This window comes from Caballeronia mineralivorans PML1(12) (assembly GCF_001028175.1).
In the GTDB taxonomy this organism is placed as follows: Bacteria; Pseudomonadota; Gammaproteobacteria; order Burkholderiales; family Burkholderiaceae; genus Caballeronia; species Caballeronia mineralivorans.
In genome coordinates, this window is record NZ_AEJF01000116.1 from 1 (window position 1) to 57,671 (window position 57,671).

General features: G+C 60.6%; 52 protein-coding genes and 3 pseudogenes (1 of these 55 running past the window's edge). 29 read left to right on the forward strand and 26 right to left on the reverse strand.

The window, feature by feature from the left end:
- Both EOS_RS17980 and EOS_RS17985 read right to left on the reverse strand, forming a co-directional pair.
- Positions 1-249, reverse strand: a 249-nt coding sequence (locus EOS_RS17980) for a hypothetical protein (protein WP_152693139.1), incomplete at its 3' end; no start/stop codon positions are given.
- Positions 250-558: 309 nt separating this feature from the next.
- Complete coding sequence (locus tag EOS_RS17985) at positions 559-1,140, reverse strand: hypothetical protein (protein WP_152693140.1); 582 nt, start codon at positions 1,138-1,140, stop codon at positions 559-561.
- 457 nt (positions 1,141-1,597) lie between these two features.
- Between EOS_RS17985 and EOS_RS49285 the strand changes: the two are divergent.
- Positions 1,598-1,900: pseudogene (locus EOS_RS49285) on the forward strand (integrase arm-type DNA-binding domain-containing protein); the annotation flags it as partial.
- A gap of 659 nt (positions 1,901-2,559) precedes the next feature.
- Complete coding sequence (locus EOS_RS17990) at positions 2,560-3,351, forward strand: IclR family transcriptional regulator (RefSeq protein WP_047848030.1); 792 nt, start codon at positions 2,560-2,562, stop codon at positions 3,349-3,351.
- Between the two features lie 18 nt (positions 3,352-3,369).
- Here the strand turns inward: EOS_RS17990 and EOS_RS17995 are convergent, their stop codons facing one another.
- A complete protein-coding gene (locus EOS_RS17995) occupies positions 3,370-4,704 on the reverse strand; it encodes an MFS transporter (protein WP_087881965.1) in 1,335 nt (444 codons plus the stop codon).
- Positions 4,705-4,952: 248 nt separating this feature from the next.
- Between EOS_RS17995 and EOS_RS18000 the strand changes: the two genes are divergently transcribed.
- The 3 genes from EOS_RS18000 to EOS_RS47550 are packed head-to-tail and all read left to right on the forward strand — an operon-like array spanning position 4,953 to position 7,994.
- Complete coding sequence (locus EOS_RS18000) at positions 4,953-5,735, forward strand: enoyl-CoA hydratase/isomerase family protein (RefSeq protein WP_047848032.1); 783 nt, start codon at positions 4,953-4,955, stop codon at positions 5,733-5,735.
- A gap of 17 nt (positions 5,736-5,752) precedes the next feature.
- Positions 5,753-7,864 carry an acetate--CoA ligase family protein gene (locus tag EOS_RS18005; RefSeq protein ID WP_047848033.1) on the forward strand — a complete coding sequence of 704 codons (2,112 nt, stop codon included), beginning with the start codon at positions 5,753-5,755 and terminating at the stop codon, positions 7,862-7,864.
- Positions 7,857-7,994 carry a hypothetical protein gene (locus tag EOS_RS47550; protein ID WP_167348962.1) on the forward strand — a complete coding sequence of 46 codons (138 nt, stop codon included), beginning with the start codon at positions 7,857-7,859 and terminating at the stop codon, positions 7,992-7,994. The genes EOS_RS18005 and EOS_RS47550 overlap by 8 nt, the downstream gene beginning before the upstream one ends.
- On the opposite strand, the gene EOS_RS48975 is transcribed toward EOS_RS47550, so the two are convergent.
- The 7 genes and pseudogenes from EOS_RS48975 to EOS_RS18040 all read right to left on the reverse strand — a co-directional run bounded on the left by EOS_RS48975 (position 7,934) and on the right by EOS_RS18040 (position 13,404).
- On the reverse strand, positions 7,934-8,194 hold the full coding sequence (locus tag EOS_RS48975; RefSeq protein ID WP_326972936.1) for a DUF3331 domain-containing protein: 261 nt from the start codon (positions 8,192-8,194) through the stop codon (positions 7,934-7,936). The two genes, EOS_RS47550 and EOS_RS48975, sit on opposite strands and share 61 nt — an antisense overlap.
- A 287-nt stretch (positions 8,195-8,481) precedes the next feature.
- Positions 8,482-8,868 carry a BON domain-containing protein gene (locus EOS_RS18015; RefSeq protein ID WP_047848034.1) on the reverse strand — a complete coding sequence of 129 codons (387 nt, stop codon included), beginning with the start codon at positions 8,866-8,868 and terminating at the stop codon, positions 8,482-8,484.
- A 423-nt stretch (positions 8,869-9,291) separates the two neighbouring features.
- A pseudogene (locus tag EOS_RS18020) lies at positions 9,292-10,781 on the reverse strand (aldehyde dehydrogenase family protein).
- Between the two features lie 138 nt (positions 10,782-10,919).
- Positions 10,920-11,716: pseudogene (locus EOS_RS18025) on the reverse strand (alpha/beta hydrolase).
- Positions 11,717-11,792: 76 nt separating this feature from the next.
- Positions 11,793-12,083 carry a muconolactone Delta-isomerase family protein gene (locus EOS_RS18030; protein ID WP_047848035.1) on the reverse strand — a complete coding sequence of 97 codons (291 nt, stop codon included), beginning with the start codon at positions 12,081-12,083 and terminating at the stop codon, positions 11,793-11,795.
- Between the two features lie 56 nt (positions 12,084-12,139).
- Positions 12,140-12,475: a tautomerase family protein gene (locus EOS_RS18035; RefSeq protein WP_047848036.1), complete on the reverse strand. Its 336-nt coding sequence runs from the start codon at positions 12,473-12,475 to the stop codon at positions 12,140-12,142.
- Positions 12,476-12,585: 110 nt separating this feature from the next.
- Positions 12,586-13,404 (reverse strand): oxidoreductase, encoded by an 819-nt coding sequence (locus EOS_RS18040; RefSeq protein WP_047848037.1) that lies wholly within the window; start codon positions 13,402-13,404, stop codon positions 12,586-12,588.
- Positions 13,405-13,507: 103 nt separating this feature from the next.
- Here EOS_RS18040 and EOS_RS18045 point away from each other — a divergent pair, with 103 nt between their 5' ends.
- Together EOS_RS18045 and EOS_RS18050 are read left to right on the forward strand one after the other, a co-directional pair.
- A complete protein-coding gene (locus EOS_RS18045) occupies positions 13,508-14,410 on the forward strand; it encodes a LysR family transcriptional regulator (protein ID WP_047848038.1) in 903 nt (300 codons plus the stop codon).
- A 394-nt stretch (positions 14,411-14,804) separates the two neighbouring features.
- Positions 14,805-15,419: a tyrosine-type recombinase/integrase gene (locus tag EOS_RS18050; RefSeq protein ID WP_047848039.1), complete on the forward strand. Its 615-nt coding sequence runs from the start codon at positions 14,805-14,807 to the stop codon at positions 15,417-15,419.
- A gap of 202 nt (positions 15,420-15,621) precedes the next feature.
- Here EOS_RS18050 and EOS_RS18055 read toward each other — a convergent pair whose 3' ends face one another.
- Entirely contained in the window at positions 15,622-16,524 is a 903-nt protein-coding gene (locus EOS_RS18055; protein WP_047848040.1) for a LysR family transcriptional regulator, read from the reverse strand.
- Between the two features lie 177 nt (positions 16,525-16,701).
- On the opposite strand from EOS_RS18055, the gene EOS_RS18060 reads away from it, so the two are divergent.
- The 6 genes from EOS_RS18060 (at position 16,702) to EOS_RS18085 (ending at position 23,552) form a co-directional block, all read left to right on the forward strand.
- Positions 16,702-17,685: an aldo/keto reductase gene (locus tag EOS_RS18060; protein WP_047848041.1), complete on the forward strand. Its 984-nt coding sequence runs from the start codon at positions 16,702-16,704 to the stop codon at positions 17,683-17,685.
- A 212-nt stretch (positions 17,686-17,897) separates the two neighbouring features.
- Positions 17,898-18,578, forward strand: coding sequence for a (2Fe-2S)-binding protein (locus EOS_RS18065; protein WP_047848042.1), 681 nt, complete (start codon positions 17,898-17,900; stop codon positions 18,576-18,578).
- Positions 18,571-19,554 (forward strand): FAD binding domain-containing protein, encoded by a 984-nt coding sequence (locus EOS_RS18070; protein ID WP_047848043.1) that lies wholly within the window; start codon positions 18,571-18,573, stop codon positions 19,552-19,554. Before EOS_RS18065 ends, EOS_RS18070 begins: the two co-directional genes overlap by 8 nt.
- An 8-nt stretch (positions 19,555-19,562) precedes the next feature.
- Entirely contained in the window at positions 19,563-21,791 is a 2,229-nt protein-coding gene (locus tag EOS_RS18075; protein ID WP_047848044.1) for a xanthine dehydrogenase family protein molybdopterin-binding subunit, read from the forward strand.
- Between the two features lie 311 nt (positions 21,792-22,102).
- Entirely contained in the window at positions 22,103-22,945 is an 843-nt protein-coding gene (locus EOS_RS18080) for an SDR family oxidoreductase (protein ID WP_047848045.1), read from the forward strand.
- A 229-nt stretch (positions 22,946-23,174) separates the two neighbouring features.
- Positions 23,175-23,552: a DUF1330 domain-containing protein gene (locus EOS_RS18085; protein ID WP_047848046.1), complete on the forward strand. Its 378-nt coding sequence runs from the start codon at positions 23,175-23,177 to the stop codon at positions 23,550-23,552.
- 1,506 nt (positions 23,553-25,058) lie between these two features.
- Here the strand turns inward: EOS_RS18085 and EOS_RS18095 are convergent.
- Together EOS_RS18095 and EOS_RS18100 are read right to left on the reverse strand one after the other, a co-directional pair.
- Positions 25,059-26,732: an APC family permease gene (locus EOS_RS18095; RefSeq protein WP_047848135.1), complete on the reverse strand. Its 1,674-nt coding sequence runs from the start codon at positions 26,730-26,732 to the stop codon at positions 25,059-25,061.
- 60 nt (positions 26,733-26,792) lie between these two features.
- Positions 26,793-27,926: an aminomethyltransferase family protein gene (locus EOS_RS18100; protein ID WP_047848048.1), complete on the reverse strand. Its 1,134-nt coding sequence runs from the start codon at positions 27,924-27,926 to the stop codon at positions 26,793-26,795.
- A gap of 211 nt (positions 27,927-28,137) precedes the next feature.
- Between EOS_RS18100 and purU the strand changes: the two genes are divergently transcribed.
- Positions 28,138-28,998: a formyltetrahydrofolate deformylase gene (gene purU, locus EOS_RS18105; RefSeq protein ID WP_047848049.1), complete on the forward strand. Its 861-nt coding sequence runs from the start codon at positions 28,138-28,140 to the stop codon at positions 28,996-28,998.
- Positions 28,995-29,858, forward strand: a complete 864-nt coding sequence (gene folD / locus EOS_RS18110) for a bifunctional methylenetetrahydrofolate dehydrogenase/methenyltetrahydrofolate cyclohydrolase FolD (RefSeq protein WP_047848050.1) — start codon at positions 28,995-28,997, stop codon at positions 29,856-29,858. The genes purU and folD overlap by 4 nt, the downstream gene beginning before the upstream one ends.
- A gap of 8 nt (positions 29,859-29,866) precedes the next feature.
- Here folD and EOS_RS18115 read toward each other — a convergent pair whose 3' ends face one another.
- On the reverse strand, positions 29,867-30,562 hold the full coding sequence (locus EOS_RS18115) for a response regulator (protein ID WP_200908664.1): 696 nt from the start codon (positions 30,560-30,562) through the stop codon (positions 29,867-29,869).
- A gap of 8 nt (positions 30,563-30,570) precedes the next feature.
- The gene (locus EOS_RS18120) at positions 30,571-32,142 is read right to left on the reverse strand and encodes an ATP-binding protein (protein ID WP_053063946.1); all 1,572 of its coding nucleotides are present in this window, start codon (positions 32,140-32,142) and stop codon (positions 30,571-30,573) included.
- A gap of 136 nt (positions 32,143-32,278) precedes the next feature.
- Here EOS_RS18120 and EOS_RS18125 point away from each other — a divergent pair, with 136 nt between their 5' ends.
- On the forward strand, positions 32,279-34,135 hold the full coding sequence (locus tag EOS_RS18125) for a PAS domain-containing protein (protein WP_047848051.1): 1,857 nt from the start codon (positions 32,279-32,281) through the stop codon (positions 34,133-34,135).
- Positions 34,136-34,150: 15 nt separating this feature from the next.
- Here EOS_RS18125 and EOS_RS18130 read toward each other — a convergent pair whose 3' ends face one another.
- The 6 genes from EOS_RS18130 to EOS_RS43585 all read right to left on the reverse strand — a co-directional run bounded on the left by EOS_RS18130 (position 34,151) and on the right by EOS_RS43585 (position 40,704).
- Positions 34,151-36,103: a DUF1989 domain-containing protein gene (locus tag EOS_RS18130; RefSeq protein WP_053063947.1), complete on the reverse strand. Its 1,953-nt coding sequence runs from the start codon at positions 36,101-36,103 to the stop codon at positions 34,151-34,153.
- Positions 36,097-36,582: a flavin reductase family protein gene (locus EOS_RS47760; RefSeq protein WP_047848052.1), complete on the reverse strand. Its 486-nt coding sequence runs from the start codon at positions 36,580-36,582 to the stop codon at positions 36,097-36,099. The genes EOS_RS18130 and EOS_RS47760 overlap by 7 nt, the downstream gene beginning before the upstream one ends.
- Positions 36,579-37,988 carry an acyl-CoA dehydrogenase family protein gene (locus EOS_RS18140; RefSeq protein ID WP_200908665.1) on the reverse strand — a complete coding sequence of 470 codons (1,410 nt, stop codon included), beginning with the start codon at positions 37,986-37,988 and terminating at the stop codon, positions 36,579-36,581. The genes EOS_RS47760 and EOS_RS18140 overlap by 4 nt, the downstream gene beginning before the upstream one ends.
- A 56-nt stretch (positions 37,989-38,044) precedes the next feature.
- A complete protein-coding gene (locus EOS_RS18145; RefSeq protein ID WP_047848053.1) occupies positions 38,045-39,100 on the reverse strand; it encodes a heme-dependent oxidative N-demethylase family protein in 1,056 nt (351 codons plus the stop codon).
- Between the two features lie 57 nt (positions 39,101-39,157).
- Entirely contained in the window at positions 39,158-39,778 is a 621-nt protein-coding gene (locus tag EOS_RS49290; RefSeq protein WP_407639153.1) for a flavin reductase family protein, read from the reverse strand.
- Positions 39,779-40,113: 335 nt separating this feature from the next.
- The gene (locus tag EOS_RS43585; RefSeq protein WP_152693142.1) at positions 40,114-40,704 is read right to left on the reverse strand and encodes a dimethylamine monooxygenase subunit DmmA family protein; all 591 of its coding nucleotides are present in this window, start codon (positions 40,702-40,704) and stop codon (positions 40,114-40,116) included.
- Positions 40,705-40,918: 214 nt separating this feature from the next.
- Between EOS_RS43585 and EOS_RS18160 the strand changes: the two genes are divergently transcribed.
- Complete coding sequence (locus tag EOS_RS18160; RefSeq protein ID WP_456151143.1) at positions 40,919-41,491, forward strand: IS6 family transposase; 573 nt, start codon at positions 40,919-40,921, stop codon at positions 41,489-41,491.
- 113 nt (positions 41,492-41,604) lie between these two features.
- On the opposite strand, the gene EOS_RS18165 is transcribed toward EOS_RS18160, so the two are convergent.
- From EOS_RS18165 to EOS_RS18180, 3 genes are all read right to left on the reverse strand, one after another.
- On the reverse strand, positions 41,605-41,847 hold the full coding sequence (locus tag EOS_RS18165; RefSeq protein WP_047848054.1) for an IclR family transcriptional regulator: 243 nt from the start codon (positions 41,845-41,847) through the stop codon (positions 41,605-41,607).
- A 450-nt stretch (positions 41,848-42,297) separates the two neighbouring features.
- Positions 42,298-43,110 (reverse strand): FadR/GntR family transcriptional regulator, encoded by an 813-nt coding sequence (locus tag EOS_RS18175; protein WP_047848056.1) that lies wholly within the window; start codon positions 43,108-43,110, stop codon positions 42,298-42,300.
- A 56-nt stretch (positions 43,111-43,166) separates the two neighbouring features.
- Positions 43,167-44,060, reverse strand: a complete 894-nt coding sequence (locus EOS_RS18180) for a LysR family transcriptional regulator (protein WP_053063950.1) — start codon at positions 44,058-44,060, stop codon at positions 43,167-43,169.
- A gap of 269 nt (positions 44,061-44,329) precedes the next feature.
- Between EOS_RS18180 and EOS_RS18185 the strand changes: the two genes are divergently transcribed.
- From EOS_RS18185 to EOS_RS47110, 7 genes are all read left to right on the forward strand, one after another.
- Positions 44,330-45,694, forward strand: a complete 1,365-nt coding sequence (locus EOS_RS18185; RefSeq protein ID WP_053063951.1) for an MFS transporter — start codon at positions 44,330-44,332, stop codon at positions 45,692-45,694.
- A 55-nt stretch (positions 45,695-45,749) separates the two neighbouring features.
- Complete coding sequence (locus tag EOS_RS18190) at positions 45,750-46,652, forward strand: hypothetical protein (RefSeq protein ID WP_053063952.1); 903 nt, start codon at positions 45,750-45,752, stop codon at positions 46,650-46,652.
- Between the two features lie 94 nt (positions 46,653-46,746).
- Positions 46,747-47,178 carry a GlcG/HbpS family heme-binding protein gene (locus EOS_RS18195; RefSeq protein ID WP_047848057.1) on the forward strand — a complete coding sequence of 144 codons (432 nt, stop codon included), beginning with the start codon at positions 46,747-46,749 and terminating at the stop codon, positions 47,176-47,178.
- A gap of 111 nt (positions 47,179-47,289) precedes the next feature.
- Complete coding sequence (locus tag EOS_RS18200; protein WP_047848058.1) at positions 47,290-48,363, forward strand: porin; 1,074 nt, start codon at positions 47,290-47,292, stop codon at positions 48,361-48,363.
- A gap of 34 nt (positions 48,364-48,397) precedes the next feature.
- Positions 48,398-48,841 (forward strand): nuclear transport factor 2 family protein, encoded by a 444-nt coding sequence (locus EOS_RS43590; RefSeq protein ID WP_053063953.1) that lies wholly within the window; start codon positions 48,398-48,400, stop codon positions 48,839-48,841.
- Positions 48,842-48,869: 28 nt separating this feature from the next.
- Positions 48,870-50,228, forward strand: coding sequence for an MFS transporter (locus EOS_RS18210; RefSeq protein WP_053063954.1), 1,359 nt, complete (start codon positions 48,870-48,872; stop codon positions 50,226-50,228).
- 83 nt (positions 50,229-50,311) lie between these two features.
- Positions 50,312-50,464 (forward strand): hypothetical protein, encoded by a 153-nt coding sequence (locus EOS_RS47110; RefSeq protein WP_160312510.1) that lies wholly within the window; start codon positions 50,312-50,314, stop codon positions 50,462-50,464.
- An 86-nt stretch (positions 50,465-50,550) separates the two neighbouring features.
- On the opposite strand, the gene EOS_RS18215 is transcribed toward EOS_RS47110, so the two are convergent.
- Together EOS_RS18215 and EOS_RS18220 are read right to left on the reverse strand one after the other, a co-directional pair.
- Positions 50,551-52,137, reverse strand: a complete 1,587-nt coding sequence (locus EOS_RS18215; protein WP_047848059.1) for an inorganic phosphate transporter — start codon at positions 52,135-52,137, stop codon at positions 50,551-50,553.
- Between the two features lie 241 nt (positions 52,138-52,378).
- The gene (locus EOS_RS18220) at positions 52,379-53,275 is read right to left on the reverse strand and encodes a LysR family transcriptional regulator (protein WP_047848060.1); all 897 of its coding nucleotides are present in this window, start codon (positions 53,273-53,275) and stop codon (positions 52,379-52,381) included.
- A 154-nt stretch (positions 53,276-53,429) separates the two neighbouring features.
- Between EOS_RS18220 and EOS_RS18225 the strand changes: the two genes are divergently transcribed.
- The 5 genes in view from EOS_RS18225 to EOS_RS18245 are tightly spaced (at most 8 nt apart) and all read left to right on the forward strand, a layout consistent with a single transcriptional unit that may run on beyond the window.
- The gene (locus EOS_RS18225; RefSeq protein ID WP_047848061.1) at positions 53,430-54,401 is read left to right on the forward strand and encodes an ABC transporter permease; all 972 of its coding nucleotides are present in this window, start codon (positions 53,430-53,432) and stop codon (positions 54,399-54,401) included.
- Between the two features lies 1 nt (position 54,402).
- Complete coding sequence (locus EOS_RS18230) at positions 54,403-55,317, forward strand: ABC transporter permease (RefSeq protein ID WP_047848062.1); 915 nt, start codon at positions 54,403-54,405, stop codon at positions 55,315-55,317.
- Between the two features lie 8 nt (positions 55,318-55,325).
- On the forward strand, positions 55,326-56,312 hold the full coding sequence (locus tag EOS_RS18235; RefSeq protein WP_047848063.1) for an ABC transporter ATP-binding protein: 987 nt from the start codon (positions 55,326-55,328) through the stop codon (positions 56,310-56,312).
- On the forward strand, positions 56,309-57,322 hold the full coding sequence (locus EOS_RS18240) for an ABC transporter ATP-binding protein (protein WP_047848064.1): 1,014 nt from the start codon (positions 56,309-56,311) through the stop codon (positions 57,320-57,322). The genes EOS_RS18235 and EOS_RS18240 overlap by 4 nt, the downstream gene beginning before the upstream one ends.
- Positions 57,319-57,671: the 5' end (the start) of an ABC transporter substrate-binding protein gene (locus EOS_RS18245; RefSeq protein ID WP_047848065.1), read on the forward strand. The gene runs 1,219 nt beyond the window's last position; 353 of the gene's 1,572 nt are visible here — the first part of the coding sequence; the start codon lies at positions 57,319-57,321; the stop codon falls past the right edge of the window. The genes EOS_RS18240 and EOS_RS18245 overlap by 4 nt, the downstream gene beginning before the upstream one ends.

The window sequence follows — 57,671 nt, forward strand, 5'->3', positions numbered from 1 at the left end:
CGCATCGACGCACACCGGTTTCGACCCGGCCGAGGAAGTGGACGTCAAGGCAAACCCCGAGGCCGGCCCTGAAGCCGATGCAGCATCGCCCGGCGCAACCGGCGTGGCCTGCGCGCAGGCAAGGCCCGGCTGCACCACACACAGCAACGCGCACAGCGCCACGCCCACTGCCACGGGGCTGCTTGCAATCAGGCCTTTTGCAAGCAGCCCTTCGGCCCGCTCCGCCATTAGCCATTGATATCCGCTCATCGCCTCCTCCCGCTACCTTGGATGTCCACGCATAACTCATGCCGCCCTGTCCCTCATCGCGGTCAGGGTATCCGGGCCCCGCGATCACGCGCAACGAAGCGCTCGAACTCGAGGACATCTTCACCCCGAAGCCCTGACGCGCCGCGGCCAGCGCTCTCTTCGGCGCATCCCCGTTGATCGTCGCCGCATCGGCGCCCGGCGGCGTCGCGATATAGATCTGTGCGATGCGGATCTTGCTCAACGCGCTCACCACAGACGCCTTGCGGACTTCGCATACGTAAAGCCAGCACACGCAGCATCGTGTGCCTCTCAGAGCTGAGCCGCGAGGCTCAGACGCACAATGACCGGCTGCTTCATGTCGCGTGGCGACAGGCCCAGCACCTGGGTGAGCAGCACCTGGCGCAACGCCGCATCCGCCCCGTCATCACCCAGCGAGTCGAACTCGACGCGGCGTACCTGGCCCTTCGAATCGAACCACACCTTCACGCGCAGGACCGGCGGCGCATCAGGCGTGACGCCAGACGCGCCCTGCTCAAAGTTCGCATGAAAGCGCTGCGCGGCCTCGCTCTTTCCCTCCAGCGCCTTCTCGAATTGCTGCGATACGCGCTGCGCATAGACAACCCACGCCTGCGGCGCCTCGTCCATCGTGACGGCGTCCGCACTCAGACTGCCACCCTCGAGTCCAAGTAACACCGCGCCCAGCAGCGCAACATATGACGGACGCCGACTGATCGCCAACGTGCATGTGAGCGATGCGAGCAAGCCAAGGAAGCGTCCGATTTCACCTAGATTGATGACGGCCCCGGCGTGGTTCCCGGCTACCGACGGAACAGCTTCGCCGCCCCGCGCCTGAAATGTGCCTGTCGACTCGCTGCTGTAAACCTGTTCCACGTCCATCTGTCCTTCAAGGTTCCACCACGTCCTGTTTATGGACCGCGCGTGGGCCATGCGATAAAAAGACTGCTGCGTGGCCCAAAGAACCTACGCAGCAGGAACAACCCGGGGATTAGCTATCGGCTTCGGTCAAGAAATCTCGGCGGCACCCGGCTGACGGGTGCGCCATATGCCGCCGCGAGGCTGTCGTTGCAGTGCGCGCGGGTTCAGCGCGGCGGTGCCGGCCGGTGTCAGGACGTACTGCACCTCCCCGTCTCGACTGTGGAACCCATCGCCTCGCGCGTCACTTCACGTACCTCTTGCTCTTTAGACGTTCTGAGCAGCCGGAACCCGCATCGGACCAGGCAATCAGTCGCTCGCCAACTCGAAGGCTAGATTCCGCCCAGCTTGCTTTGCTCCTCCTTGGTAAGGTAGCCATGCTGCGTTTCACCTACTCCGCCGAGCCCTAGACACTTATCCCGCGGTTTCGCTACAGCAAGCTCGGGAGCGAGCGGCAGAATACCGAGCCTTGGTCGCAAATGGCATCGATCCCCGCAAAAAGCGGCGAGACGACAAACAGCGCGACGCGCTGGTCCAAATCAAAACGTTCAGGGCTGCCGCCGAATACTGGTACAAATATAAGGAGGCCAATTGGACCAATATTGAGGTCGTCGTCGACGGATATGGACTAGGAACGCGGTTGCGTGGTGGTTGTCGCTCTACCGCCCAACGGGTCGGCGACGCTGCCCACCTCACTCGCTACGCAATGTATCCGTGACGGGTGATTAAGCCTCCGCACCGTGCGCGTGCTCTCCTCTGCATCAAAAGACATGAGTGCTTTTGAATGACGGCTGTCGAGCGGAACGAATGGCACTCCGCGACCCTCAACGGTCGGTCGCCGCCGAACGCTTGCGATGACCGCTTGCGAGGTACTGCGGCCGCTCGCTTTTCTGGTCTGTCCGGCAGGTCATCGGCCTTTGCCGACATGCGGGCATTGACGTTGGTGAGGCGGCTACAGGTCGCTTTCCTGACATTCGCACATCGATAGCCGCGAATGTCAGGTTTCACCACACGCGCCTGCGTACTTGCGACTCGAGGCGGGCGTTCGTATAACGGCTGATCACGTTCGAGCAGCCATCGAAAGCCGCCGGCTGGAAATGAACGTCTGGTGACTTTCACTGTGCCGGAGAGTATCGCCAAGGATCTCAGAGGTCAGAAGTCGACAGTCCAGCCAAGTCTAGAAAATTTGACTGCGGCGACCAACTCCCTAACGGCGCAGTTCACCCGATGCCTCGGCGACTCAGACGCACCATCGAAGCGGCTTAGCTCCCTACCCCTACTGGTTGCAAACCGGTATCTACATGAAATCCAAGAGGGGTACCATCTGCTGCGTCGATAGTCGACCTTTTTACGTTATGCACGGCAAACCTACTGTCTATGGCGAACCACAAGAATCAACAACCGGAATCGAACGCTACCCCGTCGAATCGATCGCTCGAACGCGGGCTCGAACTGCTGCGCGCGTTCGGTCCTGGTGCGACGCTTCTCGGCAACGGAGATCTCGCGGAACGCACTGGTTTGCCGAAGGCGACAGTGAGCCGCCTCACGCGAACGCTCGTGGAAGCAGGCTATCTGGAGCACGATTCGGCGCGCCGGGCGTATAGGCTCGGGCTACCCGTCCTCAGTCTCGCACAGGCGCTGCGCAGCGGATCCACCGTACTAAAGGCCGCCGGGCTACTGATCCGGGACACGGCCCAGAGGATGCGTATCAATGTCGGAATCGCGGGCGCCGACAGAGAGGAGATGGTCTACCTCGAGTCCATTCGCTACAACCAACGTGCGTCATTGCGTACGATCGTATCGGGACAACGCGTACCGATGGAACTGACGTCGCTCGGCCGGGCATATCTCGCGACGCAGCCGGAGGCCGAATTCACCCGTCTGATGGACGCGTTCGCGCGGCGCGGACGTAGCGGCTGGGGGCGTCTCGCGCGAGAAATCACTGAAGCCGTGGATGATGTGCACCGAAACGGCTTTTGTGTCGCAAGCTGGCAGCCAGAAGTGATTGCACTCGCGACACCGCTCGCCATTCCCGGACATCGCTTGCTGGTCCTCAACTTCAGCGTCCGCACGACGGCGTCGAAAGACAGCGTTGTGAGCGAACTAGCAGCACCCCTGCTGCGTCTGCGCGACGAAATCACAGCCGAATGCGTGCGCCTAGAAGGCTAAGAACTGCGAGCGTCTCTTTCATTCACGGCGTTCACTGATCGCGCGCGCTGGGATACCCAGCACCACTGCAAGGCCACCGAGAATGGACACGACGGCGACCGCGTAGAGACCCGTGGCGCTGCTGCCAAAGTGCGTCGATGCATAACCGATCACCGATGGCGCCGAGATGCCACCAAACTGGCCGAGGCTGCTAATGAGGCCGATGCCGCTTGCTGCGACCGTGCTGGACAGGTAAGCGGGCGGGATCGTCCAGAACAGCGACAGCATGCCCAGATAACCGGCCGTCGCGACGCAAAGCAGTGCCACCAGAATGCCTGCGTGATTCGCCGCCGCAGGCAGAAGCGCGACGCCCAGCGCGGCCATCAATGCGCTTGCCATGAAGTGCCAGCGCCGCTCCAGCATACGATCCGAGTTCCGGCCGAGCAGATACATCGCAACGGCGCCAACCACATACGGAATCGCCGACAGAAGCCCAATGTGCCAGTAGTTCGATACGCCGCTTTTCTGGATCACGCTTGGAGCCCAGATATGCACGACGATGCTCGCCCACGGCACGCTGAAATACGCAAACGTCAGGAAATAGAACTTTGGCTCCTTTAACGCGACCCAGATCGACCCATGCGCACGTGCGGCCTTCGTTTGCGCGTCGCGGCTAAGCTCCCCCAGCAAAAGGGCCTTTTCGTCGCCCGAAAGCCATGTCGCCTGCTCGGGGCGGTCCGTCAGATAGACATACGCGAAAACACCGGCGACCACCGACGGAAAACCTTCGAGAAGGAACAGCCACTGCCACCCCTTGTAGTCGAGAAAGCCCGACATGTTGTTGAGAATCCATCCCGACAGCGGTCCACTGATGATGCCCGATACGCAGATCGCCGTCATGAAGAGTGACGTGACGCGCGCCCGGCGTGCGGCCGGAAACCAGTAGGTGAAGTAGAGAATCACGCCCGGAAAGAATCCTGCTTCTGCTGCGCCGAGCAACACGCGCGCGATGTAGAACTGCGTGGGCGTCTGCACGAACGCGGTGGCCGCCGAAACGATGCCCCATAGCGCCATGATGCGCATCAGCGTCTTTCTTACGCCGACTCGCGCAAGCCACAGGTTGCTCGGCACCTCGAAGAGCATGTAGCCCACATAGAAGAGTCCGACACCCAGACCGAACGCCGCATCGGAAAGACCGATTTCACGCGAGAACTGCAGGTGCGCAAAGCCGATATTGGCGCGATCCAGATAAGCGAAGACGTAACAAATGAAGAGGAACGGCAGCAGCCGCCAAGTGACTTTCCGGTAGACGGCCTCTGTCTGCGGTTGCACGACGGCGCTGACGTCGATTGGATTTGAACGGGCTGCGTGCATCATGTCTCCGGGCTTGTATAGGCCGCAGGATCGTCATGGCAAGTGTCCTGCGTTGGAACCCATTATCGGCGCCGACCGCTCGATGACAATCTGCCAATTCCATCCAGTGGAATTGCTCAAGCCCTCGGATGAAGCATGCCCAGTTCCACAGAGTGGAATTGACGGGGTGTCTTGTGCGGCCTGCAGGGCTAAGCTGCATTGGCAGATTGACCTTGTCAGTCGACTCCAATTCAACCAGCGAGACACGCATGAGCACCTCCACCATTCAAGTCACTTTCGACTCGCAGATCGCCACGATTGCGCTGAATCGTCCTGAAAAGCGTAACGCCATCACCGACGAAATGCGTGCCGAATTGATCGCGGCGCTGGAGACCGTGTCGCGCGACCGTGACGTACGCGCCGTGGTGTTGACTGGCAACGGCAAGGCATTCTGCGCTGGCGGCGACGTCAGCGGTATGGCGCAACGGATGGAAGCGCCCGCGGGCGAGGTAGCGTTCAATGGCTGGTCCCGTCAGCAACTAGTGCATTACACAGTCAATCTGCTTTACTCGATGCCCAAACCGACGATCGCCGCAGTCAACGGCGCAGCGGCGGGCCTCGGTGCCGATATGGCGCTGTCCTGCGACTTTATCCTCGCGTCACAGGAAGCGAGCTTCGCGTGGAGCTATATCAAACGCGGGCTGATTCCCGACGGAGGCGGCATGTACTTTTTGCCGCGACGGGTCGGCCTCGCGCGGGCGAAGGAACTGATTTTCAGCGGGCGCAAGGTAGATGCGAAGGAAGCGCTGGAAATCGGCATCGCGGATCGCCTGAGCGAGTCGGATTCGCTTATCGCTGACGCCCACGCCTGGGCCGCCGAATTGAGCCAGGGTTCGGCCACGGCGCTTGCGCTCGGCAAGAGCATCCTCAACCAGAGCTACGAACTGTCAGCGCATCAGGTGTTTGCACAAGGCAGCCAGGCACAGGCCGTCTGCTACACAAGCAGTGAACATCGCGACTCGGTGCTCGCATTCCTGAACAAAACCAACTGAGCACGAAGGAGATCGACATGAACGCAATTTCAAAATTGATGCGCCCGGCGAGCGTAGCCGTAGTCGGCGCATCGGCGGACGCAGCCAAGACTTCAGGCCGCCCGGTGGCTTACCTCAGGAAGCACGGCTTCGATGGCGACATCTACCCTGTCAACCCGCGTTACGACTCGATCGATGGCCTGCCCTGCTATGCCGATGTAGCGTCGCTGCCGCACGCGCCCGATGTTGGTATCGTGCTGCTCGGCGCCGAGCGCGCCCACGTTGCGGTGCGGGATCTGGCGAGCCGCGGGACGAGCGCTGCAATCGTGCTGGCGAGTGGCTATGCAGAAATTGGCGAGGAAGGCGCGAAGCGTCAGGTGCAATTGGTCGAGGCAGCAGGGTCCATGCGCCTGCTCGGCCCGAATACGATCGGGCTCGTCAACCTCACCGATCGCATCACGCTGTCAGCAAGCGGGGCGCTGGAGACCGACGTTTTCACAGTCGGCGGGATCGGCGTGGTGTCGCAAAGCGGCGGGATTCTCGGCTCGCTGTTGTCGCGGGCGGCAGCACGCGGCATTGGCTTGTCAAAGCTGGTGTCGACGAGCAATGAAGCAGATCTCGACATGGCGGACTTTGTCGATTATCTGGTTGACGATGATTCGACTTCCGTTATCGCGCTCTACATGGAGGGGTTGCGTCATCCGGACCGGTTCCGCCGCGCGGCGTTACGGGCGGCGGCCGCAGGTAAGCCGGTCGTCGTCTTCAAGATCGGCCGCTCGGAATCCGGCGCACGCTCGGCGGTCTCGCATACGGGCGCGCTGGCCGGCTCCGACCGCGTGTACGACGCGCTTTTCAGCCAGATCGGCGTCATTCGTGCACAGACGTTTTCCGATTTGCTCGACATTCCTCATGCGCTCGCTACGCGTCGTAAGCTCTCCGGGCGACGGGTGGCGATTTTAACCTCGACTGGCGGCGCAGGCACGCTCGTCACAGATAGCCTCGGCATGGCGAACTTCGAGACCCCGCCTCCTGACGAGGCGACGGCTGCAAAACTGCGCGCACTCCAGACAGGCGATCACGCGGTGCTCGATCGCAACCCGATCGATGTGACGCTCGCGGGCCTGCAACCCGCTCTTCTGCGTGGCGCGATCGGCGCGCTGCTCGAAAGTCCGACTTACGACGCGGTCGTGGTTATCGTTGGATCATCGGGCCTCGCAATGCCTGACCTGATGGCTGACGCGATCCGCGATTCGCTGCCCGGCAGCGACAAACCCGTGATGGCATTTGTGAGCCCTCACGCGCCAGAGATCACGCGCTTGCTGAACGAGCAGGCAGTGCCGGCGTTTGCTTCGCCTGAAAGCGTGACGAGCGCACTCGCGGCGATGTGGCGGCATGGCGAATACATTCGACGCGCTGTGAGTTCGGACGAAAGGTCCCTTGAATCAGAAGTCGACCTGAGCGATCTACCGGTCGGATCACTCAACGAAGCGCAGGCGAAAGCGCTTTTTTCCCTTTTCGGCGTGACAGCGGTGCGCGAGCGTGTCGTCACGTGCGCACATGCAGCGGAGAGCGCCGCTCGCGATCTGGGTGACAAGGTCGTGCTCAAGCTGCTGTCGAACGAGATCACGCACAAGAGCGATGTCGGCGGCGTAGCGGTGGGCGTCACTGCCGACAGCATCGGGGCGCGCCTGAACCGCATGCGCGACGACGTCGAAACCGCGACTGGCATATCCGCGAATGCATTTCTCGTGCAGGAAATGGTGACTGGTGGTACAGAACTGATTCTCGGCCTTCATCGTGATCCACTCGGCACAGTATTGCTGCTCGGCATGGGCGGCGTCACCGCGGAGTTGTTCAAGGATACGACAATGCGTCTCCTCTCCACCGAAGCGCCGCTGTCGCGCGTAGACGCGCTCGAAATGATCCACGACCTGAAAACCTGGCGGCTGCTCGACGGGTTTCGTGGACGGCCGCACGCTGATGTTGATGCACTCGTAACTGCGATCGTCGCGTTCGCGCGAATGGCGGTACGGCTTGGCGGGCGTGTCGTCGAAGCAGAAATCAATCCGATCTTCGTGCTGCCGGCTGGACAAGGCGTGCGGGCAGCCGACGGCGTTGCTGTACTCGCATCGGAGGCTCGCGATGAATGACGATGCTCTTGTCACACTCGACGAAGCATCCCCTACCGCGCAAACCCTAAGCGGCACGAACTGGCTGTGTCATGTGCCCGCAATCGCCAGGTCGGTGCGATGTCCGACGGTGGCGGCCAGGATCATCTGATGCCGATTCCGAGGCAAACGTATCTTACGCGCACGGGGACGAAACACCCGGTCGGCGCGATTGATGGCGCGGCCCGTCAGTGCGCAGACGGCCGCAATGCGGGCAAGGCCGCTGCACCAGATCTGCTCCGTGTACCGGCCCGAACACGGGTCGCTCCACGAAACGCTGATCGTGAAGGACGACAAGCGCTCCACGACCACGATGCGGGCGGGCGGGCGGTCCGACCGTGCGGCAAAGATCGTCGGCCGCAGGCGAGCCCGTGCCGACGTGGTGCTTCTTGTGGTTCAGGGAAGAATTCATCGCGCATGCATCGAGTTGCTTGGTGGACGGATCGAGGACGTTCAGCAGCGCGCGCACCACGATATCGTCTTCGAAAAGTACGATCATCAATCCACCTCCAGTGGTCTGCGTGGACATAGTGCAAATACAGCCAGAGCCACTTCAATGGCGCGACGGCCGAATACGGCCGGCGTGCCGCGCCCACCGCTTAGCTTCCGCCTTGCTCGCGCAGCGTCAACTTACTGCTAACCGACGTGACGCCCTGCACCTGCTTCGCCGCATCGACAGCCAGGCCATCCTGATCCTCGCTCATGATCTGACCGGCCAGCGTTACGTGCCCCGTCTTTGCATTGCCGAAGACGGAGATTGTCGTGTGCTCGAGACCCTTGGTTTTGAAAATGGCTTTCTGAACGGTCTTGGAAAATGCACGGTTGGCTGCGCGAACCGACTTCTTCGTCGGGGCTGCTTGCACGCTAGTCGCTGCGGTACTGTCCGACGCGCCAGTCGTCGAGTTCGCCGCAAATGCCGGCGTATAAGCGAAAGCCGCAACAGCGATCGCAAGGCCGCTGCTCACAACGAGTTGTGGAAGTTTCATGATTTGATCCTTAATTTGAGTTTGAGAAAAATTCGTTTGAGTTATGGATACGTCACTGTCACCCGAGGCGGATGAGCACGTACTGCGTTGGGATCCTATTGCTGTTCAGCGATCCTCATGAATCAAATTTATTGCGCTCGCTTTGCGTCGACATGAGAGGGAGAGCCGCCGCCTCTTCGGCGGTGATGGCCTGGGTTTCATGCCGACAATGCGTTCATCGACGATGTGGTACTCGGCATAGGTCCGGCCTGTTGATTGCCCTTGCGTAGGTATGTGGATGTCCAGGTCGACCCGCGACTGCGGATCATCGATAGGCAGGTTTTGGTAGTAACCAATTGCTTTCGTGATGCGCTTTCCCTGATCTGAACTGGCGAGGCTAGGAGCTGTTGACTGGCGGTGACGTGTTTCGAAAAATGGCCTTGGTCAGAAAGGAAACTGACGCGCGCCGTGTTGCACCGAGATCCAGTGCTCGGTCGTGAAGTCCTCGAACATTCCATTGGCGCCAAACCGGCCGAGACCGAAGTTCTTCTCGCCGCCAAACGGCATGTTTGCGAGATCCACCGCGGGAAGGTCGTTGACGTGGGTCATACCGGCCTCGAGTTGATGTGCGAACCGTACGCCGTGATCGATGTTGCGTGTCAACACGGCGCTCGACAAACCGAATTCGGTATCGTTCGCCATACGCAGCGCATCCGGTTCATCCTTGGCGCGCGAGATGGGTACGACAGGCCCAAAAATCTCGTCTCGCCCGAGACGCACATGCTCCGTCACGTTGGTGAAGACATGTGGCGGAAGAACGAGCCCCTCAGGTTTGCCGCCAACGCGCTCCGTCGCGCCGTCCGCGCGCGCGTCGACGATCATCGTGTTCAGACCATCAAGCTGATGTTGGTTGATGATCGGGCCCACAGCTGTATCGGCGAGGTTCGGATCGCCATATTTCAGGCCCTTCACCCGCTCGACGAACGCCTCCACGAACCGATCGTGAAGGGCATCATCGACGATCACGCGGTTGACGCTGACACACAGCTCGCCCCGGTGCAGAAAACGTCCGAAGGTGGCGATGTTCACGGCCTGCTCAAGATCGGCATCGTCGAGGATGACAAGCGGATTGTTGCCGCCCAATTCGAGCTGCGCCTTTTTGAGTGTTTTCCCGGTGGCAGCTAATCCGGCAATGCGTCGTCCGACCGGCGTTGAGCCGGTGAACGAGATCACCCGTGATGCGGGATGCAGGACGAACGGGTCGCCAATCAGATGATTGTCACCGCTGACGACGTTCAGGACACCCGGCGGGAGACCCGCTTCCTCGAAGATCTTCCCAAGAAGCAGCTCGCCGGTGACGACCGTCTCGGAGGCCGGCTTCAAGACGACGGCATTTCCGAGAGCCAGCGCGGGCGCCATGGCGCGGCTGCTCAGATGCATCGGCCAATTCCAGGGGCTGATGACAGAGACGACGCCCACCGGGACGCGGTAGATCCGGTGCTCCTTGCCCGGAATATCGCCAGGCATGATGCGACCCGACTCGCGGGTTGGCAGGGTCGACGCCTCGAGGATGATAGCGCGAACCGCCGACCATTCGAGCTCCGCTTTGATGCGAACGCTGCCGGATTCCCGGATCAACCAGTCGACGATCTCAACGTGACGAACGTCCATGACCGCGGCAGCTTTGCGCAAACCTCGGCCCTCTGTCCCGGCAAGGTGTTGGCCCAGTGGCGCTGAGCCCGTTTGGCGCTCGCATAGGCAGCGTCAATATCCGCGACATTCGCCTGTGGTACTTCGACGAGCGTCCGGCCGGTGTAGGGATCGAGATCCTTGAAGATCGTTCCTGCAGCGCCGGCACGCCAGCGCCCGTCGATAAGGAGTTCGCCAAAGACATAATGAGAGGGCGCGGAGGGAACAGAGGTGGACATGAGCATTATTCTTGGTGGTTGTCAAAACCCAGGCCGACAGCCTCACCGACAGCTTGGGGCCGCGTTGCCATTGATGAAGGATCGTCGAGACATGGAGAATGTGGCGGGCTTCCCCTTAAATGGACCGCGCCCGCCTGTCCGTTGCTACTTCACGGGTTGTCCCGCAGCGGCCATGATGAGCTCCGCAATTTCCTGCGGATGGGAGATCAGCGAGAGATGGCTGGCCTTCACTTCGATTGTTTTGGCGCCCATGCGCTTGGCCATGAAGCGTTCGAGATCGGGGTTGATCGTTCGATCTTCCGTCGAGACGGCATAAAAGCCCGGCTTCGACCGCCAGGCCGCCTGCGTGGTCTTACCCGTGAGCAGCTCCCTGTAGAACGGCTCCTGGACCGCATAGAGCACCTTTGCCTTCGCTTCCGGCAGGTCCCCCGCGAAATCACGCAAGAACGAAACTTCGGACAGGCGTCCTTCGTCGCCATCGAAGACGATTCCCGCCGAGGCGGGCGGTGTCGGAAACGTCTTGGCCAACGCCGTATAATCTTCGCCCGCATCGGGTGCTCGCGCCGCCACATAGACGAGAGCAGAAACGTTCGGATGCATGCCGGCCTCGGTGACGATCATCCCTGAGAAGGAATGGCCAACCAGGACCGTGGGGCCGTCCTGCCGGGCGAGCACCCGCTGTGCCGAGGCGACCGCTGTGCCGAGGCGACCGCTTCCGGTAGCGTCGTCAAAGGGTTCTGCACGGCTGTGGCATTGAGGCCTGCGGCCTGCAATCGTGCGATCACATCTGACCAGCATGACCCGTCGGCGAACAGCCCATGTACCAGGACTACGTTTTTGGCGATGGGCACGGTCGCGGATCGGGCCGCGGCCGGGAGGAGACTTGCCGCGGCCATTGCGGCGGCCGCGATGGTAAAGGTGCGTCTGTCGATCTGGGGCATGAGCCTGTCATTCCTTTGATGTTCGATGTCTTCGGGAGCGAGCGGGATCATCGCCGTTCAGGTGCCCGAAGAGGCGCTATTCGGTCGCGAAGCCGCGGTAGGGCGCCAGTGGAACAATAGAGACGGCTTCTTGCATGCCCAAACCAAACAATGGCAGCCTGTCCAGGGCAGACTTCACGCCGTCTTCGGATTCGACTTCGAGCAGGAGGCATGCACCCCCCACATCGCCACGGTGCCAAATGTGGCGCACGATGCCCTCGCCATAGAGCTTGCGAACGGCAGCGGTTTCGGCTGCGAGCCTCTCGGGGGTGTATTCGGAGTCCGAAAATTTTTCGCTACGCCGGCGGGTTATGACGATGTATTGCATTTGATTGCTCCTGGTGTGTTGCCTCGAAGGCAAGTTTAGTTCGAACATAACCGACTCTACTTCTGGGCGTGGAGCTTGGCCGCCTGCTCGGAGGCATCGACGGGCGGCAGGGCGGTAGCGAACTCGTCCCTGGACATCGGCCTCCCATCAATCATTTCGAAGACGTCCTTGGACCGACCCAGCGTGTCCATTAGGGACGGAGGTCCGGCGAACGGCTCTCCGCCGATGTGCCAGCCGTCGGTGTGAAGTTCCTCGATCAAGACCCAGGTCACCTGGCGAAACGCCTCGGAGCCCTCGAACTTGACCATGACGTCCGTTAGGGCCTTTGCCAGCGCATGTTTCTGGGTGCTGGTGAAGACGCCATCGACCAGTTTCACATTTACGAAGGGCATGTTTTTTCTTTTTGGGAATTTGGAGCGCAGCGGGGCGTTGCAGGAGCGGGATTGCACCTGCAACGATGACTACGCATGTCGGCTCTCAAGCGGTAGAAGGCAGGAAAGCCTCAGGGTTCGAACGCGGTTGCGGTGGCCCGCTCGCGCCACGCCGCCATGTCGGATTGCACTTTCGCGATCTTTTCATCAATCCTGGCAAAGGCATCGGCGCCCAGCGGCAGCCGCAATGGCGGGAACTCGGATTCCGCCGCCGCGATGATCACCTGCACAGCCTTCGCCGGATCGCCGGACTGGCTACCATCGCGGCTTCCGACGTTCGCGCGTGTCACGCCGGCGGTCGACGCGTAGTCCTCGATCACGCGCTCCGCTTTGGACATGGATTGCGACGACAGGAATTCGGTGCGGAAGTAGCCGGGCTCGACGATCATCACGCGAATGCCGAAAGGGTTCACCTCCAGAGCAAGAGCTTCGGACATGCCTTCGACGGCAAATTTGGTCGCGTTGTAGATCCCGAACCCGGCCGAACCCGCCATGCCGCCAACCGATGAGAAGTTGATGATCAGGCCGGAACGCTGTTCTCTGAGGGAGGGTAGAACCGCCTGAATGACGTTCAGCGTTCCAAACACGTTCGTCGCGAACACATGTCGCGCTTCATCCGGTGAGACCTCCTCGACCGCGCCGACCATGCCGAAGCCGGCATTGTTGACTACTACATCGATTGGTCCGACGGTCTCGATGATATCGAGGACGGCTGCGTGCACATCCTCCGGGTTCGTCACGTCGAGCTTGAATACGGTCAGATTTGCGTGACGAAGATCGCTGAGGCCGTTGCGTGTCGTGCCAGCGACACGGTGTCCATTCTTCAAAAGTTCTTCCGACAATTGCTTTCCGAAGCCCCGGGAAATTCCAGTTACCAACCAATTGGACACGATTTAGCTCCTCAGCAGTGTTGTTCATCTCGTGCAAACAGAATACGATTGCCCACGCTCACCGTCCAAGCGACTATCACCGGCTCTGTGATTAGAGAAACTTATGAGCCCGATCGACTTCAAGCACCTGCGCTATTTTGTCGGCGTCGCCGACGAATTGCATTTCGGACGCGCGGCAGCAAAGCTCGCGGTGACGCAGCCAGCGTTGAGCCAACAGATCGCAGCGTTGGAAGCCATTCTGGGTGTGCAGCTTCTGATCCGTGATCGAAGAGGCGTCGTACTGACGGCCGCAGGCGAGGTCTTTCAGGCGCAGGCGATCGAGGTCTTGGCCCAGATGGAAACGATGGTGGAGGTCACGCGCCGCACCGCGTTTCAAAACGAACAGCGGATCGCGATCGCTATGGTCGAATACACCGATCTGCCCTTTGTCGTGCCGGCGTTGACGGAACTGCAGAAGCTCTATCCCAACGTCAAGATCAGCCGCAAGGAGATGGTATCAACGCAGCAAGTCAAGGCCCTGATCACCCACCAGATTGACATTGGCATGGGCGTGCTGTTGGCGAATGAAGATCAGACGGCGAAGGTTTCGACCCGGTTTGTCCTCGGCGGGCGATGGCTATTGGCCGCGCCGCGCATTCACCGGCTGGCTCAGGTCAAGGTTATTCATCTGACAGATCTCGTAGATGAAAACCTGATCATCTTTTCCCGCAATGTTAACGAGCCGCTCTACGATGCTGTTCTGGCGAGCTTTCAACGCGCCAAGGTTGTGCCAAACTTCGTTTACGAGACCACGCAAGCGCAGATCGGTCTGCGCATCGTCAAGGATGGTGGCGGGCTGATGCTCGGCGCCGATTACGCGTTGAGAGAGAGGCACGATGGCATCATCTATGTCCCGATCGAGGGGCTGCCGAATTTGAACGTGCATATCTTTTGGCGGGAGCGGGAAAGCTCCGGTCTCGTATTGGACTTCGTGGAGTTCCTAGCTGAGGCGGCGCTGCGTGACTGAAGGCACACGGCGCTTCGCCTGTGATGTATTCGGGACTCGCCGACAGCGAGGCGAGTTGGTGGCAGGCGGCGGTGTAGCAATACGCCGCTGCTACCCGCCGATCTCCGTGCTGGAAACACGTCGTTGAGTATTGGCTTAGACCATACTCCTGCGGCTCTGGCACTCGTTGCTAACCCGCGTTTCATCTCCGTGCGGCGGTCAGCCCCGTGCGCAGCGAAAGTCATACTGTCTATGGGCGTTGGGCGGAAATAGCCAAGTCCTCGACAATTTTAATGACGGTCTCGAACGGCGCTATATTGTGGTCGACTGCACGCGTCCGCCCTGCGTACTAGCGGAAAGCGGCGCTCCGCGATGAGCACAAAATCAGACTCCGATCAACCAATTGGAGTCTGACATGGAAACCAAGCAAACGCGGGAGCCGTGGAACAGAGGCAAACCAATTGGGCAAAAGCCACCGCTGAAGCTGAAGGACATTTGGGCAATACGAATTTATCTCCAGAATGCGCATGCGGTTCGCGATCTTGCGTTGTTCAATGTCGCAATCGACAGCAAACTACGCGGCTGTGACTTGGTCAACCTTCGTGTTCGCGACGTGATGCACGGTGGTCAAGTGTTGCCCCGGGTGATGATTGTGCAACATAAAACACAGCGTTCGGTGCAATTCGAGTTGACCGAACCCACGCGATCAGCGGTGATTGCCTGGGTTGAGAAGGCTCACTTGAAGCCGGAAGGGTATCTTTTTCCTAGCCGTGTTCTGAGCTCCCCTCACGTCTCTACGCGGCAATATGCTCGGATCGTACATCGTTGGGTCGCAGCCGTTGGTCTCGACTCAGCGATTTACGGCACCCATACGATGCGGCGAACTAAGGCAACGTTGATTTACAAGCGTACGAAGAACCTCCGAGCCGTTCAACTCCTGCTTGGGCATTCCAAGCTGGCGAGCACAGTCAGATACCTTGGCATCGAAGTTGACGATGCGCTGGAGATCGCCGAGCAAACCGAGATCTAGCAAAGCCCTTATCGGTCGCACGTCGACGGAGTTCGATCAGGACCGTGCGTCCGCTAATTCACCAGATACCGAGCGTGTACTGCCGGCCATGAGCGGCTGTTCGCGGACATCGCTCCGAACGACCGCAGCTCAGAACCTAACGGCCGTTCGTCGTATCTTGCAATCACCGCACTCTGCAGGTTCGTTGACGTTCGGAACGGTCTCATCGCGATTGCGAATGCGTTTTCACATAATCCACCAAAGCTTTTAGCTTCGAGGGCAGCTGCCGCCTGCTTGGGTAATACAGAAAAAAGCCCGGAAATGTCGGGGAAAAGCTGCTCAGCACGCGCGTCAACCTTTTGGCCTGCAAGTGGGGAAGCGCGATTTGCTCGAATGTATAAGCCAACGCAATGCCGTCCAACGCAGCCTGGACCGAGAACAACGAATCGCTAATAGTCAGATTGCCGCCGACGTCGTACTCGACGAGCTGACCATCGACCAGGAGCTCCCACTTGTAAATGGCTCCACTACCGGAGAACCTGAATCGGACGCAATTATGATCCTCAAGATCCGAGGGATGCTCCGGGATGGATCGTTGCTTGAAGTAGTCGGGCGATCCGACAATGACCACGGGTATCGGACCGCCCAAAGGCACCGCAATCATGTCTTTCTGAACACTTTCTCCCATTCGAATGCCGGCATCAAAGCCGCGCTCGACGATGTCAACGTAGCCCTCATCGTTTGTCAGCTCAATCTGGATGTCAGGATAGGCCTGCAGAAATCCCGCCAGCAGGGGCTGGAGCACCATGACGGTGGAAATGCGAGCTGCATTGATGCGCAACAGACCCGACGGCTGCCCCTGCAGCGCGTGAATCTGTTCTCCTGCGTCAAGTACGTCGCTCAGCGCCGGTCCGATCCGCGAAAGGTAGGCTTCGCCGGCTTCAGTGAGACTAATGCTGCGAGTCGTCCGGTTAAGCAATCTGACACCGAGCCGCGCCTCAAGATTCCTGATGGCCTGACTGAGCGCGGAAGGGGAAACCTCAAGCGCTGCTGCAGCCACGGTGAAACCGCGGTGCTCCGCGACCTTCCAGAACGCAAGAAGTCCGTCGAGTTGGTTGAGTCTCATATTGTGAAGATTATCTTCATACGGCGTTGAGTATTTGGGTGTTTTTCTTCTTAGTCATTGTGCCTACAGTGGGGGGCATTGGGAAGCGAGCTGTTCTGACCGACGGTTTTCGTCACGCAAGCCTGCTGCGCCCGTCGCGAGTTCGCCCTTTTTTCCACTACGACCCGGAGACACCCCATGCGTCAGCGTCAACTTGGAACGAACGGCCCGATAGTGTCGGAACTCGGTTTCGGCTGTATGAGCCTGAGCTCCGGCTACGGCGCACCAACCGAAAGGCAGGCGGCGATTGCGGTCATCCGTGCGGCCTATGAGGGCGGCGTCACCTTCTTTGACACAGCTGAGGTGTACGGCTTTCGGGCGAACGAGGAGTTGGTCGGTGAGGCGCTTGCACCCTTTCGCGAAGAAGTGGTCATCGCGACGAAGTTTGGTTTTGACCTGGATGCCTATCCGGGTCTGAACAGCCGTCCGGAGCACATCAAGAAGGTGGCCGACGCATCGCTCAAGCGCCTGAAAACCGACGTGATCGACCTGTTTTACCAGCATCGCGTTGATCTGGACGTGCCAATCGAGGAAGTAGCCGGCGCACTGAAAGACCTCATTCGGGCGGGCAAAGTGAAGCACTATGGCCTGTCGGAAGCGAGTGCTCAGACCGTGCGCCGCGCTCATGCGGTCCATCCGGTGACCGCCGTGCAGAACGAGTATTCACTGTGGACGCGCGATTGGGAAGCCACCGTACTGCCGATCTGTGAAGAACTAGGTATCGGCTTTGTTCCATGGAGCCCGCTGGGCCAAGGTTTCCTGACCGGCAAGATTGATGCGGGCACGAAGTTCGACAGCGCAGTCGATCTGCGCGCCCAATTCCCTCGCTTCACACCCGACGCTATCCGCGCCAATCAGCCCGTACTCAATCTGCTCAACGACCTGGCCGCGCGTAAACATGCGACCCCCGCACAAATCGCTCTCGCCTGGCTGCTCGCTCAGGCACCGTGGATAGTGCCTATTCCGGGCACGACCAAAATCAAACGCGTCCAGGAAAACCTCGGCGCCGCAGAGGTCAAGCTCGAAGACGCCGACTTAGCGGAGATCGCCAAGGTCTTCGCGAACATCAAGGTTCAAGGTGAGCGCCTTTCGGAAGAGCATATGGCAAGCATTGACCGCTGATTGCAGGATGTCGCTCAATTAAGTGAGATGTAAATCCTGCGATTCAACAACCCGCCCGGTTCCGGAATTCGGTATCGGCACAGCGTCCCCGCGGTTGAGAGGGCTGCAATGTGGGAAGACGCGGCGCGCCTGACGAGTCAGGCGGCGAACCGGTCTCTCGTACCGTAGACAGCGCCCTCTTCTTTCCAATCTACGTCAGGTGAGACAAGTCCATGTCAGACAAGAGTTCAGAGAAAGACCGTCGGCGCCAGCCCACGACCGAGGCCGAAACCGCCCACAAAACCTCGCGGCGAAACTTCCTGAAGATTGGCGTTGTCAGTGCGACCGCAACTCCGTGGTTACGACCCGTCCAGGCAGCAACGTCCGGCAAGCAGCCGGTCATCACTGACACGGCAGTACTAGCCGCTGGCGAACATCGGATCCGGCTTGACGTCAACGGTCAAACGCATACGCTTAATGTCCCCACGAACGCGATCTTGTTGGACGTCCTACGCGATCGCTTGCAGCTCACGGGTACTAAAAAGGGCTGCGACCACGGTCAGTGCGGCGCCTGCACCGTTCATGTAAATGGCCATGCAATCAACTCATGCTTGTCCATAGCGGTACAGCACGACGGCGATCGGGTCACGACCGTTGAAGGCTTGGAGCGCAATGGTCAGCTTCATCCGGTTCAGGAAGCGTTCTGGGAACACGATGCTTACCAGTGCGGCTACTGTACGCCCGGGCAAATGATGAGCGCCGTCGCCATTTTGAGCGATCCCGACATTCCGTCCGATGATGAAAGCGTGCGTGAAGCAATGAGCGGCAACATTTGTCGATGCGCGGCTTATAAAAACATCCTCGCGGCGATTCAGGCCGCGCGCGCCAAGATGAAGGACCTGCCCAATGCGTGACTTCACTTATGCTCGCGCCGAATCCGCTAATCAAGCGGTTCTAGACCATGCTCGCGCGCCGGAAACGTCCTATCTTGCCGGCGGCACCTCACTGCTTGATCTGGTCAAACTGGACGTAATGCGCCCGAACCAACTGGTCGACATCAACCGTCTTCCGCTCAAACAGATTGAAACGCTGCCGGATGGACGCCTGCGGATTGGTGCGCTGGTGACCAACACCGAACTTGCACGGCATCCTCTCGTGCGAACCCGCTACCCGGTGCTCTCGGAGGCGCTGCTGGCTGGCGCATCGACACAACTTCGCAATAAGGCAACGACCGCCGGCAATGTGATGCAGCGCGTGCGTTGCAGCTATTTCCGGGACGGCCTTTCAGTGTGCAACAAGCGCAACCCTGGATCGGGTTGCGCGGCCATTGGCGGACACAACCGCAGCGTTCACGCGGTGCTTGGCACCAGTGAGGACTGCATCGCCACCCATCCGTCCGACATGTGCGTCGCGATGACAGCAATTGGCGCACAAGTGACCGTGCAGGGACCTGGTAGCGCGCGCGATATCGATTTTGCGGATTTTCACCTGTTGCCGCGGGATACGCCCTGGAAGGAGCATGCATTGCGTGCGCACGAGCTTATTACCCACGTCACGCTGGATGCGCCGCTCGCAGGCAGTCGATCGGGTTACCTCAAGCTTCGCGACCGTGCCTCCTATCAATTCGCGTTGGCATCAAGCGCAGTCATCGTCGTGCTTGATGGACAACGCGTTCGGGAGGTACGCATCGCCCTTGGTGGTGTAGGCACCAAGCCATGGCGTGCTCGGGACGCCGAGGTCGCATTGATAGGGCAAAACGCATCGCCGGAGGCTTTTGAGCGCGCGGCAGGCGTTGCGTTCCAGGACGCCCGCCCGTACACCCAGAACGCGTACAAAGTGCCGCTCGGGCGGCAAGCTATTGTCCGCAATCTTCGTGATCTGACCGCGTAGGGGAATGTATGGCTGAGCAGTTTATTGGAGTTCCGCACAAACGTGTCGAAGGACGGCTCAAGGTCAACGGCACGGCGCGCTATGCAGCCGACCATCCCGTCAACGGCATGTTGTTCGCTTACGGTGTCTATAGCACGATCGCCAGCGGGCGCATCCTGGCAATTCACGATGAAGCTGCTCGGCGCATGCCAGGTGTTGCGGGTGTGTTTCACCACAAGAACGTCTTCGAGCTGCATCGTGCGCCCAAGACGCAAGTGGATCTTGGCGAGATCCTGTCCTGGCGAATCATGGAAGAACATCGTCTGCCTTTCGAGGACGACAATATTTACTATCCCGGTCAGTTCGTTGCGTTGGTCGTTGCTGACACGTTTGAGCACGCCCGAGCCGCCGCACACAACGTCAAGGTGGACTATACCGAGCGTGCTTCAATTAAAAGCCTTGCCGAAGGGCTCGCCGCGAACGGGTCCCGCAAAGGCGGTGGCCATTCTCGCGGCGATCCAGAACTGGCCCTCAGGACGGGCGAGCATCGCATCGACGCGATCTATACAACCCCCGTCGAAACCCACAATCCGATGGAAATGCATGCAACGACAGCATACTGGCAGTCGGGGCGCCTGATTGTGTACGAGTCGAGTCAAGCTGTGGTCAACCACCGTAATGTGCTTGCCGATGTCTTTGACCTTACGCCTGATCAAGTCGAGGTTCGCGCACCTTTTATCGGCTCTGGTTTTGGCAGCAAGCTATGGACATGGCCGCATTCGATCGCGACCTGCGCAGTCGCGCGCTTGGTCAACAGGCCGGTTCAGTTGGTCGTGCCTCGTGCTCAGATGTTCACAACCGTCGGGCACCGGCCAGAAACGCGGCAACACGTGCGTCTCGCGACAGACACCGCAGGCAAACTCATGGCAATCAGTCACGAGTCATACAACAGCACGTCTACCATTGAGGAATTCACTGAAACATGCGGTGACATGACCAAGAGCCTGTACTCATGCCCGAATGTCTTGATGAGTAACAACAACAGTGCAGTAAATCGCGGCACACCCACATCAATGAGAGCGCCAGGCGCAGCGCCGGGTCTCTTTGCGTTGGAGTCGGCTATCGATGAAATGGCTTTGTCGATCGGGATGGATCCGTTGGCATTTCGCCAGTTGAACGTGTCGGTGAAAGACGAAAGTACGGGCTTGCCGTGGTCGAGTAACCATCTACAAGAAGCGATGGCCCATGCCGCCGAGCGGTTTGGCTGGAAGCAGCGCAATCCGCAAATCGGAGCGATGCGTGAAGGCGACACTATCATCGGATACGGCATGGCCGCGTGTAACTGGGAGGCGTTCCGCGTCGCTTCGGACGCCCGCGTCACCTTGCGCGTCAACGGGTCCGCACTGGTGCAGTGCGGCTTGCAAGATATCGGGACCGGCACTTACACCGTGTTCGCTCAGACCGTGAGCCAGCTGACGGGCTTGCCGTTGGAGCGTGTCGAGGTCGAGTTGGGAAGCTCGTCGTTTCCTCCCGGTCCGGTATCCGGGGGCTCATGGGCCACAGCGAGCGGCATGGCGGCGGTCGCCGGTGCCACGCGCGCAGCGTTAAAGCGCATCAAGCAATATGCAGTGGCTGAATCCGGACCATTCGCCGGCGCATCTCTGGATTCCATTGGCGTAGAGAGCGGGAATTTAACTTTTGGTGCACGACGGGTTTCGTTCGCCGACGTCTTGAACAGTCAACGGCTGGCCCGCGCCGAGGGCTCGTTCCACAGCGAAGGCGTCGACATGACAAAGTATTCCTTCCGCTCGTTTGGCGCGCACTTCGTCGAAGTACGTTGGGACCCCGGCATTTCCCGGCTGCGCGTGGCAAGGGTGGTCAGCGCGATTGATGTCGGCAAGGTGATCAATCCGCTGGCCGCGCGCAATCAGGTGGAAGGCGGGATCGTGATGGGGATTGGTATGGCCATGTTCGAGGCGGCCGAATACGATGCCCGTGACGGATTACCGGTAAACAATAACTACGCGGAATATATGGTCCCGGTACATGCTGACCAACCTGAGGTCGACGTCATATTGCTCGATTACCCCGACTATCAGCTTAGCGAATTCGGCGCTCGCGGAATTGGCGAAATTGGCGTAACAGGGCTTGCTGCTGCAATTGCCAACGCGGTCTATCACGCCACAGGCAAGCGGATTCGAAGCCTTCCCATCACGCTCGACAAGCTCATGGATGATGTACCGGCGGTTTCGACCTGAGCATTTCTACTTCGATAGGCAGAACCCCTTGATTGCACAGTGGCCGGGACGCTTCTTTCTCCGGCCATTAAGTCTCAGTCGATTAGCGGCCGTCATTCGAGGGTTCCCAACTCCACGATCAGGCGGTCCGGAAATATAAAGATTCGTCGCTTTAGGCAATGAATACCACGATCCATGTAGCCAATTCGACCAGCGGCCCGACACACGTAGCTTGCATTGAAAGGGCCTGCACAGTGACCTGTCCGGAAGGCCGCATTTGCCACCACCTGTCGCACGTTCGCAATTACGAAACCATGAAAAAGGAGAAACACATGACTGACAAAACAGTTTGGGTCATCACCGGCGCTGGCCGTGGATTGGGCTTAGACATCGCCAGGGCGGCGCTCGTAGCTGGCCACGCTGTCGTGGCCACCGGCCGTGACCCTAAAAAAGTCACGGCGGCAATCGGCGAGCACGACGACTTGCTGGTCACCACGCTCGACGTTACCCGTCCCGAGGACGCCCAGACTGCGGTCGAGGCCGCCATCGGCAAGTTCGGACGGGTTGATGTGCTGGTCAACAATGCGGGCGACTTCCACGCGGGTTTCTTCGAGGAGCTCACCCCAGAACAAATCCGCGCTCAGATCGAGACACTGCTGTTTGGTCCGATGAACGTCGCGCGCGCCGTGCTGCCCGTGATGCGTAAGCAGCGCTCTGGCCTGCTGCTCACTATTTCCTCGACAGCCGGCATCTCGGGCGGAATGTTTTGCACGGCGTATGCTGCTGCAAAGTTTGGCATCGAGGGATGGATCGAGTCGCTCGCGCCAGAGATTGCGCCCTTCGGCATCCGCACGATGCTTGTCGAACCCGGCTTCTTCCGGACCGAATTGCTGACCGCGGATTCCACCACATACGCACAGCCCGCTATCGACGACTACGCCGAGCGCACGAAGGAAACCATCACTGCCTGGAGTGGGATGGACGGCAAGCAGGGTGGCGACCCCGCCAAGCTCGCAATTGCAATCGTTCAGCTTGCCGGACTCGACGAGCCGCCAACACGTTTCGCCGCCGGCGCCGACGCCGTACAGACCTTCGAGGCCAAGGGCAAGACTTTGCTCGCCCAGGCCGAAGCCCACCGCAAGCTGTCTTCCTCCCTCGCCCACCACGACGCCTGACCTCTCCTCCTCAGCTCAAAGCACACAGGACGTACCCATGACATGGCCACTCACCGGTGCCGTCGCACTCGTCACCGGGGCGAGTAGCGGAATCGCCCACGCCGCGCGTCCGTGAGCGAGTTGTGGATCATGCCGACCGACCAGGCCTAGCCAACGCAATGACAAGATAAATTATTCAGTCAAACCATTGGCTTGGTGAAATATCGTCAATTTCAGAGAGGCCCTAAAAATGAAGAAACACATTGTCGGCATGACCGCCGCCATTGCATTGGCTCTTGCGGCGGTGGTTCATGCGCAGAGTGTGCAGGCGCCTGGCTACATGATTGCCAACTACACGATCAAGGACCAGGCAGGCTTCAAGAAATACATGGAAGCAGCCGGATCGCTGGCTCCTAAATATGGCGGCAAGATCATTGTCTTTAACCTCAATGCGACCGCAGTAGAGGGCAGACCAAAGTCAGTGATGGCCATTGCCGAGTTCCCGAGCTTGGCCGACGCCCAGCGGTTCTACAACTCACCGGAATATACGGCCGCAAGGAAATTCCGCATCGAGTCAACTGAAGGGTCGGTAATTATCACTGAAGGATTCGGTCCTCCGAAGCAGTAACAATGAAATGAGGCAATGACGTGCGCCGTTGAATGACCGGTTCGGGTCTCGAAAGCGGTCCTCGAACGGTGTGTGATTGACTGACCGTTCAGGTTCGGGAGTGTGAGTTCGCTGATGCAGGAAGCTGCCGTTCGGCTGCTCGATGCTGTCTACGTCAGCAATCCGCCGCATTGCTGACGTAGAACCCAGGCCACCTCAACGTCTGTTAAGGCCGATGACGCGACGCAGGCCATCGGCGGTCGAATGGCCGTTGACGGAGCGAAGCAGTCGCACGAATGGTTAAAGGTCGGCCGCGAAGAATGTCTCTTGGCCGTAACCCGGTCCGATGTCGAACAGCCGAAGTCGGACCCACAAGAGACGACCCGTTTTCTCTTTGAGAGACGTTCGATGTCTCTGACCTCCAGTCTTTGGCCAACCAGCCGATATAAGGTGCGGGATCGCAGGCAACCGAAGGCGCGGTGCCAACTTCTCCTTGGGGGACTAACTAGGGCCATGGATATTCAACGGCTCAATATGCAATTTCACGTTCGCCATCACGTGTGCCATTGTTGGCAGCGCGTTGTTGCCAATTTCGTCGGAAGCACAACAGGTTCAGTCTGGGTTGAATCCGTCTGAAGCCCGTCTGGTTAACGATCATGTCGAGACCGAGCGAATTCGCGCGAGATGGGAAACGGAGCTCATCCAGCTTGGAATGACGGGGCGCCTTTCGCATTGTCGGCTAATGCTCCAAGCCTTATATGAAGACACGAAGGACGAAAGCTACGGCGCCGCGTGCAGTTTCGAAGGTGGTAACCGATCACGTGAAATATTGATCTGCGATGACACTCTCATCGGCCGCCTCGCCATCAGGGCCTGGGGTTACGTAGCGTCTGAATCCGACGTGTTAAGCTCCACGAAAACGAACTACCCGGCGGGCGTGTGAAGGCGCCAACAGCTCCACGTTCGTCTTCTGGGCGAATTGGTCAGCTTGAGTCCATTGCTGTCACTCTCATCGGCGGCGTACGACGGAAAACCACTGGTTCATCGGCCGATTGCCGACCGTTTGCCACTGCAGCAAGTACTGGTTGCGTACGTCGCCAGACGACCACTCTCCCGTGCTGCTCGAGGTTTCATTTTAGAAGCCCAGGAGTGGTTCTCGTCAAATGGTGGAGACACGGGGCGTGTCCAGCATGCCGGCTGAGTGAATCAGAAACGTTCGTAGGGCTATATCGCCGCGCTGATATGACTCCCCGTGTCAACAAGGATCGGTTTTGAGGGCTTTCTTCATAGTCGATTCTTGAATTTCCTGAGGGCGGCGTAGCAGTAAGTCTCGACGGTGGATCAGGGTGATATTCGCGGGTTGGTTGCCGCATTACGGAGGTCTACATGAACGTCCCCCGTTTGCGGAGGTTAATGCCGACGCTGGACATCGTCCGTTTTGCGTCACAGCTATTTCACCTACGACATCGAACAACCTGATACCGTCCCGGGCAATACTCGCAGACCGAGGGAAGCGACCAACGTCAGTCAGCCCGCGAGAAAATGCGCACCGGCTACAACGACCACGCCGGCAATGAGCGTCACATACGGCCAGACGCCCGCCCTCTTCTGCACATCCGTATCACCAAGCCCCATATCGTCTGTCATCGCGGTGGGAAATTGCCCCTTATCGGTGACGTAGTGCCGCCAGACAAAAACCGGCACGATCAACGCAGCGAACACGATCCCTGAGACCAGCGTCCCTTTTCCCCACGTATCGGCACCCAGCCCCATAAGGGCGAGATTGACGAAAGACAGGATCGTGCCGGCCACGAGCAGCCATGTGGAAGCGCGGAACGGTCTCGACCAGCTTGCTCGATCGAAACGATGAATCCACGTCGCGTTCAGATTGAGGAAATTGAAAATGATGTATCCGACGTTCGACATCGCGAGCACGAACACATAGTCGGACATCAGCAAAAGGACAAGGTTGAATCCAAGGTCGGTCCACATGGCGCGCGTAGGTGCGCCATTGGCATTCACTCGTCCGAGGTACTTGGGCAGCCAGCCGTCCACAGAGGCCTGATAGAGGGTGCGAGAGGAACCCGCCATCGATGTCATGATCGCCAGCACGAGTGCGAGCACAAGCATGGCCATAAGAACGTGTTCAACGAGCGCACCGCCATGCACGATACTTCCCATTGCCTGCGCCACGCCCATGCCACTATAGATGCCCGGCGAAAGGATCCCATCGTAGACGGCAGCTTGCGTGACTGCGCCGGAAGCGTCCTTGACCTCGGGCGTCACGAGTTGACCCAGCCCCAGGGCGCCTTGAAATGCCAGCGGCACGAGCGTAAAGAACACGATGCACAGCAAGCCGGAATAGATGATCGCCTTGACCGTATCGCGCCGCGGATCGCGAAACTCTCGCGTATAGCAGACGGCAGTTTCGAAGCCATAGGTCGACCATGCCGCGATAAACAGCCCGCCCGCCATCAGGGTGACGCCGCTCATGTCCCAGGCGCCGTCGATGACCTTGCCCGCTGCGTCCTTCGCGAGCGGATAAAGCGGAAACAGGTGCTGTGCCGGCAAGTCGCCCGTGAAGATCGGGTAAAGACCCACCAGCAGCAGCGGCAGCAGCGCTGCAATCGCCAGGATCATCTGGATTCGTGCAGCCTGCAGGATGCCTCGGTGCTGGATGGCGAACGTGATCAGCAGGATCGCGGCTCCAAGTATGAACGTCGCGTTGATCCGCAGGCTCAGTCCGCTCGCCATCCAGCCCAGGTTCACCAATGTCAGCTGCCACGTATTCACCAGCGAATCCGGCGGGAACAGCATGTTGAGAATGTAGCCGCCTGCAAGGCCTGAACCAATCGCCAGCACCGGCGACCACGCGAACCAGTTGCACCACACTGAAAGCGGTGCAAGCAGCTTGCCATAACGCACCCATGCAATTGCTCCGTACACCGACGCACCACCGGATTTGTGCGGGAATAGCCCGGCGATCTCGGCATAGGAGAACGACTGGATGAACCCGAACATGATCGAGATCACCCAGATCAGCCACGATGGCTTGCCGACCGTCGCCGCTATCGAGCCGATCGAAAACAGCACCAGCGCGGGTACCCCGCTAGCGACCCAGAATGCGCCGACCCAACTAATTTTCCGGTGTAGCATCGGCGGTGCGCCAGCCAGATCCCCAAGAACACCCGGCGATCCCATTTCGTTCGTCACGCTCATGTCACTCTCCGTTCGGTAGCAGGAATACTTCAATCGCAGGGCTCAGCCCTTGGCGGTGCGCTTCAGCTTGTCGGGATCGTCAAACGGCATCGTGTGGGCGATTGCGTGCATGCGGGCGTCGCCGCGCAGTACTTCCACGCGCCGCCCATGCACCGCGTACGGCGTGTCGAGGCGCGCGATCGCCATCGACTTGCCGGTTAGGCGGCTCACCATCGCACAGGTGATGACACCAACCCGCTTGCCGTCAGCCCATACGAAATCGCCGCCCTGCGCGGCTTCGCTGCTATCGATCAGCAAACCGAAGATCTTGAAGCGCTCCCTGCCTTGCAGCCGGAAATGCTCCGGTGCGCCACGAAACTCCGTCTTGCCCGGCGACACGGTGAAGTCGAGGCCGAGCTCCCATAGCGAGTCGCCCGGTGGCTGGTCCGCGAAGGGGTACATCTCGGAGTTGTCATAGGGATAGAACATCAGGGAGCTTTCTACCCGCAGCCAGTCGAGCGTCAGGAACGCGCATGGCACGATGCCAAACGCGGCACCTTCCGCAAGTACCGTGTCCCAGATCGATGGGGCGTCGGCTGCCTTGCAGAAAATTTCGTAACCGCGTTCACCGGTGTAGCCGGTGCGCGAGATGGTCACGGGCTTCCCGTAAAGCGTGGTCTGGAGATGATGGAAGTAGCGCAGTTCGCGAATACCCGGCACGCGCTCAGCGAGAAAGTCGACAGCGTGCGGCCCTTGCAGCGACAGGTCGTGCAGGTCGTCGTCGAACAGTACAGAGACGTTGCGCCCCATCGCGCCGCGCGTCAGCGCTTCGTGCCCTGCTCCGCCGCCATGCACGACCATGAACGCATTAGGGCCGTTGCGATAGATGATGCAGTCGTCGACAAAAAAACCCCGTTCATCGAGCATGGTCGCGTAGACGGATTTGCCCGGATAGAGCCTGGACACGTCGCGCGACGTGATCTGGTCGATCAGCATCTCGGCATGGGCGCCCACGATATGCAGTTTCTTGAGTCCCGATACGTCCATCAGGCCCGCTTTCGTGCGAATGGCTTCATGCTGGTCCGCCAGATCGGCCTCGTAGGTCCAAGCGGTACCCATGCCATTCCAGTTCTCGAGCTTCGAGCCAAGTGCGAGATGCCGCGACGCCAATACCGACGTTCTCCATGAATTCGCCATCGATGCTCTCCGTAGTGTTCACCGGGCAACCCGCGGCCATGTCAGCCCAGTTGCCGCCTGGTTCAGTTGCCTCTGTATACGACGATTAGAGCGACGCCAAAACGCCACGGCAATGCTCCCGACGGAGTACCACCACGGCCGGATTGGCGCCGACAATATCGGCACCGACAATGCGGGCTGTCATTCCGGCAATCCTCTTTTGAGAACTGTCATGAGCCTGAAACGCCACTTCACGTTGACGCTGTCCTGTCCCGACCAGATCGGCATCGTGGCCGCCGTCAGCGATTTCCTTGCGAAGCATCACGGTTGGATCACGGAGTCCAGCAACCACGCGGATGAAGAAAATCAGCGTTTCTTCATGCGCCAGGAGATTCTCGCGGACTCGTTCCAGCTCGACCTGTGCGGCTTTTGCGACGCTTTCGCGCCGATCGCGCGGCGCTTCGGCATGGACTGGCGGGTTGCCGACAGCGCGCAAAAGAAGCGTGTTGTGATCCTCGTGTCGAAGCTCGAACACTGCCTGTACGACTTACTGGCACGCTGGAAAGCCGGCGAACTGGAGGTCGAGATTCCCTGCGTGATCTCGAATCACGACACCTTCCGCGATCTGGTCGAGTGGCATGGCATAACGTTCCATCACGTGCCCGTCACGCCCGACAATAAGGCCGGCGCGTACGCCCGGGTGGCACACCTGTTCGACGAAGCCCGGGCCGACGTCATGGTGCTCGCGCGCTACATGCAGGTGTTGTCGCCGGACATGTGCCGCGACTATGCCGGGCGCATCATTAACATCCACCATTCGTTCTTGCCGGCATTCTCCGGGGGCAAGCCCTATCACCAGGCGTACCAGCGCGGCGTGAAGCTAATCGGCGCGACCTGCCACTACGTGACCGAGGAACTGGACGAAGGCCCGATCATCGATCAGGACGTCATCCGTATTGACCATTCCGATTCGATTCCCGATCTCGTGCGCTATGGCAGAGATATCGAGAAGACGGTGCTGGCACGCGGGCTGCGCTATCACCTGGAAGACCGTGTGCTGACCCACGGGAACCGCACCGTGGTGTTTCGATGAGCGCTCGCGTAATCGACGGCCGTGCCCTCGCCACCGGCCTGCGCGTGAAATACGCCGAGAGCGTCGCAGAACTAGTGCGCAATGGCATCGTGCCGGGGCTAGCGGTCGTCATGATCGGCAGTGACCCGGCTTCGCATCTTTATGTGAGGAACAAGATCCGGGCATGCGACGAATGCGGCGTGAGGTCTTTTCTTCATGCGTTATCCGCCGATGCGACCGAGGCAGAGGTCCTCGACTTGATCGGCGAGCTGAACGCGGACCCGTCCGTGCATGGCATCTTGGTGCAACTGCCCTTGCCGCCGCAGATTGACGTCCGGCGCGTGCTGGAGACGATCGCCGTGGACAAGGACGTCGACGGTTTCCATCTCTACAACGTCGGCGCGCTGACGGTGGGCGAGTCGATCTTTCCGCCCTGCACGCCTTACGGGGTGCAGTTGCTGATCGACCAGACGGGCATCGAGATAGAGGGCAAACATGCGGTGGTGGTGGGCGCCAGCAATATCGTCGGCAAGCCGATGGCGCTCATGTTGCTGCAGCGGCTTGCCACCGTGACCATCTGCCACGCGAGGACGGTGAACCTCGCGCATCACACCATTTCGGCCGATGTGCTGGTCGTCGCCGCCGGCAAGCCGGGCCTGATCGTGCCGCAGATGGTAAAGCAGGGAGCCGTGGTGATCGACGTGGGCATCAATAAGCTCGCCGATGGCAAGATCGTCGGCGACGTGGACTTCGAAGGCGTGAGGGACAAGGCATCGTGGATCACGCCGGTTCCTGGTGGCGTCGGGCCAATGACGGTGACCATGTTGATCAGGAATACGATCCGCTCGGCGCAAAGGCTGCCGGCCGGCTCGTTCGACTGATCTTCACACTATCTTCTTTGATCCCGCAGCCACAGCGCGGCTTCGAAGCGATTCTTGAGCGAGAGCTTCCTGAGCACATGCTTCACGTGCACCTTGACCGTGCTCTCCGCAATGCCGAGTGAGCGCGCGACGATCTTGTTCGACGCCCCTTGAGCGACGAGCTCCAGGGTCTCGCGCTCACGCTCGGTCAGATCCTCCCAGAGTGCGTGCCGCGCACGCCCTTCGGCTGGAGAAAGCCCCGCAGGAAAAGCTAGCACCCGGTCCGAGACGACATCGACCCCGCGCGCGGCTTCCTTGACCCTCGCGCACAGTTCCTCCGGTTCCATGTCCTTCAGCAGATAACCGCGTGCGCCGGCGTCGAAGGCGCGATCGAGATCGGCCTTGTTATCGGACACTGTCAACATCACGAAGCGCGCCGTGCAACCTGCGGAACGTGCGGCCCTGACCAGGGTCGCGCCGTCGATGTCCTTCATGTGCAGATCGATCAGCGCGACATCGGGCATATGTTTCAGCACGGCTTCTATTCCTTCGTGCCCACAGGACGCCTCGGCCACCACGTCGAGTTCGAGGTCGGCTGAAATAAGCTGCCTGAGGCCGCGCCGGAACAGCGCGTGATCGTCGACGATGACAAGCCGCACCGGAGCGGAGACCGCCGCGTTGGCAAAGACGGCAGTGGAAACGGGCATGGCAGGTGTGCTGTTCACATTCAGCCTCATGGGACCACGGATGACCCGGGCCGGAATTTCAATCGTACTTCGGAACCGGCAGCTGCGCCGGCCAGGGGATGGTTTGTGGCACCGATCTCGATCCGGCCACCCAGTCGTTCGCTGCGCTCACGCATGATGCTCAGGCCGTAGTGACCTGCCGGATCGGCAGCGTCGGTGGCAAAACCCTCGCCATCGTCGAGCACCGACAACGTCAGTTCGCCGCCACTCTCGCTAACACTGACACGCGCATGATTGGCGCGTGCATGTCGCACCACGTTGCTCAGCGCCTCGCGGGCGATCTGCAGCAGATGCAACTCCTCTTCGGGCGACAGGTCGATCTCTTGCACGCGGCAATCGAGTTCGATACTCGTGCGCGTGACGCCGGACAGGTCGTCGACGATCACCTGCAACGACTGCGCGAGCCCGCCCGCCCCGACACTGCTGCGAAACGCGCTCAGCAACTGCCGCAAATTGCGGTACGCGCTATCCACGCCAAGCCGCAACTCGGCTAGCGACTCCTCCCAGTCGCGCGCATCGATCCCGGCAGCGAAATCCGCGTGGCGAGCCTGTGCCTGCATCCGGGCCAACTGGATCTTGACGAATGAGAGCGTTTGCGCGAGCGAGTCGTGCAGTTCGCGTGCTATCGCCGCCCGCTCTTCCATCAGCGCCACACGCCGCTGGCGCCGGCTGCGCAGCAAGTTACCGATGGTCACCGCCAGCAGGCTCGCGAAGGTGTCGAGCAGACGTTGCTGGCGCCGCTCGAGCACATACTTCGGCGTGACTTCGAGCGCGAGTACGCCGTAACGGTCGACCGCGTCGCCAATCGGCATCACGAGCAGTGCTGGCTGTCCGTCCGGCGAGGCATCGAAGCGCTGCACGCCCTGCTCTGCCGCCAGCCGGTGCAAGCTCATGCCGGCTGGCATCCGCACTGTCCCGCGAGCGGCCAGCACCGCGGGCAACGACAGTTCGGCCGCTGCCACGTCGTGGATCAGCAGCGCGCCGCACTGTGCACCCACGCAGTCGACCAGTTCTTCGAGCAAACTGCGCAACGCCTCTTCATCGGGCGCGGAGGCGGCAAAAAGGGTACTGGCCCGAAACAGCAGGTCGAGCGCGCGACCCGAGTCTCTCGACTGATCGACAAGCGTACGCTCCAGGTATTCGCTGTTGGACTCGATGCCGGCACAGCGCGACGCCAGCGAGGTCAGGAGCGCCGCAAGGCGAGCGATCTCATGGGACGCACCATCGAAGGGACCGCGCGCACTAACGCCGATAGCATCGATCTGGTTCAGTGCATCGCGAGGAATAACGACGAGCACCCGATAGCCCGAAATAAACAGCGCGCCGAAACCGACAGCCAGCAATACAGCGAGCCCGGCCTGGAGGATGCTCACGAGCCCTGGCGGCGCGACGTGCTCCGCTGCCTGCAGCACGAAACCTGGATGCGACGCAAGCCACGCCTGCGTCTCCACCGTTGCCAGCAGCATCACGCCAAGCAGCGCGAGCGCGGATAACCACACGACGTACCGTGCGAACAACGGGTAACTGATCGAGTGAACGAGCGGCGAAGGTCGCGTCACGGGTCTCCTTCGTAATGGCGCCGCGGGCAGCGGGCGTTTTGATATCTGGAATAACAGCGTTAACCAAGCAACTTCTGGACCAAATTGTGCTTGTCTTCTTCGATTGAACTTACCTGCCAGGGGCGGTTTTTCCCCGATGACGCTGTTCATCTTCGCCGTGCTGCTTCTTTGCGCGCTGAGCGCCATGGTGCTGTGGCCGGTTCTCACCCTTGCCGCGTTGCCGCTGACGGGCGTTGCGGTGGTGTTGGTCGTGGCGGTAGCGGGCGGCATCGGCGTACCTGCGCTCTTGCTCTCGCGCAGGCGGCCGCGACGCAGCGCCCAGCACGTATCGCTTGCCGCCGAGCGCGAAGCGCTGGCGAGCTACATCGATCATGCGTTCCGCCCCGCCTTGCTCGTGTCCGGCAACAACGTGTTGCGGGCCAACCTCGCGTTGCTGAAAGAGCTGGGCATGAGCAGTTCCGGCGACGACATCATCGGCATGCCCTTCGAGAACATCGTCCATCCTCGCGATCAGCAGCGCGTGCCGCAGATCCTCGAACAGCGTGACGGCCACGACGAAGTCCTCACCTTGCTGCGCGCCGACGGCTCCTCGAGCAGGCTTCACGTCAGCGTGTTTCCCGGTGCGCATCCCACGCTGCGCATGCTGCAACTGGGCGGCACGCTGGTAAACGGCGAACGCTCGACGCAGCCGCCCGGCAGCACATGGCCGCACAAGCTTGCTGCGCGCCTTGGCGACGTGCTGTTCGCACTCGACGACGAACTGGCCGTGGCCTACATCAGCCCCGCCTGGTCGCTGGTTGCGGGTGCGGGCTCGGCTAACGCGACCGGCACCCCGCTGCTGCAGTTGTTGCATCCTGAAGACCGCGCTGCCGTGACCCAGGCCTTGCGCGAAGCCGTGCGAAACAGCGGCGCCGCCACGCCGGTCGAAGCGCGCGTGCTGAACGCACAAGGACCGCTGTGCTGGATGGAGATTCGTGCTCGCGCGCTCTCCCCTGCGGCCGACGATCCCCTGCCCGGCGCAGTGATCGGCGTGATGATCGACGTCACGCGGCGCAAGCTCAACGAAGAAAGCTTGCGCGCGCAACGGCGTAGCCTGCGCACGCTGGTGGACAACGTGCCCGGCATGATCTATCGCGGCCACAGTGACCGGCGCTGGTCGATGGAGTTCGTCAGCGAAGGTTGCCTCGAACTCACCGGCTATCCCCCCACCGCGCTGATGGGAAACGGCCCGGTGGGCTTCGGCGACCTGATTCATCCCGAAGACCGCGAATACGTGTGGACCAGCGTGCAGATGCGCACCGGACGCGGGGAAGGGTTCGAGCTGACCTACAAGATCATCGACCGCGGCGGCAACATCAAGTGGGTCGCCGAGATCGGCCGAGGCATCTTTTCGGCGACCGGCGAGCTGCTCGGCCTCGAAGGGTTGATCACCGATTTCAGCTCGCGCCAGCGCGTGCAGGAAGATGCGCGCCGGCGCCTGATCTACGAGTCGACGACCGGCCTGATGAACCACAGCGTCCTGCTCGACCGGCTCGCCTTCACGTTCGCGCATGCCACCGCGAACGGCTACCGGTTCGCCGTTGCCTACCTGGGCTTCGGCGGTCCGCAGTCGCTCGCGCAGGAATACGGCCCGGCCGATGCCGACCGCCTGATGATCGAACTCGGCAAGCGGCTGAAAGTGCTGCATACCGACTGCAACGGCATCGGCCGTCATGACGATGCGGGCTTCGTATGCCTGTTGACGGATTTCACCTTCGGCGCGGGTCCGCGATCGCATGCCGCGGCAAGCCCGGACGAGAGTCAGGTCGAGCAGCGGCTGGGCCGATTGTTCGAGGGAATCGGCATGCCGGTCCGGCTGGACCATCGCGAGTTCGCGTTGCGGATGCACTGGTCGCTGGTGTGGCATGACGCCGGCCGGCATCGTGTGCCCGGCCAGTTGATAGAAGAAGCGATCGACACGACCACCGCGCATCTCCACGCGCTGAGCGGATAAGCCCCGCCTCCCGCGTTAGCTCCTCACGCGGCGCTTGGTCGGGTCGTAATGCGGAAAAGGCACCACGTCGACGGCCAGCCTCTTGAGCTTTCCATCGAGCTTGCCGATCTCGAAGCGCGAGCCTGGCTCCGAATACAGGACATCGACACGTGCGAGCGCGATCTGCTTGTCGAGCAGCGGTGAGCGCGTTGCACTGGTCACCTGCCCGATTTGCGCCCGGCCGTTATAGACGATATCGCCGCTGGCGAGCGCTTCAGCTCCCTCGCCGATCAAGCCGACCAGCTTTTTCTGGGGCCTGAGTGCGCGCGCCGCAAGCGCCTCCTTGCCGACAAAATCCGAAGGCTGGTCGAGTGCCACGCAAAAGCCGATCGCTGCTTCGAAGGGATCGGTCATCGGACAGAACTCCTGCCCCGCGAAAGCCAGGCCGGCTTCGATGCGAAGCATATCGAGCGCAGCCATGCCCAACGGGGCGATACCGTGACCGGCGCCCGCATCCCAGACCGCATCCCAGACCCGCGTGGCCTCCGACGGATGACACCACAATTCAAACCCCAACTCGCCGGTGTAGCCCGTTCGGGACACGATTACGGGTACACCTTCAGGACCGCCGATGCGCCCCACGGTAAACCGGAACCACTTCAGCGTCTCGGCGCTGCTGCGGGCAGGCGGCGTCCACAAGACCTCTCTGAGTACGTCGCGGCTTGCCGGACCCTGCAGTGCGATGTTATGCAGGCGATCGGTCACGTTGCGCACGAAAACCTTGAGCCCGAGCGCCACGGCCTGTTCCTGCAGCCAGAGCCCAGTCGTATCTTCGCCGCAGACGAAGCGGAAATTGTCCGCGCCCAGCCTGAATACCGTGGCGTCGTCCATCATCCCGCCGTGCGGATGACACACGGCTGTGTACACCACCTGTCCAACCGCGAGCTTGCGCATGTCGCGTGTCTGTACATGCTGGAGCAAGGCCTGCGCATCGGGACCGGTCACGTCGAACTTGCGCAGCGCCGACAGGTCCATCACCGCGACGCGTTCACGGCATGCCCAGTACTCGGCCATCGCACCGTAGCCGGTGAACTCGTGTGGCAGCCAGAACCCGCGATAGTCCACGAAGTGTTGCGCAAGCGCGCGCGTGCGCGGCGCGAAGGCGCTGTCGCGCGTCAATCTGGGCGTGGCGTCGGCAGTCATACGGTGGGCGATTGCGCTCGGAAAGGAACGATGCGCGTCGTACACGCGCACCAGGATGTCGGTGGGTTGCCAGCCATTGGCGGCATCGATATCGTCAGCGCACGACGAAACGGCTAGCAGCAAGTCGCGGCTCGCGCGCAGCAGAACATAGTCGCCAGCCCGCGACCAGGGTTCGTCGAACACCAGCGTGCCGCACGGCTCGATCCGCGTATTGAAGAAGAAGTTGATGGCGGTCCAGCCCGGACGCGGCGCGATGCCATGCGGCGCCAGCACCGTGTTGAAGTTTTCGCTGCAACTGTCGTGGCCGGGGTAACCCGCGTCCTCGTAATACTTGCGCGTGCAGGCGAGCGCAAAACTGTCGTGGCGCCCTACCGTGTCCTGCACGACTTCGAGCATCGCCCGCATGCGCGAGTCGTAGTACTTCGCATGCAAGCCGGGTTGCGGCACATCGCGGCCCATCAGCGTACGCGTAACCGCAGGGTCAAGTGCGAGCGCTTCGCCGCGCGCGAGCGCCGCGGCGTCGAAGGCGAGCAGGTCCGAACACTGCCGCCCTTCCACGTCTATCACCTGCACGTACTGCCCTGCTGCGACGCTCAACGTACGCGCCGACCCCGCGGCCACGCGATATTCGGCAAGCACTTCAGCTAGGCGTGCGCGTTCGAGCGGATCGGGATGCGGCGGTGCGGGCTTGTCGGTTAGATCGTCAGCTAAGTCGTCGGCTAAGTCGTTGGCTAAAGGCGGCAGATCGAATTCCGGCAGCTCGCCTGACAACACTTCGTTCAACATACCGCCGTCTCCGCGAGCGCACGATAGGACCCGCGGCAAAACACCAGCGGCTCGCCGTCGCGCGCCCTCAGCGACTGCACTTCGACCACGAAGATCGTATGGTCGCCACCGTCGTAGCGCGCATATGGGCGGCATTCGAAAATCGCCAGCGCATCGCTCAACAGAGGACTGCCCGACTTGCCGCGAACGTAGTCGAGACCGGCCCATTTCTCGGTGCCGCCTCTCGCGAACCGTGTCGACAGTTCGTGCTGGTCGTGCCCAAGCACATGAATCGCGATGCCTTCGGCCGCATCGAACGAACGATGGCATGGCGAGGTCTTACCGATGCTGAACAGCACGAGCGCCGGCTCGAGCGACACTGCGTTGAACGAACTGACAGTCACGCCCACCGGCCCGGAATCGGCATCGTGCGTAGTCACGACTGCGACGCCGGTCGGGAAATGGCCGAGCGTCGTGCGGAACTCGCGCTGATCCATCATGCCGCCGCTGCGGTCTGCAGTTCGGACAGCAGGCCGTTGGCGAAGGCCATCTTTTCGTCGCGGGACATCTTCTTCAGCTCATTCGAAAGCACGCGCTGGTTGACCGACTGGCTCCAGTAGTCGAGCACCTCGAAGCCGAGCAACGCCGACTTGCCCACGAACTGCCGCAGCACTTCATTGGTCGGCCCCATCACCCAGCCGGCCTTGCCGTCGCGCAGCAGGCGCTCGATCTGCAGGCCCGGCTTGTAGCCCGTGCCGCCGCATGCGTGCAGCATCTTGTCGGTCACGTGCGAGACATTCTTCGCGGCAAAAAACTTCACTTGCCACAACCAGTGCAGCATGCGCGAGCGCGGCAAGTAGTCCGTGTCCGCATGCAGCTCCCAGTCGCAATTGCCCGTCAGCGCGTCGAGCGACTGCGCGGCGAGATACACATACGAGCGGCTCGCGTTGGTGTCGATGATCGCTTCGCCCACGTAGTCCTGGATGGTCGGATAGTCGGCCACGCGCATGCCGACGTCGGCGTGAGTCTTGCGCGTGGTGTGATTCTTCGCGATGTCGATAGTGGCGAGCGCAATGCCGTTCCAGCAAGCCGACGAACACGTCAGGAAGAACGGATCGACCACTTCGTCGTTGGACTTCGCACCGTCGCCGACCGGGCCGACCAGGCCGGTATCCGGCAGCACCACCCCTTCGATCGAGATCGGGCCCGACTGGTTGCCGCGCAACCCGAGGCCGTCCCAGTTGGCAGGGTCGGCCTTGACCTGATCCTTCTTCACGAGAAAGCAGCTCAGGTTCGAGTAGTCGCCACCGAAATCCGGGCTGGTGGTCTGGATGATGTACCAGTCAGCAAAGCCGCCCGAGGTTGTCCACGACGCTTTCTTGTTGACACGCCAGCCGCCGTCCACACGCTCTGCCCGCGACGACATCGGGTACCAGAAATGCGAGCCCGTCTCCGGATCCGAATACGACAGCGTGCCGATCAGCACGTCGCGGTCGATACGCGTAAGTATGTCGCGCAGCGCCGGGTTCGTGTGATGGCGAAACAGCGCGGCGGCCGTGGCGCCGAGGTGCATCGTGTAGCACATCGCGGTCGACGGGCAGCCGTAGCGGGCGATCGTCTCGACGATCATGGCTGCGCACAGGTGGCTCTGGCCGCGGCCGCCAAGTTCCTTCGGCACGATCAGCCCAAGCAGGCCGAGTTTCGCCAGTGCTTCGAAATTCTTGCGCGGATAAACGAAGCCCTTGTCGCTTTCGATGGCGTTGGCGCGCAGCGTTTTCTGGCATAGCGCGATCAGTTGCGTCTGCAAGTCCTTCTGCTCGTCGTCGAGCACCCATTGCGGGTCCCATTCATAGCCGAGACCCCAATAGCGTTCCTCGCCCCACATCTTCGCTGCTTGCATCGTCATGACAGATTCCTTGAATGGCAGAAAATTCGGACCTTCGATCCGGCCTTGCGGTGTGCTCAGGCAGCCAGGGTTTCCGCTGCGGTTCCTGCTGCGGTGGGTGCGCCGTCATCGTATTGGGCAAGCCACGTTACCGCCGTCTCACGAAAACGCGCGAGACCCTTGTATGCAGCGAGTTCGTCCGGCAATGACTGCAGCACGCGGTGCATCCGGCGCGCCCACTTGCCCACGCGCACCAGTTCGTCCAGGCGGATCAGGTAGCAGCGCACGCCGAACAGCACCCCGTTGCTGCGCGGCAACCGGAAAAGCGTCTGCAATTCGACCCGCAAATGCAGTTTTTGCCCGACGTTTTCGGGGGTGATGCTGGCGCGGTCTGGACCCCAGTGGGGATAGTTTTCCGGCGACGTGTCGAGGCGTGGATTTACTGTCATCGTCCAGTTGAGGCGCCGCACCGGCTTGCCCCATTGCAAACGCAGCAGGAATTGCAACGCGCGGTCGAACACACCCATCTGGTGTGCGAGCGGCACGGGTGCATGCCATTCGACGAAGCTCATGCCGAGATCAAAGTCGAGCGACCAGTCCGCCTGAGACGTCACCATGCCACCGTCCATGAACAGGTTGTCGTCGCGATGATCGAGCAGGCAGAAATCGCCCTGCGCCTGCCGCGTGATGTATTCGAACGGCGGCAGCGGTAGCGTCGATGCATCGCCGAAACGGAAACGGTCAGCGATCCCCAGTGGGCCATTGATCCACGTCCACCATTCGCCGTCTCGTGTCAGGCGGAAGTGCTGCGGATAGTCGCGCGACAGGCTTTCCATCAACAGCTCGAGCGTGTCCCACTCGGCCGCCTGCATGTGCGGCAGGACCTGACAACGCAGCGGATCGGCCGCGAGTGTCAGCGCGCGGTCGCGGCATTCCGCAACATAGTGTTCATCGACATCGAAGGTGGCCTGGAACGCGTCCGAGGGGCCGCCTGCCACATGCGGTTCAATGTTGACGCTGTACAGGTAGCGGTCTTCGTGAAACGGAAACGGGAAACGCAGGATCGCGTCGTCGCTGTTGTTGTAGCGGAAGTCGTCGCGAAAGGTCTCGTCGGGCTTGAAGGTCATGGTCATTTCGATCCCCGGGGGATGAGTATCTGGTCGGCACTGCTCGGGCATCACAGCACAGCACTACAGGTCCAGCACGAGCCGCTCACAAGCAGCGCGCGACACGCACAGCATGATGTGGCGCCCTTCGCTGCGCTCCGCCGCCGAGAGGAAGTAGTCGCGATGCTCCGGGCGGCCCTCGAGAACGGTCGTCTTGCACACGCCGCAAGCGCCGCCGCGGCACTGGCTGTCCGCATGCACGCCGGCGGCTTCGAGGGCGTCGAGCAACGACACATCGCCAGGCACCTGGACGTCGATGCCGCTGCGCGCGAGGCTGGCGACGAACGAAGCGCCGCCACGCGGACTACCGAAGCGCTCGGCATGCAGTGTGCTCGCCGGCCAGCCGAGTTCACGAGCGCTGGAAAGCACATGGTCCATCAGTGCATCCGGCCCGCAAACATACAGCTGCGTGCCCACGGGTTGAGCGCGCAACAGGGCGGTCACATCCAGACGACGTCCTTCCAGATCCTGATAGACGCGAGTGTTCGGACGCTCGCCGAACCAGCCGGCGAAGCAGGCTTGTTCGTCGTCGCGGGCGCAGTAGTGGAGTTCGAACGGCTGGCCCAGAGCCTCAAGTTCAGGCAGGTAAGAAAGGAACGGTGTAATGCCTACGCCGGCGGCGATCAGGAGATGCCGCTTGGCCATGCGAACTGGCGCAAACAGATTGACGGGCGGCGTAGCCTCGAGCACGGCGCCCGCCACTATCTCGCGATGAATGAAGTGCGAGCCTCCGCGCGATTCCGGCACGCGGCGCACGATGATCTCGTATGCGTCACGAGTGCCCGGTTTGCTCGTCAGCGAATAGGCATTGCGGAAGGTTCTGCTTGCATCGCGCAACGTCAGCACAATATGCGAGCCCGCCGATGCGGGCGCCAGCAGTTGTTCCTGTCCGTATGCCGGGACCAGGCGCAGATGTTTCAATGATGGCGACAAGTCACGCGTCGCCTCAACGCGCAGTTCGATCCGGTCGATGTTGCGGCTCATCGGCGCAGTTCCTCGACGGGCGGCAGCACGCCGGGTTCTTCGGCATCGGCCTGTACGCCTATGTATGCGCCCAGCCTTCGCGAGAAATGCGCCCGCACGGCAAGCGTCTTGCCGCATGACGGACAGGTAACGAGATTGGTTTCGGTGTCACGGATGGTGTGACGGCAGTGGATGCAGTAGACATTGCGCGACGGTTTGCCCGCGAGTTCGAGCTGCATAGAGTCGGTTGTCATTCCATACCGGGTCGCAATTGCGCTCGCTTGCCACAGGAACGGTTCCGATCCAATCACATATAGACGCAGGCCCATGCGGGCTTGCGACAAAAACGCTTCCACCGTTGCCCACAAGCTTTGGACATCGTTGAAGCTGCGACATTCGTACCGCGCTCGCGTCGATAAGCGGAGGATCTTGTTGCCGAGCAAATAGACGAACAATGAACCCGCTGCATCGCTCAGCGGGTTCAACTGCTCCGGCTTGAGCCATTCGGCCCTCTCAACGATCACCAGGTGCTGCCGCGCCGTCGCTGCCGCCGCGATTTGTACCGGATAGTAGACTGGCGTGCTCGGAATGGCTTCGATCTGCATCATTCGGTTCCGACGTTAGGTATCTGCACCTGCTGCGGCGCTTGACTCGACTATCGCCCGTCGGAATTCGATCCTCAATTCTCTTGAGGGAGTACCACCTTGGAGGGAGAAGTCCGCGGGGTACTGTCAGCTTGCGGGCAGCTTGGCGTGGACGCGGCGATAATGTCGGCCATGAAACCAGCGACCCGGCAAAAAAACACCTGACACCGATAACCCGCTGTCTTATGCGGGCTATCGCTTCTCGCCCGATGTGATTAGCTATGCGGTGTGCTTGTACGACCGTTTCCCGCTCGGCCTGCGCATGGTCGAGGAACTGCTGGCCGCACCCGGCATCGAACTTACATATGAGACGGTGCGGCGCTGGTCGGTAAAGTTTGGGCTGGGCATCGCCCGACGCATCCGCTCTACGGCGTTGGGCCGGGGCGACAAGTGGCGCCTCGATGAAGTGGTCGTCACGATTAATGGCAGAAAGCACTGGCTGTGGCGCGCGCTGGACCAGCATGGAGCGGTGCTCGATGTGCTGGCGCAAAGCCGACGCGACAGGCACGCGGCCAGGCGGCTCATGCGCAAGGTGTTAAAGAAGCACGGGCGTGCCCCACGTGTACTGATCACCGATAAGCTTAAGAGTTACGCGGCGGCGAACAGGGATCTGGGAATAACCGAAACTAATTGCGCATATCTGGCGGCGCGGATCACCAAATCCAGTCTTCATGCAGCTCGCAGACAAATTCGGCAGCGTCAGAAAACCCGCAACCAGTTGTTAGAGCAATACCAGTCTCACAGCCTTTGATACGAGATAGCTCGAACTTGCGATTCGCCTTCGGCATTGACGTTCCTCGAAGCATGCGACATTGATTGGAGCCGTCCCGCCTCCATGTGCAGACGCTGATCTTGTCGTGTGCTTCAAATCAACGCTCCCTCAATCTCCCGCGCCCCAGCCACGGCCAGCGCGGCCAACCGAGCCATCGTCCGATCATCGGTTGTATCGGCAACAACATAGCTGATACTCCCCAATCCCAGCCGGTCCGCATTCAAAATAGGCGCGGCAATCCCTGCCGAGCCCGCATCCACTTCCCCGCGGCTAATCAGGCTCCCCGCCTTTCTCCACTCAACCATCTTCGCCCGTTGCAGCCTGTCGTGGTCCATTCAACCCGAGCCATCCGGTGTTCTTGCTCAGTGTCGTCATTGCGGTCACTCTGTCGTTGGCAATATGGCAAGCCGCCCCCAGGTGGCGCAAATTTGAGGATTATTTGACGCATCTGTTCAAGAAACGCCGCTTGCCATAGCGTGTTGGCTGTTCTCGTTATCACTATTAGCCACTGTGCGTGGCGGCACGTCATTTCTGGCGGTCCGGCGATGCGTCAGAGTCGTCCGATGCGGAGCCATTGAATGGAGGGATGTTCGCCGGTAACGGCTTCCGGTACGACCGTGTGTATCAGGCGCATACCGCGCGCCGAATTCGCGAACCATACAACCGCATCTTTCGTCGCGCGATTGGCGAGAACGAACGCCCGGAATCCGGGATTATTTCCCCAATGGAAGAAACAATTCTCGGAAGGTTCGAGACCCCAACCTAGTCCCCATGCAACGGTGTGGTCATGCAGGATTCGACCGGTCTTTCAGCAGAGATGTAAAGAGCATCGAGATCGCCGGATCGGAAATGAGTGGCCCAGCGGCGTTCGGCAACGCGGTGATCACCTTGAGCGAGCGCTCGTGATACGCGCGGGCAGCGGCACGCGCGCCTTCAACATCGCCGGCCCTTATCGCGTCGACGATTCGTTGACGTTCCTTCGACAGGCGCCCAGCGGTCTTGCGCCAGGCTTCGAAGCGTTTGCCCTGTATCTCTCTGGCCAGCCCGATCTGCATGCTCGCAAGGAACCGGCACAGCGCAACGAGCAGCGGATTACCCGATGCCGTGACCAGTGCGTTGAGAAACCGCGTCAATCCATCAGCGATTTCTTCCGGCGATACCGCTTGGTCAACCGCAACCAGCGCCTGCTGCATCGTGTCGACCTCCTGCTCCGTCGCCCTTGCCGCGGCCAGTTCGGCTGCGTAGGTATTCAGCGCGCCGTGTACGCCCAAAACCTGCGCGATGCCAATGCGTTCGAGCTGAATCGTCGAGCGCAGCGAATTCGCGATCAATTCATCAGCTCGGACAGTCACGTAGGCACCCTTACCATGCTTGACTTCGACAAGTCCCGCACTCGAGAGCCCCCTTATGGCCTCGCGAATGGTCGCGACGCTCACGCCGTATTCTTCGACCAGCTCTCGTTCCGCCGGTAATTTTTGGCCGTGCACGAATTGTCTGCTCAGGATTCGCTGGCTGAGATCGTCGAGAACGCGGTCCGTGACATTGCCGCGGTCGATGCGCCGTGCCGATGGTTGAGGTGCGGTGGACGACGTCTTCATTGGGTAGTTTTCCTCAGTGTTGTCGACTATGTCGCTTTTGACGTGTATGCCTTGCACTACTGTGCGGCGCTCTTGAACAACCGGACGATAAGGTCGCGAAGCCACACGTTGCCCGGATCGGTCGAATAACGCCGGAACCAATACATGTTGATTTTCATGTCGTGGCGAGAGCCCGGCAGATCGATTTTCCGATACCCGCCCTTCGGACTCCATTTCTCGAACACATCGCCCACATAGCGCGGCACCACTGCTGCCAATTCATTTTCCGCGAAGATTGCCGGCAGCACCATGAAATGCGGAACGGACAGTCGCACGCGGTCCTGCAAGCCATGCTCGACCAAGATCTTCAACGTTTCGGGATGCGACGTAACCACGACGAATTCGAGCTGGTCAAGCGGACACGCGTGCGCTTCGGTGGTCGGCGGCGCGAGGATCATATAGTCCTCGCAAAACAGATGCTCTGATTGAAACAGCTCGTCGAGCATCGGCAGATAGCCGAGCGCGAAATCGATCTGCCCGCTTTCGAGCGCCTGCGTCAGCTCGAGGCTGCCCAACTGACATGTCTCGAGACGGACGCCGGGCGCGCTCGCCTGCAGCTCGCGCACCAATGGCGGCAGGAATATCGCCTCGCCGAAATCGCTCATATGCATCAAAAACGTACGCCGGCCGCTCGCTGGATCGAAGCGCCAACCTTCGTCGAACGTCGCCTGCAGATTGCGCATCGCCTGCTGGATCGATGGCGCGATCCGCGTCGCCGCAATCGTCGGCCCCACACCACCGTGCAGCCTCACAAAAAGCGGGTCGCCGAACAGCGCGCGCAGGCGTGTCAGACCGTGGCTGACCGACGGCTGCGTGATGCCGAGCCGCACCGCGGCGCGGCTCACGCTGCGCTCGACGTAGATTGCTTCGAACACCTTCAGAAGATTTAGGTCGACGGAATAGATATTCATGCTGTCTATATTAGAAATGAACCGCACCGCATGGACAGCGGTGATTTTGCGCCCTTACACTGAAGTTGTGTTGCCGATTCAGGGCGGAGTACCCTTCACGGGAAGCGTCCAATGTGCCAGCGTTAGCAACGCGATAACTATACCCATTCGATCGTGCCGTAGCCAGTTATCAGTTAACTGGTGTTCCAAAAAACGCCGTGTTCACTCTTGCTGACGAAGATTGGCAACGTGACATGCCGGAACGACAGCGCACGCCATACGGAGGAGACATGAGCTTGAACGAAAAGATGGACTTGGAAGCGTTGATCGATTCGAAGCCGATCAGCCGCTTCCAGATCCTGGTAATAGGGCTTTGCGCGCTCGTCGCGATGATGGATGGCTTCGATATGCAATCTATCGCGTTCGTCGCTCCGGAAATCGTAGGCGCGTGGAAGATCGCGCCCGCGGTGATCGGCTTGGTATTTGGCGCTGGACTACTCGGGGGTTTGATCGGCGCAGTGATATTCGGGCGCATCGGCGATAGCAAAGGTCGCAAACCGACGCTGCTTTGCGCGATCCTGCTCGTCGCAATCGGCTCGTTTGCCACGCCGTTTTCGTCGTCGATCACGACGCTGATCGTCGCCTTGTTCTTTACCGGCATAGGTCTCGGCGGCGCGATGCCGAATTTCATCGCGCTGGCCTCCGAGTATTCCCCGAGTCGCCGCAGAGCCACGCTGGTCGCGCTGATGTTCTGCGGCTTTCCACTTGGCGCGGTGATCGGCGGCCTGGTGTCTGCCCGACTCATCCCGTTGTTCGGCTGGACAAGCGTGTTCGTCGCAGGCGGCGTGTTCTCGCTGCTGATCCTGCCGCTCGTTGCGACACGCATTCCGGAGTCCGCACGTTTTCTCGGGCTGCGCAACGATCGCATGAAGGTATTGCCCATCGTCACCCGGATGGGCTACGCGGATACGTGGAACGGCGATGTCGGCGCCGCCGCGCGCGGGCATTCGTCGGTCGCGCGCCTGCTCGCCGACGGACGCGCACCGGGAACAATCCTGCTGTGGATCATTTCGTTCCTCAGCATGTTCATGCTCTACATGCTGATCAACTGGATCCCGATGATGGCGCGCCGCAGCGGCCTGGGCATCGAAAGCGCGGTTGTCGCGGTCTCGATGCTGAACCTCGGCGGCATCATCGGCAGCGTCACGCTTGGTCGCCTGTCGGACAGTACCCGGAGTCCTGCCATTGTCCTCGGCGGCTCATACATGGTCGGCGCCGCGATGATCGCATTGATCGGCCACGCGGTTCACTCGGGCCTCGCGCTCTGCTCGGTCGCGTTCCTCGCCGGCTGCTTCAGCATGGGTGCGCAGCTCTGCACGGTCGCGCTGTGCGCCAACTTCTACGACACCTTTTTGCGCGCGACAGGGATCGGCTGCTCGATGGCTGCCGGACGCATCGGCGCAATCGTCGGGCCGGTCTTTGGCGGCATGCTGCTCGCCGCCGGAACCGGCGCGCCATCGCTGTTCGCGATGGCCGGCGTGACCTCGCTCGGCGCCGGTGCGGCAGTCCTCACAATGGGACTGCTCGTGATGCGGCCCCGCGAGCACGCGAGCAAGCGGACGGGCGCGAACACCGTCGCGCGTGAGTCGACCTGAGACACGACCTGAGACACGACAGCAGCAGATATCACCAAACCGGAGTATAGAGACAATGAAGATCGTTTCGTTTGACAACACCGAATGGGCCAACGACCATCCGCTCGGCACTATCCTGTTCAAGCATCTACTCAGCGGCGAGCCGGATTCCCCAGATAACTTCATGTATATCCTGGGCCGGCAGGACGGCGATTTCTCGATGCCGACGCATCGGCACAACTTCGATCAGATCCGCCTGCCGATCCGCGGCGACATGAATCTGGGCCGCACCGGCGTGCTGCACGAGAACGAGATCGGTTACTTTCCCGAAGGACTCGCGTACGGGCCGCAGGATGACCCGCTCGGCGACACGGCGCCTGGTGAGCGTCTGCAGTTGGTGCTGCAGTTCGGCGGCGCATCGGGCTATGGGTTCATGAGCATCGAGCGGCGCCGTAAGGCTCGTGACGAGCTCGCCGCGATCGGCAAATTTGCTGGCCCGTTCTATCACTGGCCGGATGGGAAAAAAGACTGGGCGCTGAGCGCAATCTGGAAGCGGGCGTTCGGCAGCACCCTCAAATATCCGCGCCCGCGCTACAAGAACGTTATCTTCATCGACCCGAGCTCGTTCAACTGGCTGCCGATCGCGGACGCCAAAGGCGTCGAGCACAAATACATGGGTGCGTTCTCGGAACGCGGTGTGTGGATCGAGATGATCAGGATGCATCCGGATACGGTCTGGACGTCGGCCGATTCCCGTGGCCCGCGCCTGTTTACTGTGCTCGACGGTCATGGAGATGTACAGGGACAACCGCTCGGCTATCTGAGCGCGCTCCAGGTCGAGCCCGGCGAAACGGTGACGCTGCGCGCGACGCAGGAGATGTCGCTGTTCCTCGTCGGTTTGCCGCCGGTTCAACTGCCGGAAGTCGAGTCGATCCAATACGACGAAGACGCACTTCCGGAAAAAGCTGACGTCAATTGATGCACTCTCCGTCGCGCGCGTCTGTCGCAAAACCTGAAGTGGCTGCCGTGCATCGCGCGCGCGGTCGATCTTCTCATACCTTTGAGGTACTTCGATGCAAGCTTTATCGCTGAGTCTGGCTTCCCGAATCGTCGATCTCGCTCTCGAGAAAGCGAGAGCGATCGACTGCAAGCCCCTGACCGTGGCTGTACTCGATACGGGCGGTCATCTGCTCGTTCTCAAGCGCGAGGATGGCTCCGGCATTCTGCGTCCGCAGATCGCGATCGCGAAGGCATGGGGCGTGCTCGGCATGGGGCTCGGCGGTCGCACGCTCGCCGAGCGAGCCACCGCGGCGCCCGCATTCTTCTCCGCGCTCGGCGACATTTCGGGCGGCCGCATGGCGCCTGTGCCGGGCGGCGTGCTGCTGCGCGATGGCGGCGGGAATTTGCTCGGCTCTGTCGGCATCAGCGGTGACACCTCGGATACCGACGAAACTTGCGCCGTGTTTGCGATCGAAAGCAGCGGTCTGAAGGCTGACCCGGGCTGAAGTACAGCCGAGCGGGATCGCGGCGAGAACGTTCGTCTCGGCTCGTAAGGTATTTATCCGGTAATTTAAAAAACAACGACCGGGAAGAATAATTATATTTAGGAGACCTTTATGATAAAAAAGCTGATTTACCTGCTTGGCATTGCAGTCTGTGCGCCCGCTTTTGCGCAAAGCAGCGTCACGTTATACGGCATTCTAGATTCAGGCATTACGTTCACGTCGAATCAAAGCGGGAAAAGCAATGTGTTTTTCCAAAGCGGGACGATGGTGCCGACGGTGCTTGGCTTTCGCGGCACCGAAGATCTGGGCGGAGGACTCCAGGCGATCTTCAAGCTCGTCGACAATTTCAACGATGGAACCGGTGCGATGGTAAACGGCGCCCTGTTCGGCAAGGAAGCATGGGTGGGTCTGCAAGACGCTAAGTTCGGTACGCTGACCGCCGGCAATCAATTCGACTTCATGTTCAAGTACATGACGATTGACCGCTGGGGAATCATGCTGAAGTACAACCCGGTCTACTACACACAGCAGGGGCCGTTCGCGAAGCTCAACCTGCCAAACGGTGCAATGGACTTCGACCGGACCGCGGGCAGCATAACGACGAACAACTCAGTCTCCTATGAAACCCCGAATTACAACGGCCTGAAGTTCGGCGCCATGTATGCGTTCGGCGGTCAGACGGGGGCCTTCGGCCAGGACAGCACCCAAAGCCTGGGGCTGCGCTACGGCAATGCGGCCGTCACGCTGGACGCGGCCTACACATACGCGAAGTTCGCGAACATCAACAACGGCAACAACGGGATCAGGAACTGGGGAATTGGCGGCCGCGTTTTAGTGTACGACGCACTCGTTGACGCCATGTTCACGAACACCGAAAACACCTATAACGGCGCACGCGTCAATGTGTACGAAGTCGGCGGCTTCTACCCGTTCACGCCGGCAGACGAGATCACTTTGAGCTACCAGTTCGATCAGGGTAACGCAGTGCTGAGCGACAACAAGGCGCACCAGGTGAGCCTGACGTATGCGCACGATCTGTCGAAGAAAACTTTCGTCTACGCAACGGTGATCCGGCAATGGGTCAGTGGCGATGGACAAGCGCTCGCGTCGATCATTGGCTCGGGCGGAACGTCGTCGGGCAGTACTCAGACGCTGTGCCGGATCGGCATGACGATACGGTTCTGAGCGCATCGGCGCAAATCCCTCGATGAGGAAAACGATGTCCGGAGCGCTCGCACCGGGCCAACAGGGGAAACCGGAATTGAAACAAGAAGACATCAATGCGATCGAGCAGCTGTTGAGCGATTTCGCCTGGTATGCGGATCGGGGCAATGGCGAGTCGATGGCGAAACTGTTTGTGCCGGACGGGGTGCTGCACGTCGGCGGCCAGCAACTGGCCGGACGCGATGCAATCGCGCGAGATTGCGAACGCCGACATGCGGAACCGGGACGCAAGACCCGGCACGTCTGGTCGAATCTGCGGGTCGAGAGCGAGGACGCCGGCGGCGCGCGCACGACTGCCGTGCAGATAACGTTTGAGCAGCGTGACCCGAATGGAACGGTGCATACGCGCGTCAACGATCTGCTCGACACGCTGCGCCGCGTGAAGTCCGGTGTATGGCTGATAGAAAACCGGGTGATTCAACGCGAAATCGCGTTCTAGTCCATCCATTCCCGACCAAAGGAAAGCCATGAATGGCAGCAACAGCCTGACGATCGAGTCGGCCCTCGATGCGGGCCATCTTTCGCGATTGCAGATCTGGATCATGGTGCTATGCGGCGCAATCGCGCTAATCGACGGATTCGATACGCAGGCGATCGCGTTCGTTGCTCCACATATCGCCAGCGCGTGGCGGGTCGCGCCATCTTCATTCGGCCCGGTGTTCGGCGCGGGGCTGCTCGGCAGTTTCGCTGGCGCGCTGATCATGGGACCGCTCGGAGACCGTATCGGCCGTAAGCCGGCATTGCTCCTCTCAGTGTCGATCTTCGCGGCAGGATCGCTGATCACCGCGTTCGTCTCGTCCGTCGGTGTTCTCATCGGAATGCGGTTTGTCACTGGCTTTGGGCTCGGCGGCGCGCTGCCGTGCTTCATTGCGCTCGCATCTGAATACGCGCCGAAGCGCCGGCGCGAATCGCTGGTATCGCTGATGTTTTGCGGCTTTCCAGTCGGCGCAGTGATCGGTGGCCTGGTTTCTGAAGGCATGGTCTCGCTGTGGGGCTGGCAGAGCGTCTTCATCGCCGGAGGGCTGTTGCCGATCGCAATCGCTGCGGTCTTCATACCGGTCGTTCCGGAGTCGATCGGTCATCTCGCAAGTCGCGGAAGATTCGCCGAAATACGCCAGATACTGGCGCGGATGGGGCTCAGCGCGAGCGACGACCTGATGCGTGCACCCCCGCCCTTGCGCGTCACCGTATCGAGGTTGTTCGCCGAGAAGCGCGCTGCCGGCACGCTACTGCTTTGGGCCACGCTGTTCCTCAGCTTGCTGCTGACTTATCTCCTGATCAACTGGATACCGCTGGTCGCGCGCGCAGTTGGCGCGAACGTCAGGGCCGCCGTGATCGCGGTGTCGCTGCTGAATCTGGGCGCGGTGTGCGGTTGCCTCGTGATCGGATGGCTCGCGGACCGCTATCCGCCGCCGCGCGTGATCGGCTGCGCATACGCAGCGGGCGCAGTTGCGATCTTTCTGATCGGGCAGACTCAGCATTCGGCAGTGTTGTTGTGTGCAACCGCATTTTTTGCCGGAGTACTGAGCATCGGCGCACAGATGTGCACCGTATCTTTCTGTGCGAGCTTCTACGACACGACAGTGCGTTCGACCGGCGTCGGCTGGGCGATGGGGATAGGCCGCTTCGGCGCGATCGTCGGGCCGGTGCTCGGTGGCCTCCTGCTAAGCGCTGGAGTAGACGCAGCCGCGCTGTTCGTGACCGCCGCAGCCGTGTCAATAGGAGCAGGCGGCGTGATGTGGGTGATGGCGCTCACTGTGTCCGACGACCCGGAACACCCCGGCAGGTTTGCGCGGGTGTCGTCGAAACGCCACCTTGCCGACTAACCCGACAGATGTGGCAGCCACGTCGTTGCCCACACTCCCTCGTGGCATTGCCACGTGTTCGGGCAGTCGCATAAGATCGAGCGATGAAGATCGGTAATGGCGAACAGCTGCTGGCTATCGTTCCGGCACGCGCACTCGTGGTGGTTGTCGCGGCCGGAAATTACAACGACCCGAACGACTGGCAAGTACCCGACGAAGTACTGCGCCATTTTGTGCTGCCCGGCCTCAAGGCGTGACGTGCCTATTCGTGCGTGCTCCACGACCAACTTCTTCGCTATAAGAGTCGTGATGTACCTGAGACATCTCGACTGACACGCAACGCTCAGGACATCACGCGAAAAAGCCAATAGAGCGCGGCAGCCAACGCAATGGATGCCGGAAGCGTGAGCACCCAGGCAAGCACCAGGCTTCGCAGGGTGTTCCATTGAAGGCCTGAGCCATTCGCCGCCATCGTGCCGGCGACGCCTGAAGTCAGTATGTGCGTGGTCGATACCGGGAGTCCATATAGGTCCGCCGCCCCGATGGTCAGCATCGCGACCACCTCTGCCGACGCACCTTGGCCGTAGGTCAGGTGTTGCTTGCCAATTTTCTCGCCGACCGTCACGACAATCCGCTTCCAGCCGACCATCGTGCCGAGTCCCAGCGCAATGGCAACCGCGACCTTGACCCATGTCGGGATGAACTTGGTCGCGTGATTGAGTTGCTGCATGTAGCTGTCGATAACCGCTCGATCGTCGGCCGTGAAGGCGGGCTGCTTCGACTTCTCCATCAGACGAATCGCCTCGGATACCAGATACATGCTGTTGCGGACATTGTCGACCAAACTTGGAGGCACTGTACTAATTGACCCCGCTGCTGTGATCTGCTGGGCCACGATATCGGTGAGTTGCTTTACCGCTGGCAGCGTTGCCGGCGTCATCTGACGGCTTCGCACGTACGCTTCCACATCTTCGCGAGGACTCGCGGAAGGGGGCGAGCCGGAAGCGTACCTGCCGAACACGGCCGACGCCTGATGTGCGACCGTCACGAACGCCTGCGTCTGCGCGGGCGTTACCGCCTTGTTCAGGGCATACGCTGTCGGCACCGTGCCTATCAGAATCAGCATGATCAGCCCCATTCCCTTCTGCCCATCGTTCGATCCGTGTGCAAAGGAGACGCCCGTACAGGTCAGAATCAGCAGGCTGCGAATCCACAACGGCGGTGGCTTATTGCCCACCGGTTCAGTGTAGAGCGCGGGGACACGGACCACGGCTTTCAGCACCAACAGCAGCAGGCCGGCGAATAAGAAACCGACGATCGGCGAGAACAGCAGTGATTTGCCGACGCCGAGCGCCTGTGTCCAGTCAACGCCGCTAGTACCGGAGGGGCCGCGCATCAGTTGATTCATCAGACCGACGCCAATGATCGAACCAATCAACGTATGCGAGCTAGAAGATGGTAGTCCGAAGTACCAGGTTGCCAGGTTCCAGGTGATCGCCGCTATCAACAGCGCGAATACCATGGCGAAACCTGCGTGGCCACCCACCTGCAAAATCAGTTCAACCGGAAGCAACTGGAGAATACCGAATGCCACCGCGCCGCTAGAGACCAGTACCCCCGCAAAATTCCACGCGCCCGACCAGAGCACGGCGAGATTCGGCGTCAGCGAGTGCGTGTAGATAACGGTGGCCACGGCATTCGCCGTGTCGTGAAAACCATTGACGAACTCAAAGCCGAGCGCGATCAGCATCGCGAAGCCGAGCAGGACGTAGGGGAATACCGAGCTTTGTTGTACCGGCTCGAGGTCTATTACCAGATGGACGGCGACGAAGGCGACGCCAATCGCGATGATCAGCAGGAAGATCCCCAAACTCGCGCTACGGGTGCGCTCACTGACCGCACTTGTCTGAGGAAACATGAGATCAGGCATGATCTTTTCCCGTAGCCGCTGACTTGCTATCGTACAACTCGCCTTTGTAATGCTCCGTGAAGGATTTATGGCATTTATTTTTCGGATACCTTTCCATCGTATGTGACGCTGTGCAAAAAACCCTCGATAACGTTCTTGTCTTGAGCCGATAAGAGACAGATTGAGTTACCGCCCTAATCGTCTAGCGCCGGCGAAGCTGCTGCCGCAATGCTGAATCGGCATGGAACTCTGCAGCCGCGGGTCAGGCGTTGAGGCCCGCCAGCGTGTCGCCAATGCAATCCAGCAACGCGACAGTCATCGAGTTCTTCGGGGTCTCCTGCAGCGTCGCCAGACCTATCTCGAACGGCAGCGCGGGTTCGAATGGCTTGATAACAAATCCTTCCGATGGACAGCACGCCGCAAGCACCTGGGTGACGATCGTCACACCCATGCCTCGCGCAACCATGGCGCAGGCCACGCCAACCGAATGGACTTCTGCCAGTACGCGCGGCGTGATGCGGGCGCGGCGGAAAGCCATATCGACTTCGCGCCTGTGCCGGCTTTGCCGCCCGAGCAAGATCAGCGGCACAAGTTCGAGATCCAGCGCGCTGATCTTGTCGAGCGCGGCCAGCGGATGATCGAAGGGTACGACGCAAGCAGACTGCGAAGGAAACACGCGATGAACTCGCAAACCGGGCAGGCGTTCCGGCATTTGTACGAAAGCCAGATCGACTTCCCGGCTTAAGAGCGCGCGCTCGCCTTGTCCATAGGTGCCTGACAAAACCTCGAGCACGGCATCCTCGTGCGCCTTGCAGAACATCCCCATGATTTGCGGCATGGCGTGCTGGGCGAACGTGTTCGGCACCATCGCTCGAACCAGTTTTCGCTGCATTCCGCCAAGCCGCAGTTGCTGCGCATGGCGCCGCAAGCAATGCGAGCCGTCGAGCAAAGTCCTCACTTCATCGACTAAAGCGGCGCCTTCGCGCGTCAGGGTAAGCCTGCCTTGTTCCCGCACAAAAAGTCTGATCCCGAGGTCTTCTTCCAGTTGCCCAAGCAGCCTGCTGACAACCGATTGCGAGATTTCCAGGCGCTGAGCCGCGGCTGTGGTGGTCCCGAAGCTTGCCACCGCTTCGAACGCTTCGATCTGTTTGAGGTTCATCCTTCCTCGTACATAGGAGTATGCAGATTCAGCATAGTGTTGCATCCAAAAATTGTCGGCCTAATTATCGCGAAACTGAACGAGATTTGCCGGGACGTTTGGACCGGCGAGATCACAGGGTTCGCGAAACTTAACGCTCGAGGGTTGTTACGCAATGATCGGTTTCATCATCCATCGGTTTGTACAGAGTGTCGGCATCCTGATGCTGACCTCGGTACTTGTTTTCTGCGGCGTGTTCGCCATTGGCGACCCGATCCAGATTCTCGTGCCCGCCGACGCAAGCCCGGCCGAAATGGCGCAAGCAGTGCACTCGCTGGGTCTGGACCAGCCGATGTGGAGGCAATACATGCTGTTTATAGAACACGCGCTGCATGGCGATCTTGGCCGGTCGTTCGTGTTCAACCAGCCATCGATCCAACTCATCATGGAGCGCCTGCCGGCCACGCTCGAGCTGGCAGTCGTGGCGCTCGTCCTGGCGTTGATGGTTGGGCTGCCACTTGGATTGCTGGCCGGCATGAAGGCCAATTCGCCCGTCGACCGCGTAATCATGAGCGGCTCGATCCTCGGCTTCAGCCTGCCGAACTTCTGGCAGGGCATCATGCTGGTGCTGATTTTCTCGGTGACGCTGGGCTGGTTGCCTTCGGCGGGGCGAGGTCATCTTGGAACCCTGCTCGGCATCCACACCAGCCTCGCGACGCGCGATGGATTGATTCACCTGATCCTTCCGGCGCTGAATCTCTCACTCTTCAAGATGTCGCTCGTCACCCGGTTGACGCGCGCCGGTGTCCGGGAAACCTTGCCTCTCGACTACGTGAAATTTGCCCGCGCCAAAGGTTTGCGCGAGCGCCGGATCATTTTTGTTCACGTGCTGAAGAACATCATGATCCCGATCGTCACCGTGGTCGGCATGGAGTTCGGCTCGCTGATCGCGTTTGCTACGGTGACCGAAACCATCTTCGCGTGGCCGGGCGTGGGCAAGCTGATTATCGACAGCATCATGCGGCTCGATCGTCCCGTGGTCGTGGCGTACCTGCTGATTGTGGTCGCCATGTTCACGCTGCTGAATCTGCTGGTAGACATCATCTATTCGCTGCTCGATCCGCGCGTGCGTCTGGGAGGTGCCTGACATGAGCACGCTCTCGAACATCCTTCCACGCTGGACCACTAGCCGCGATACGCGCACAGGGCAGGCATTGCGCGGTTTGTTCGGCCGTCCCGCCGTTGCGCTCGCGTCGCTGACCTGCATTGCGCTGATCATCGTGGCGATCTTCGCGCCATGGCTCGCGCCGCAGAATCCGTACGACCTGGCCGTGCTCGACATTGTCGATGGCAGGCTGCCTCCCGGCGCGCGCGGCCATCTCGGACATTTGTTCCTACTGGGCAGCGACGCACTCGGCCGCGATATGTTCGCCGCCATGATGTTCGGACTTCGCACCAGTCTTGGCGTTGGCATTTCCAGTGGCGCGTTTGCGCTGATCGTGGGCACCACGCTTGGACTTGTGGCGGCATATTTCGGCGGCTGGATCGACACGCTGATCATGCGTACGGTCGACCTTATGCTCGGCTTCCCGACCATCCTCGTTGCGTTGATGACGCTCGCCATTCTCGGCCAGGGCGTGAGCAAGGTGATCCTCGCGCTCGTGATCGTGCAATGGGCGTACTTCGCCCGCACGGTGCGCGCGGTCGCGGCCGTCGAAAGCAAGAAGGAGTACATGGAGGCGGCGTTATGCCTGGGTTTCAGTCATCGGCGCGCGCTCTTCAGCCAGTTGCTGCCCAACTGCCTCGCGCCGGTCATTGTGATTGCGATGGTGCAGGTTGCCGCCGCCATCTCCGCCGAGGCAACGCTGAGCTTCCTCGGGATCGGATTGCCCGTGACGCAACCGTCTCTCGGCTTGTTGATCGCGAACGGCTACCAGCAGTTGCTTGCCGGCTTCTACTGGATCAGCGTCTTCCCCGGCGTGCTGCTGGTCGTGCTCGTCTTCAGCATGAACATGGTCGGCGACGGCCTGCGAGAGACGCTCAATCCGCGCCTGCAGAAATAGGAAACCTCATGTCTTCAGTCACTCCTACTTTATCGGTCGAGAAGTTGCAGACCCATTTCTTTACGGCGGCGGGCGTTGCCAAAGCCGTTGACGACGTGAGCTTCGATGTCTATCCCGGCGAGGTCGTCGGCCTTGTCGGCGAGTCGGGATCGGGGAAATCGATCACCGGCTTTTCGATCCTCGGTTTGATCGATGCGCCGGGACGCATTGTTGGTGGACGTGTTCTGTTCAAGGGCGTGGATCTGACAAGCTACAGTCCTGAGGCGTTGCGGCAACTGCGTGGAAATCGCATCGCGATGATTTTCCAGGATCCGATGATGACGTTGAATCCCGTTCTTCGCATCGATACCCAGATGATCGAAACCGTGCGCGCTCATGCATCGGTGTCGAAACAGGCCGCTCGCGAACAGGCGCGCGAGGCGCTCGCGGCGGTCGGCATTCCCGCGCCTGACGAACGGCTCAAGGCGTATCCGCATCAGTTGTCGGGCGGCATGCGGCAGCGCGTGGCGATCGCGATTGCGATGCTGCACAAGCCGGACCTGATCATTGCCGACGAACCCACGACCGCGCTCGACGTCACCATCCAGGCGCAGATCCTCGCGCAGATGCAGAAACTGTGCGCGCGCTCGAACACCGCGATGGTCTGGGTCAGCCACGATCTCGCGGTGGTGGCAGGACTGGCCGATCGCATCTGCGTGATGTATGCGGGACGCGTGGTCGAGACCGGCGATGTCGACACGATCCTGGAGCGCCCGCAACATCCGTACACGATCGGCTTGCTGGGCTCCGTGCCCGAGAACGTGAAGCGCGGCGAGCCACTGATGCAGGTTCCGGGCGTTGCGCCTTCAGCGCTTGCGTTGCCTGCGGGTTGCGCCTTCTCGCCGCGATGCAGGTACGTTACCGATACCTGCCGAACGCAAAAGCCGCCGGTGTTCGTGGCGGGCGGCAATCATTCCCACCGATGTTTTCATCCCGTTGAGCGAGTCGCAGTATGAGCATGCAAGTTCTTATCAGGGCCGATCAGGTGTCGCGCCGTTTCGTGAAGCGCTCGAGCTACGCGGAGCGCATTGCGCAGATGCTGGGCGCCAAGCCCGTGTCTCACACGGTCCATGCGGTGGACACCGTGAACCTGGAGATTCATCGCGGAGAAGTAGTCGGGCTGGTCGGTGAGTCCGGCTGCGGCAAGTCGACGTTCGGCCGCATGCTGGCGGGCGTGGTACCGCCTTCGTCGGGAACCATTCAGGTAAGCAATGCCGGCGGTGCGAACGCAACCGTTCTTGGCTCGCGCGGCAGGCTTGCCCACAGGCTCGCAACGCAAATGATCTTTCAGGACCCCATGTCGTCGCTCAATCCGCGCAAGCGGGTGCGCGAGATTATCGGTGAGGCGCCGCTTGTGCATGGCATGGTGAAGCGGCGTGATCTGGATGATTACGTTGTCGATGTGATGGAACGCGTCGGCTTGAATCCCGATGTCAGGCAGCGCTATCCGCATCAGTTTTCCGGCGGGCAGCGACAGCGCGTCAGCATTGCGCGAGCGTTGGCGGTGAAGCCCGATTTCCTGATCTGCGACGAATCGATCGCGGCGCTCGATGTCTCGATCCAGGCGCAGATCATCAACCTGTTCATGCGGCTGCGCGGTGATCTGGGACTGACGTATCTTTTTATCAGCCACGATCTCGGGGTGGTGGAACATATCAGCGACCGCGTCGCGATCATGTATCTGGGACGGATCGTCGAGACCGCGCCTACGGCTGATTTGTTCGCAAGGCCGCTGCATCCGTACACGGTTGCGCTGTTGGATCAGGTGCCGCGTTTATCGAATAGAAAGCGTGTGTTTGAATCGATCAAGGGCGAGATTCCGTCGCCGCTTGCGCCGCCGAAGGGTTGCCATTTCCATCCTCGCTGTGCGCACGCGATGCCGCGTTGCAGCGTCGAGCGCCCGGAATTAACGCAAGCGGCGAGCAATCACCGGGTCGCATGTCATCTGTTCACGGAGGCGAAATGAATCGCCTTCGGATTGCCGCTGCGTGCGTTCTGATCGCTGCATGCAGCGTCCCGCCGAGCGTGTCCGCCCGCGCGCTGACCATGGCCGTTGCCGCCGAGCCTTCGTCGATGGACCCGCTGTTCTCCCGCACGCAGAACAATCAGCAGGTGGAAAACATCTTCGAGCGCTTGATCGCGCGTGATGAGAACCTGCAAATTCAACCCGGTCTCGCGGTGGGGTGGCGAGTCGTGGATCCGACCACATGGGAATTCAAGCTGCGCCCCAACGTTCGCTTTCACGACGGTACGCCGTTCACCGCGGGCGACGTGGTGTACTCGGTGAAACGCGCGTCGAACGTGCCGAACAGCCC

Bases quoted from the DNA above. Each gene is read 5' to 3' on its own strand.
- EOS_RS17990 (WP_047848030.1), top strand. From the start codon at position 2,560: ATGGCGAACCACAAGAATCAACAACCGGAATCGAACGCTACCCCGTCG.
- EOS_RS17995 (WP_087881965.1), bottom strand. From the start codon at position 4,704: ATGCACGCAGCCCGTTCAAATCCAATCGACGTCAGCGCCGTCGTGCAA.
- EOS_RS18000 (WP_047848032.1), top strand. From the start codon at position 4,953: ATGAGCACCTCCACCATTCAAGTCACTTTCGACTCGCAGATCGCCACG.
- EOS_RS18005 (WP_047848033.1), top strand. From the start codon at position 5,753: ATGAACGCAATTTCAAAATTGATGCGCCCGGCGAGCGTAGCCGTAGTC.
- EOS_RS47550 (WP_167348962.1), top strand. From the start codon at position 7,857: ATGAATGACGATGCTCTTGTCACACTCGACGAAGCATCCCCTACCGCG.
- EOS_RS18015 (WP_047848034.1), bottom strand. From the start codon at position 8,868: ATGAAACTTCCACAACTCGTTGTGAGCAGCGGCCTTGCGATCGCTGTT.
- EOS_RS18030 (WP_047848035.1), bottom strand. From the start codon at position 12,083: ATGCAATACATCGTCATAACCCGCCGGCGTAGCGAAAAATTTTCGGAC.
- EOS_RS18035 (WP_047848036.1), bottom strand. From the start codon at position 12,475: ATGCCCTTCGTAAATGTGAAACTGGTCGATGGCGTCTTCACCAGCACC.
- EOS_RS18045 (WP_047848038.1), top strand. From the start codon at position 13,508: ATGAGCCCGATCGACTTCAAGCACCTGCGCTATTTTGTCGGCGTCGCC.
- EOS_RS18050 (WP_047848039.1), top strand. From the start codon at position 14,805: ATGGAAACCAAGCAAACGCGGGAGCCGTGGAACAGAGGCAAACCAATT.
- EOS_RS18055 (WP_047848040.1), bottom strand. From the start codon at position 16,524: ATGAGACTCAACCAACTCGACGGACTTCTTGCGTTCTGGAAGGTCGCG.
- EOS_RS18060 (WP_047848041.1), top strand. From the start codon at position 16,702: ATGCGTCAGCGTCAACTTGGAACGAACGGCCCGATAGTGTCGGAACTC.
- EOS_RS18065 (WP_047848042.1), top strand. From the start codon at position 17,898: ATGTCAGACAAGAGTTCAGAGAAAGACCGTCGGCGCCAGCCCACGACC.
- EOS_RS18070 (WP_047848043.1), top strand. From the start codon at position 18,571: ATGCGTGACTTCACTTATGCTCGCGCCGAATCCGCTAATCAAGCGGTT.
- EOS_RS18075 (WP_047848044.1), top strand. From the start codon at position 19,563: ATGGCTGAGCAGTTTATTGGAGTTCCGCACAAACGTGTCGAAGGACGG.
- EOS_RS18080 (WP_047848045.1), top strand. From the start codon at position 22,103: ATGACTGACAAAACAGTTTGGGTCATCACCGGCGCTGGCCGTGGATTG.
- EOS_RS18085 (WP_047848046.1), top strand. From the start codon at position 23,175: ATGAAGAAACACATTGTCGGCATGACCGCCGCCATTGCATTGGCTCTT.
- EOS_RS18095 (WP_047848135.1), bottom strand. From the start codon at position 26,732: ATGGGATCGCCGGGTGTTCTTGGGGATCTGGCTGGCGCACCGCCGATG.
- EOS_RS18100 (WP_047848048.1), bottom strand. From the start codon at position 27,926: ATGGCGAATTCATGGAGAACGTCGGTATTGGCGTCGCGGCATCTCGCA.
- purU (WP_047848049.1), top strand. From the start codon at position 28,138: ATGAGCCTGAAACGCCACTTCACGTTGACGCTGTCCTGTCCCGACCAG.
- folD (WP_047848050.1), top strand. From the start codon at position 28,995: ATGAGCGCTCGCGTAATCGACGGCCGTGCCCTCGCCACCGGCCTGCGC.
- EOS_RS18125 (WP_047848051.1), top strand. From the start codon at position 32,279: ATGACGCTGTTCATCTTCGCCGTGCTGCTTCTTTGCGCGCTGAGCGCC.
- EOS_RS18130 (WP_053063947.1), bottom strand. From the start codon at position 36,103: ATGTTGAACGAAGTGTTGTCAGGCGAGCTGCCGGAATTCGATCTGCCG.
- EOS_RS47760 (WP_047848052.1), bottom strand. From the start codon at position 36,582: ATGATGGATCAGCGCGAGTTCCGCACGACGCTCGGCCATTTCCCGACC.
- EOS_RS18140 (WP_200908665.1), bottom strand. From the start codon at position 37,988: ATGACGATGCAAGCAGCGAAGATGTGGGGCGAGGAACGCTATTGGGGT.
- EOS_RS18145 (WP_047848053.1), bottom strand. From the start codon at position 39,100: ATGACCATGACCTTCAAGCCCGACGAGACCTTTCGCGACGACTTCCGC.
- EOS_RS49290 (WP_407639153.1), bottom strand. From the start codon at position 39,778: ATGGCCAAGCGGCATCTCCTGATCGCCGCCGGCGTAGGCATTACACCG.
- EOS_RS43585 (WP_152693142.1), bottom strand. From the start codon at position 40,704: ATGATGCAGATCGAAGCCATTCCGAGCACGCCAGTCTACTATCCGGTA.
- EOS_RS18165 (WP_047848054.1), bottom strand. From the start codon at position 41,847: ATGGACCACGACAGGCTGCAACGGGCGAAGATGGTTGAGTGGAGAAAG.
- EOS_RS18175 (WP_047848056.1), bottom strand. From the start codon at position 43,110: ATGAAGACGTCGTCCACCGCACCTCAACCATCGGCACGGCGCATCGAC.
- EOS_RS18180 (WP_053063950.1), bottom strand. From the start codon at position 44,060: ATGAATATCTATTCCGTCGACCTAAATCTTCTGAAGGTGTTCGAAGCA.
- EOS_RS18185 (WP_053063951.1), top strand. From the start codon at position 44,330: ATGAGCTTGAACGAAAAGATGGACTTGGAAGCGTTGATCGATTCGAAG.
- EOS_RS18190 (WP_053063952.1), top strand. From the start codon at position 45,750: ATGAAGATCGTTTCGTTTGACAACACCGAATGGGCCAACGACCATCCG.
- EOS_RS18195 (WP_047848057.1), top strand. From the start codon at position 46,747: ATGCAAGCTTTATCGCTGAGTCTGGCTTCCCGAATCGTCGATCTCGCT.
- EOS_RS18200 (WP_047848058.1), top strand. From the start codon at position 47,290: ATGATAAAAAAGCTGATTTACCTGCTTGGCATTGCAGTCTGTGCGCCC.
- EOS_RS43590 (WP_053063953.1), top strand. From the start codon at position 48,398: ATGTCCGGAGCGCTCGCACCGGGCCAACAGGGGAAACCGGAATTGAAA.
- EOS_RS18210 (WP_053063954.1), top strand. From the start codon at position 48,870: ATGAATGGCAGCAACAGCCTGACGATCGAGTCGGCCCTCGATGCGGGC.
- EOS_RS47110 (WP_160312510.1), top strand. From the start codon at position 50,312: ATGAAGATCGGTAATGGCGAACAGCTGCTGGCTATCGTTCCGGCACGC.
- EOS_RS18215 (WP_047848059.1), bottom strand. From the start codon at position 52,137: ATGCCTGATCTCATGTTTCCTCAGACAAGTGCGGTCAGTGAGCGCACC.
- EOS_RS18220 (WP_047848060.1), bottom strand. From the start codon at position 53,275: ATGAACCTCAAACAGATCGAAGCGTTCGAAGCGGTGGCAAGCTTCGGG.
- EOS_RS18225 (WP_047848061.1), top strand. From the start codon at position 53,430: ATGATCGGTTTCATCATCCATCGGTTTGTACAGAGTGTCGGCATCCTG.
- EOS_RS18230 (WP_047848062.1), top strand. From the start codon at position 54,403: ATGAGCACGCTCTCGAACATCCTTCCACGCTGGACCACTAGCCGCGAT.
- EOS_RS18235 (WP_047848063.1), top strand. From the start codon at position 55,326: ATGTCTTCAGTCACTCCTACTTTATCGGTCGAGAAGTTGCAGACCCAT.
- EOS_RS18240 (WP_047848064.1), top strand. From the start codon at position 56,309: ATGAGCATGCAAGTTCTTATCAGGGCCGATCAGGTGTCGCGCCGTTTC.